Below are 56,393 nucleotides of genomic sequence, written 5' to 3' on the forward strand. Positions count from 1 at the left end.
TGCGGGTCGGTGGTCAGGCCGAAGAAGACGAAGAACACCGCGGCGAACAGGTCCCGCAGGGGCGAGAGCAACTCGGTGGCGTGGTGCGCCACCGGACCGGAGAGGGCGATGCCGACCAGGAACGCGCCGACCGCCGCCGACACCTGGAGCGACGCGGCGATGCCCGCGATCAGCAACGTCAGACCGAGTACGCCGAGAAGCAGCGCCTCCGGGTCCTTCGCCGACAGGGCGGACGAGATCAGGTGGCCGTACCGGATGGCGACCACCAGCACGATCAGCACCGTGCCCACCGCGACGGTGAGCGCGATCCCGCCGCCGAGCAGGCCGGTGCCGGCCAGTACGGCGGTGACGAGCGGCAGGTAGAGGGCCATCGCCAGGTCCTCGATGACCAGCACCGAGAGGATCACCGGCGTTTCCCGGTTACCGAGTCGACCCAGGTCGGCGAGGACCTTGGCGATCACCCCGGAGGAGGAGACCCAGGTGATGCCGCCGAGTACCAGGGCGGCGACCCAGTCCCAGCCGAGCAGCAGGGCGAACCCCGCGCCGGGTAGCGCGTTGAGCACGCCGTCGATCAGCCCTGCCGGTGCCGCCGACCGGAGGTTGCCGACGAGTTCGTTGGCCGAGTACTCCAGGCCGAGCATCACCAGCAGAAGGATGACGCCGATCTCGGCGCCGACTGCGAAGAACTCCTCGCTGGCGTCCAGCGGCAGCAACCCGCCGTGCCCGAACGCGAGCCCGGCGAGCAGGTAGAGAGGAATGGGAGAGAGGCCGAAACGCCGGCTGAGCCGGCTGAGGAGCCCGAGCAGCAGCAGCAGCGCACCGACTTCGATGAGCAGCGTGGTGAAATCGTGCATCCGCCTCAGCCGTCCGGGTCACTGTCGGCGAGGATGGCGGACACGCCGTCGAGACCTCTACGGGTCCCGACAACGACCACCACGTCGCCGGCCGCGAAGCGGAAGGAGGGGAGTGGCGAAACGATCACTTCGCCTTCGCGCAGCACTGCCACGATGGAGGCGCTGGTGCGGGTACGCGCCTTGGTATCGCCGAGCTTCCGATTGACGTACCGCGACCCGGCCGGAATGGCGATCTGCTCGGTGAGCAGACCGGCGGCCTGCTCGCGGAGCCCGGAGAGCTGGCCGAGCATCAGCGACGCGCCGAGGATGTCGGCCAGAGCCTCGGCCTCGTCGTCGGTCAGCGGAATGTCCGCCTGGCAGGCGTCGGGGTCGTCGGGATCGTAAAGAACGAGATCACGGCGGCCGTTGCGGTGGGAAACGACGCCCAGGCGGCGTCCGGACTCCGTCACCAGATCGTGACGTACCCCGATCCCAGGTAAGGCGGTCTGCTCGACACGTACTCGCACTCTCCAAGGCTACCGCTTCGTGAACAAAGCGCAGATCTTGGACGGACAGCACCCTTCGGGCCGGCCCCAGCGCAGCTCGTCGGCCATGATCCGCTCGGGTTCATTGAAGTCGGGGTATCCGGCGTGCCGGGACACCCCGACTTCCTGAAAGCCGAGTGGATCTTTACGACTTCTCTGCTACGAAAACGCCGACACCTTCCAGCGTCTCGGTCAGCCCGGTCGCGCGGAGAATCATCATGGCCTTACCGACCACGGTGTCCGACACGCCGTACTCGTTGCAGAGCTGCGACCGGCTCGGCAGTTTCGTGCCGGGCGGCCACTCGCCTGATTCAATCTTTCCCCGCAGCTCGTCTGCGAGCACCTGGTACTGCTGCTTGGGCATACACACTCCCCGGATGGCACGCCCATTCGATCACGCGACCGCCTCCAACCTCAAGCAATCGGAGGTCGGTCGTTGACCTACAACCGCTACCGATTGTAGGTTCGAGACGAACGCTTCCGGATGGCACTGGGGCGCTCAGCGGGCCGGGACGAGCTTCCCCGTGGTTCGTCCCGGCCCCGTTTTTCGCGCGCAACCAATTGCACCGCCGAGGAGGGGTACAGCTGATGGTGGACCGAGGGCGGCGGCGATGACCGGGCGGTTCGTCATCCACCTGCCGATATCCGCGCCCGATCTGGCCCGCGCCAAGATGCTGGGGCGGACCGCCGGTCGGTCACTGGCCTTCCTGGCCCGGATCGACCTCGGCGGCATTACCGTCTCGACCGAGGACAACCAGGGGGTACGGCACTGGGTCTTCTGCGACCGGCGGCTGGACGGTGGTCGTCGCTGCGTGCTCCGCGCCGACCACGAAACCCCGTGCACCGCCCGGCTGCCCCGGCGAATCGGCCCCTAGGGGCCTTACAAGATCGTGATCGACTCGGTTTTCATGATGTCGCGGTGTCCTGGCGGTCCGGATACCCCGACTGCCTGAAAGTCGAGTGGATCAGCGGCGCCGGGCGCCGGTGCTGGATGCGTCGGTGCCCGCGCCGGCGGAGCGGGCGCGGGCACCTGGGAACGCCGGGGTCAGCGGAGGCTGGCGAAGAACTCGCGGATGTCGGCGACCAGCACCTCGGTGGCCTGGTGGGCGGCGTAGTGGCCGCCGACGTCACCCCGGCCCGCGACGTCGGTCTCGTACGCCGTCCACCGGACGATGTTCGCGTGGTCCCGCTCGGCGAAGCGGCGGATGGACTGGAAGTCGCCGGGGAACATGGCCAGCGCGGTCGGAGCGGTGGTCGGCTCGGTCGGCGGCTCGCCGGCGTGCGCGTCCTCCCAGTAGAGCCGGATCGCCGAGGCGGCCGTGCCGGTGAACCAGTAGAGCGCCACGTTGGCCAGGATGAAGTCGGCATCCAGGCTCTCGTCGAAGAGTTGGCTGTTCCAGGCGAGCAGCCCCACCGGCGAGTCGGCCAGCGCGAACGCCAGGGTCTGCGGCTGCTGACTGTGCACCTGGTTGAAGGAGAACTTGTTCTCGTAGAACCACTGGAGGTGCCCGAGCGCGGCCTGGTCCGCCTCGGAGAGCCCGGCGAACTCGGCCGGGTCGCCCGAGGGGAACGAGAAGAGCTGGGTGACGTGGACGCCGAGCACCCGCTCCGGTGCGATCCTGCCCAGCTCCGGAGCGATCATCGAGCCGGCGTCGTTGCCGACCGCGCCGTAGCTGTCGTACCCCAGTCGGTTCATCAGCTCGGCCCAGGCGCGGGCGATGCGGAACCGGTTCCAGCCGGCGCTGCGGGTCGGGCCGGAGAAGCCGAAGCCGGGCAGCGACGGGATGACCACGTGGAAGGCCGGCGCGTCCGGGTCGGTCGGCTCGGTGAGCGGGGCGATCACGTCGAGGTACTCCAGCACCGAGCCGGGCCAGCCATGGGTGAGCAGCAGCGCGGTGGCGTCCGGCCGGGACGAGCGGACGTGCAGGAAGTGGACCCGCTCGCCGTCGATCTCGGTGACGAACTGCGGGTAAGCGTTCAGGCGGGCCTCGACGGCACGCCAGTCGAACTCGCCCCGCCACCGGTCGACCAGGGCGCGCATCCGGTCGGTGCCCATCCCGTACGAGTCACCCGCGCCGGGCAGGTCGGCGGGCCAGTTGGTGCGGCCCAGCCGGGCGGCCAGGTCGTCCAGGGCGGTCTGCGGGATCTCGACGCGGAACGGGCGGATCGCGGTGTCGCTCATGCCGGAACTCCTTCGGAACGGAATGTTTCGTTCTGCTATCACCATAGCAGAGCGGAATGATCCGTTCCACTGTTATGCTGGGGGCATGTCCACGACTTCCGGCAAGACGCTTGGCGGTCGCCGCGCCCAGGCCGCCCGCAACGACGAGGTCATCCTCGAAGCCGCCCGCGCCGTCTTCCTCGACGACCCGAAGGCCCCGATCGCCGCCGTCGCCGAACGCGCGGGCGTCGGCATCAGCGCGCTCTATCGGCGGTACGCGGGCAAGGAGGACCTGCTGCGCCAGCTCTGCCACGACGGGCTACGCCGGTACGTGGCAGAGGCCGAGACCGCCCTGGCCGAGCCGGACGACTGGGCCGCGTTCACCGGCTTCCTGACCCGGGTGGTCGACGCCGACGTGCACTCGCTCACCGTCCACCTGGCCGGCACCTTCACCCCGACCGAGGAGATGGGTCGGGACGCGATGCGCGCCGGCGAGTTGGCCACCGCCCTGGTCGACCGGGCCCACGCGAGCGGGCGGCTGCGCCGTGACGCGGTCGTACACGATCTGGGTTTGTTGTTGGAGGCGTGCGCCGCGGTCCGCGTACCCGATCCGGAGCGGACCCGCCAACTGCGCCGCCGGCAGCTCGCGGTCCTGCTGGCCGGCCTGTCGTCGGTGCCGGACGCGGACCCGCTACCCGGCCCGCCCCCGGCGGCCGGCGAGTTCGACTGGCGGTGGCGGCGCCGGGAGTGATGGGCGTCACGCGCTAAGGTTGAGCGGAATACGCTCAACTCTGGTTGTGTCCAACCCAGTGGACAACGCCGATCCGGGGGAGCCCATGAACACCGAAAGACTCACCACCAAGAGCCGCGAAGCCATCACGGGCGCCGTCGCGCTGGCCAACCAGCGTGGTCACGCCACCGTGGAGCCCTGGCACCTGCTGCTGTCACTCCTGGACACCGACGGCTCGACCGCCACCGGTCTGCTGCGCGCCGTCGGGGCCGACCCGACCGAGCTGCGCCAGGCCGCCCAGCGTGCGGTCGACGCCCTGCCGGCCGCCCGCGGCTCCAGCATCGCCGAGCCGACGCTGGCTCGGGAGTTCGTCAACGCCATCGGCGCCGCCGAGCAGATCGCCAGGCCGCTGGGCGACGAGTACACCTCCACCGAGCACCTGCTCGCCGGCCTGGCCCGGGTGGGCGGGGCGGTGTCCGGCGCGCTGAAGACCGCCGGTGCCACCGAGGAGGCCCTGGTCGCCGCCTTCCCGACCGTTCGCGGTGGGGACCGTCGGGTCACCACCGCCGACCCGGAGCAGACCTACCAGGCCCTCACCAAGTACGGCGTCGACCTCACCGCCAGCGCCCGGGACGGCAAGATCGATCCGGTCATCGGCCGGGACTCCGAGATCCGTCGGGTCATCCAGGTGCTCTCCCGGCGTACCAAGAACAACCCGGTGCTGATCGGCGAGCCCGGCGTCGGCAAGACCGCGATCGTCGAGGGCCTGGCCCAGCGGATCGTCACCGGCGACGTGCCCGAGTCACTGCGCGACAAGAAGCTGATCTCGCTGGATCTCGGCGCGATGGTCGCCGGAGCGCAGTACCGCGGCCAGTTCGAGGAGCGGCTGAAGTCCGTCCTGGAGGAGATCAAGAACTCCAACGGGCAGGTCATCACGTTCCTCGACGAGCTGCACACAGTCGTCGGCGCCGGCAAGGGCGAGGGCTCGATGGACGCCGGCAACATGCTCAAGCCGATGCTGGCCCGTGGTGAGCTGCGGATGGTGGGCGCCACCACGCTGGACGAGTACCGCGAGCACATCGAGAAGGACCCGGCGCTGGAGCGTCGTTTCCAGCCGGTGCTGGTCGGTGAGCCGACCATCGAGGACACCATCGGCATCCTGCGTGGGCTCAAGGAGCGCTACGAGGTGCACCACGGCGTACGGATCACCGACGCCGCGCTGGTCGCCGCCGCGACCCTGTCCGACCGTTACATCACCGAGCGGTTCCTGCCGGACAAGGCGATCGACCTGGTCGACGAGTCCGCGTCCCGGCTCCGGATGGAGATCGACTCCCGTCCGGTCGAGGTGGACGAGATCGAGCGGGCGGTCCGCCGGTTGGAGATCGAGGAGATGGCGCTGGCCAAGGAGCCGGACGCCGCCTCGGCCGAGCGGTTGGAGCGGCTCCGCAAGGAGTTGGCCGACAAGCGCGAGCAGCTCACCGTGCTCTCCGAGCGCTGGCAGACGGAGAAGAGCCACATCACCAAGCTCTCCACCGCCAAGGAGGAGCTGGAGCGCCTCGGCGGCGAGGCCGAGCGGGCCGAGCGGGACGGCGAGTTGGAACGCGCCGCCGAACTGCGCTACGGCCGGATCCCCGCCCTGAAGGTCGAGCTGAAGCAGGCCGAGGAGGAGCTGGCCCAGCTCCAGGCCGACGGCGCGATGCTCAAGGAGGAGGTCGGCTCCGACGACATCGCGGCGGTGGTCGCCTCCTGGACCGGCATCCCCGCCGGTCGTCTGCTGGAGGGTGAGACGGCCAAGCTGCTGCGGATGGAGGAGTCACTGGGCGGCCGGGTGGTCGGCCAGGCCGAGGCGGTCGGCGCGGTCTCCGACGCGGTTCGCCGTGCCCGGGCCGGTATCGCCGACCCGGATCGCCCGACCGGGAGCTTCCTCTTCCTCGGCCCCACCGGCGTCGGCAAGACGGAGCTGGCCAAGGCCCTCGCCGAGTTCCTCTTCGACGACGAGCGGGCCATGGTCCGCATCGACATGAGCGAGTACGGCGAGAAGCACTCGGTCGCCCGCCTGGTGGGTGCGCCGCCCGGCTACGTCGGCTACAACGAGGGTGGTCAGCTCACCGAGGCGGTGCGCCGACGGCCGTACTCGGTGGTGCTGCTGGACGAGGTGGAGAAGGCCCACCCGGATGTCTTCGACGTGCTGCTCCAGGTGCTCGACGACGGTCGGCTCACCGACGGTCAGGGCCGCACGGTGGACTTCCGCAACGCGATCCTGATCCTCACGTCCAACCTCGGGTCGTCGGTGATCAGCGACCTGACGCTCGCCGACGAGCAGCGTCGGGAGGGTGTGCTGGCCGTGGTCCGGTCGCACTTCAAGCCGGAGTTCCTCAACCGGCTGGACGACATCGTGGTCTTCGCCTCGCTGCGCGGGGACGACCTGCGCTCCATCGTCGACATCCAGTTGGACCGGATGCGAAACCGTCTTGCGGGCCGCCGATTGGCACTGGACATCACCGAGTCCGCCCGGGAGTGGCTCGCCGAGCACGGTTACGACCCGATCTACGGCGCCCGCCCGCTCCGCCGCCTGGTCCAGACGGCGATCGGAGACCAACTGGCCAAGGCCCTGCTGAGCGGATCAATCCGCGACGGCCAAACGGTAAAGGTAGACCGCGCCGTTGAAGCCAACACCCTCTCGGTAACCCCCGCCTAACCCCGCCCGAACACGTTGATCAAGAGGTTTGCGTCAGCCCGATGTCTTCCCATGACGCAAACCTCTTGATCAACAGGGTGGAGCGGGGGTGGGCGGGGAAAGAGGTGGGGCATGTTTGGGATTGGAAAGAAATGGGAGCGGGAACTTGGTGCGGCCGTCGACACGTTGGTGACGGCTGACACGCTCGCCTTCGGGGGAGTTGGCATCGCCGGGAACCTGTTGCCGGTGACGGAGGCGTACGAGCGGGTATCGGCCGCTGTCGACGACCACCCCGAGGAGGTCCGTCGCCAGCTCGACCGGGTGCTGGCCGACGGCACACCCGCCGGCCGGGCGTACGCGGCCACGCTGCTGGAGCGCCTCGACCCGGCGGCGGCCCGAGCGGCCTGGACGTCGCTGCGGGACGACCCGAGCGAGTTCACCACCTTCGTCGGCTGCGTGATGGACCGCGAAACCCTGGGCACGTACGCCAGCCGGCGGCTCGCCGCAGCATGATCCATTCGCCGGTCGGTGCTGCCCGATTGGTCCTGCCGGTCGCCGACGACGCGCCGTACGTTGCGAGCCATGAGCCCGCCCGCCGCCGCGCCGCGTCCGCCCCGGCCGACCACCGTGACAATCGCCTTCTGGCTGCAACTGGCCGTGGTGCTGGTGCTGCTCGGCCTGGCCGCGCTGACGGTGGCCGAGGCGGTGCACTTCGATGGCCAGATCGACCGCGCGGTACGACTGGTGCCGGACGCCGACCCGGACGAGGTGGCTGGCGAACGGCAGGGCAACATCGCGACGACGTTGATCCTCGGCGTACCTGCGGTGTTGCTGGCGATCTGGCTGGCGGCCACCGCCGTCCCGGTCCGGCGGGGCGCCAACGTCGCGCGGATCCTGGTCTTCGTCGCCAGTGGCGTGCAACTGCTGGTCTGCTTCGCGCAGTGCTGCTCCGGAGGGTTCCTCGTACCCCTGCTGGTCGCCCCGGAGCTCGCGGCGGAGCCGTCACCGGAGTGGGACGAGGAGTGGGAGACCTCGACGTTCTTCGACACGCTCTACGCCGGCACCGATCCCTGGGACGACGTGTTCTTCCCCGCGGCGGGGCTGGGCGTGCTCACCGTCCTGGCACTCTCCGCGGCCGTGGTCCTGCTGCTGGCGCTGCCGCCGGCGAACCGCTGGTTCGTGCCGCGTACCGCGGGCGAGGCGCTTCCCGACCCGGCGTGGACGATGCCCGTTCCCTACTACGCCCCGCCCGGCTACGGATATCCGACCGTTCCGCTCGTGCCGGGCTTCCTGCCGCCGAGCCAGCCGCTCCCACCCGGCTACCTGATCTGCCCCGACCCGGCCGCGCACCTGACGCCGGGCGCGCCGAGCAGCTCACCAGGGCCGACCGGACCATCGGCGGCGGCACCGGACGACGGCCCCGACGGCCTCCGCTAGCTGAGCTGTCGGCCACAGCGCGGGCCTTCCTGGTGCCGAAGGTTGTTACCGTCTGCGCCGACGTACCTGGGGAGGTGGTCGGGTGGACGCGGTGGTGACGTGCCTGGTGGCGGCAGTTGCCGTACTCGCGGTGGTCGTGGTCGTCGTGCGGGCTCGCCGGCGGGCGACGAGCCGGCCCGGCGGCCAGCCGACGGAGCCGCCGCGCGGCCCGCTCCGCCTGACCCCGGGCGACCGCGTGCGGATCCGCGACCGGGAGTACGCGGTGAGCGCCACGATCCGCCTGGTCGAGGGCGACTGGAGTTGGGTGCAGCACCTCCTCGACGACGACTCCGGCACCCGCCACCGGCTCTCCGTCGAGGACGGCCCCGAACTCGAACTGGTGCTCTGGACCGCCGAACCGGGCGCCACCGTCACCCCGGGCGCCCCGACCATCGAACTCGGCGGGCGGCGCTACACCTGGGCCGAGACCGGGCAGGCGCGTTACACCGCCACCGGAGAGACCGAGCTGCCGTCGACCGGGACCATGCGCTACCACGACTACCAGTCCGGTGGCGCCGCGCGGCTCTCCTTCGAGGCGTACGGCGAGGAGGGCTGGAGGGTGGCCCGCGGTGGCCTGCTCGACCCCGCCGACCTGACGATCCGCCCCACGCCCGAGGCTCGCTGAGCCGGACCGGGCGGACGCGCCGGGCTCGTCACGGCATGCCGAACTGGCCGGTTGTCGATACGGTGTGGGCGCGATCTTAGGGAAGGAGAATCGTGGTCGATTCCCAGAGCACGCCGGCCCGCCAGCGGCCATCCATTGTGTCGATTTCCAGCTACCTGCTCTTCCTGTTCCTGGCGCTCCAGGTGATCAGCCTGATCATCACGCTCAGCACCTTCGGCAAGACGCGGGACGCGCTCCGTGAGGCGTACGCGGGCAGCAGCACCGACGGCGACCAGGTGGCCGACGTCTTCGTCGTCATCGGCATCGGCAGCAGCATTCTTCTGCTGCTGCTCGCGGTCGTGCTGGGCGTGCTGGCCCTCTTCAACAACCAGGGCCGCAACGGTGCCCGGATCACCACCTGGATCGTCGGCGGCATCATGGTCTGCTGCGTCGGCGGTGGCCTGCTCAGCAACGCGGCCGGCGGTTTCAACACCGGTGGCGGGACTGGCGGCGACGGGCCGAGCCCCGAGGAGATCCAGCGCCGCCTGGAGGAGGCTCTGCCCTCCTGGGTCACCCCGGTCAGCCTCCTGCTCGGTGTGCTCAGCCTGATCGCGCTGATCACGGCGCTGGTCCTGCTGGCGCTGCCGAAGGCGAACCCGTTCTTCCGCAAGCCCGCCGCGGGCTGGGAGCCGCCGACCCCGGGCGCCAGCTACCCGGGCCACCCGCAGGCGCCGGGTCAGCCCGGCTACCCGCAGGCATCCGGTGAGCCGGGCTATCCGTCGAGTGGGGAGCCGAGCTACCCGCCGCCTCCGGCCACGAACCGGCCCGACGACACGCCGCCCACGGACCGGCCCGGGTCTACCCCGCCGTCGACGAGCTGACGGCTGGATAAGCACGACGCCGACGATCCCTCCGAGTAGGTTGCAACCCGACGCCTACCGGAGGGATTCGTCGTGTCGTACCCGGAATCGGCACCGGCCCGCCGGCCCGCCGCCGTCCTGTCGGCCGTGACCGTGCTGTTGGTGATGGCGGTCGCCGCGCTCGCGTACGCCGTGGTCGACCTGGTGGTGCTGGGCGGGACGGTCGACGCGTTCCGCTCCGCCGCCCGCGACACCTCGGCCAGTCCGGAGCAGATCAACGACGTGGTGACTCTGCTCCGCGCGTCCGCGGTGCTGTCCGCGGTGGTGGCGGTGCTCTCCGCGCCACTGCTCGCCGGCCTGGCCCTCGGGCTGCTGGCCGGTCGCAACGGCGTCCGGGTGGCGACCTGGGTGGTCAGCGGGCTCGGCCTCCTCGGCGGCTGTTGCAGCGTGGCGGTGGTCGTCGGCGAACGGGCCGCGCCACTGCAACTGGGCTCCGGTGAGCAGGCTCTCGCCGAGTTGCTGGGCCTGATCGGCGACGCGTACCCGTCCTGGTGGATCCCGCTCAACGCCGGGCTTTCCGTCGCACAGGGGCTCGGTTACCTTGTAGTAGCTACGCTGCTGGCGCTGCCGCCGGCGAACCGCTGGTTCGGCCGCCACCGCTCGACGACGCCGACCGCACCGCCTAGATTCACGCCCGCCCCGCACCAGCCCCCGTCGGCGCCGCCCGCGCCCCCGTACCCGCCCAGGTGAGGATCGCCCCGTGACGCTCGACCCCACGACCGCCGAGCGCCGGGCCCTGATCACCGGGGCCACCGCCGGCATCGGCGCGGCGTTCACCCGACGGCTGGCCGCCGACGGTTGGCATCTGGTGCTCGTTGCCCGCGACGCGGCGCGGTTGACCGAGCTCGCCACCGAGCTGCGTTCCACGTACGGGCGCGAGGTGGAGACGATCCCGGCGGATCTGTCCACCGACGACGGCTGCGCCACCGTGGAGCAGCGGATCGCCGACGGCACTCCGGTGCACCTGCTGGTCAACAATGCGGGGATCAGCCTGAACAAACCGTTCCTACGCTCCACCGCGGAGGACGAGGCACGACTGTTGCGGCTCAACGTGCACGCGGTCATGCGGTTGACCCTGGCGGCGCTACGACCGATGACTGAACGGCGAAATGGGGCAGTGATAAATGTCTCTTCGGTCGCCGGTTTCGGTACGGCGATGCCCGGATCGACGTACTCCGCCAGCAAGGCGTGGGTCACCAACTTCAGTGAGTCCGTCGGGCAGTCGGCACGGCCGTTCGGCGTTCAGGTGATGGCCCTCTGCCCCGGCTACACCCGCACCGAATTCCACCAGCGGGCCGGCATCAACATGTCCAAGACGCCGGAGTGGCTGTGGCTGCGGGCCGAGGATGTGGTCGACGAAGCCCTGCGTGACCTGCGCAAAGGCAAGATGGTCAGCATTCCGGCGTGGAAGTACAAGGTGGTCGTCGCCGGCATGCGACACGCGCCGCGGCGGCTGCTCCAGGCGGTCGCGCGGGACACCCGCGGCCGGATCGGTCGCGACGAGCACTGAGCCTCGACCGGCCCGCCGACCCCGATCGAGTGGTGGGACGGAGTTGGCGCGCCGCTGTCGGGCCAGTTGCTGAGCGTAGTCGTACATCGCCAGTCATCGGTTCCCCCCGGGGCTGATCAGGGTGGACCCCGCACACGGCGTTCAGAGTTGCGCAGTAACCTCTATCGCCATGGGGGACCACGACGACCTGCGTAAATTCATTACCGACCTGGCTGTGGTCCACGGACGGGTCGTGCTCTCGTCGGGGCGCGAGGCAGACTGGTACGTGGATCTGCGGCGCGTCACGCTCCATCACCGGGCCGCTCCTCTGGTCGGCCGGGTGTTGCTCGACCTCACCGCCGACTGGGAGTTCGACGCCGTCGGGGGCCTCACCCTGGGTGCGGACCCTGTCGCGCTCTCGATGCTGCACGCCGCCGCTCCGACCGGCCGGGCCCTGGACGCCTTCGTGGTGCGCAAGGCGGGCAAGGCCCACGGTCTTCAGCGGCGGATCGAGGGACCGGACGTGGCCGGCCGCCGGGTGTTGGCGGTGGAGGACACATCCACGACGGGCGGAAGTGTTTTGACCGCTGTCGAGGCGCTTCGCGAGGCCGGGGCGGAAGTCGTGGGCGTGGTGGTTATTGTTGATCGAGGCGCCGGCGACGCGGTGCGAGCCGCCGGATTGCCGTACCGGGCGGCCTATACGTTGGCTGACCTCGGCCTTGTGGCGTAAAAGTCTGCCGATTCGGATCTGCTGATATGCAGGCGGATCGATGCTGCTGGTGGAAGGATGGAATACGTGGGAACTGCGTTGGCCGAAATGACTATGCCTCAGATCTCGCCGCTAAACGGCGAGCCGATCGAACGTGCCGATGCCGAGCGTCTCGCCGGGGTCCTCAAGGCCCTTGCTGATCCTGCTCGGTTGCGGCTGCTCAGCCTGATCCAGTCGGCCCCCGAGGGCGAGGCGTGCGTCTGTGACCTGACGGCGCCGCTCGGCCTCTCTCAGCCGACGGTCAGTCATCACCTGCGTATCCTCACCGAGGCCGGCTTGTTGCAGCGGGAGAAGCGCGGTGTCTGGGCGTACTACAGCCTGGTCCCGAGTGCGATCGCGACGATCGCCGACCTGCTGACCCCGCCGCGTAAGCGAGCCACCAAGAAGGCCCGCTGACGTAGGCACTACACGTCGTCCCGAAGCTGGGACGGCGTCCGGTGGCGAGCCAGGGGTGGCGCCACCGGTGGTTGACACCTGCTCGTCCCCGGTCGCACCACCGGAGGCCGGGTTCGACATGCCGACGGCCGACCCCCTCACCAGGGGGCCGGCCGTCGTCGTACCTCAACGGTCCTGACCGTGCTCCGGGCGCTGATGGCCGTGCTGGTGCCGGTCGTGGTCGAACGCCTCACGGGCCGCCTCCACCGTGCCGGCGGCACTGGCCGCCGCGACCACCGCGACCGCCTCGCCGCGCTTACGAGCCCGCCGGTCGCGGAGGAACTCGAAGAAGATCGGCAGCACCGAGATCAGAATGATCAGGGCCACCACCGGCAGGATGTAGTGGTCGATCTTGTCGCCGATGGCCTGGTAGATCTGCTCGGCCAGCAGGTAGCCGATCAGCAGGATGCCGTCCACCCAGAGCACCGCGCCGACGATGTTCCAGAGCAGGAACTGCTTGGCCGGCATGCCGAGCGCGCCCGCGACCGGGTTGAGGAACGTCCGGACGATCGGAATGAAGCGCGCCAGCACGACGGCCTTCGCCGGGCCGAACTTCTGGAAGTAGTACTCGGCCTTCTCCACGTACTCCTTCTTGAAGAGCCGGGAGTTCGGCCGCTCGAACATCGGCCGGCCGTACCGCTTGCCGAGCCAGTGCCCCAGCTGGGCGCCGGCGATCGCGCAGATCGGCCCACCGATCAGCAGGCCGGCCAGGGAGAGGCGGGTGCCGTCGCCGAAGATCGCGTCCGCCACCGGTGACGAGGCGACCCCGGCGAGGAACAGCAGCGAGTCACCGGGGAAGAAGAAGCCCACCAGCAGGCCGGTCTCGGCGAAGAGGATCACCCACACGCCGATCAGCCCGAAGGTCTGCAACAGATCCTTGGGATCGAGCGGGTTCAGGGCGACGCTCTCCACGAGAGCGCGGGTCTTCTCAGCTGTGTCCACGGCCACAAAGGGTACCGAAGCCCAGGGTCCCGGCCGCGCCGGACCGGCCCGTCACCACCCGCCCGCGCCGTGGGGCTCAACGCCAGCGTCCCGGCGTCGTGGGGTCCAACGACGGTGCCCCGCCGACCGTGGTGGTCGACGGGGCACCGGTGGTGCGGGGTGGGTCAGGCGACGAAGCGGGTCCGGCGGCGCTTGGCCACCAGGTAGCCGCCGACGCCCGCGGCGAGCAGCAGCGCGCCGAGGCCGGCGATCAGGCCGGTGGACTGACCGGTGATCGGCAGCGAGCCGCCGTCACCGCCGCCACCGCCGCTGCCGCCGGTCGCGTTCACCAAGATCTTGGTAACGTCGTTCGCTGGGTTCAGGTCGTCGGTGAAGCCCTCGCACTCGCACTTGGCGTTGATGGTGACGGTGCCCGTCGCGTTCGCGATCACCTTGTCGATCCGGAGGCCGACGTCGACCGTCTGCTCCTCACCGACGCCGATGAAGATGTCCGGGTAGCAGCGGTAGAGCGGTGCGCCCGGCTTGCCGGCGTTCTCCCAGTCCTGCTGGTCGCCCTTGAGCGGCGCGCAGACCTCGGGGACCTTGACCGCGGTGGTGCCCGCCGGAACGGCGATATCGATCTTCGTGACCGGCGAGCCACCCCGACCGAAGTCCAGCGCGGCCGGGCCGTCGTTGCGGACTCCGAGGGTGGCGGTGACCACGTCGCCCGCCTTGCCGGTCACCTGGTCACCGACCGCCACCAGGTCCGCGCCGTTCTTGCCGGTGACCTTGACGGTCATGCTGGACCAGTTGTTCATCGGGTCGGTGTCAGCCTGGAAGCCGCGGGCCGCCACCTTGGACGGGACCTCTGGAAGGCTCAGGACCGGACCCTTGCCGGGCTGCCCCACCGAATAGCCCCCGGCCTGGAGGTACGCGTTGAAGTCCTCGAACTCGGCGATGGTCATCCAGTTGTAGTTGCCGTACTCGCTGCCCGGCGCGTAGGTGTCCTTGCCGAGGGTGTAGGACAGCGATGCCGACCGGGCCTCTCCGGCGGCGGTCACCTCGGAGAAGGAGCAGGTCCGCAGCCAACCCTCCTCGTAGGTGCAGTTGCTGTACTGCTCGTCGGGGCGGATCGCGTAGTTCAGGTCGAAGATCGCGACCGCTCCCTTGGCGTCGGTCTTGCCAGCGTTGCTGAGCGTCAGCGGTGCGCTGAACGTGCCGCCGGGAGCGGCCGACACCTTGTGCTCCTCGCCCGGGGCTGCCAGGTCGACGCCCTCGCCGATCCGCAGCTTGGCGGTGTGGCTGGCCGGAGCGAGACCCTCGGCGCTGACCGTGACCTTGAGGTTGCCGGTGTCGCCGTCGGTCGCCTTCGCGGTCGGCGTCATCACCACGTTGAAGAGGCCGCCGTAGGCCCACTCGTAGAGGTCGATCTCGAAGGGGTCGGTGCAGACCAGAACGCCGGCCTCCGGCGACTCGCACCCCCAGGTCGACGTGTCGGGCTTGATGTCGACGACCCCGTCGAGGTCACGGTAGTCGTACGTGACGGTGAGGCCTTCGACGATCACCGGCTCCGAGGCGAACAGGAGGGGTGAGTCGATCTTGCCTTCGGACCCTGCGGCGAGAGTGGTGTCGTTGAAGTAGGCGCCCAGTTCGATGGGCGCTTTCTCGGCGGCGGCGGCCGGGGTGGCGGAGGCGGCGACGAGCGCGCCTGCGACGCCCAGCCCGGCGAGCCAGCGCCGGGTGGAGTGCTTGAGCATGGGGTTCCCTCGTGTCGGGGGACGAAAGGTGGAGCCTGCGGATCTTAAGGAATCTCTAAGGTTGGCCGCCGCCCCCGGTGCCGCTCATTGATCAAGACCAGCCGAAAGGTTGATCAGGCTCGCCGCAACGTTCCGTCTGTTCACTCCCGTCATCTGAGGCAGGAGCCCCCGGGAGGTGCAGTGACGTACGAGGAGTTCGCGGACACGCGGCTGGCCCCGCTACTGCGGTACGCGGTGATGCTGACCGGCGAACCGCACCAGGCCCAGGATCTGGTCCAGGAGACCATGGTCCGGGTCCAGCTCAACTGGCGTCGGGTCGCCCGCGCGGACTCGCCCGAGCGTTACGTACGCCGGATGCTCACCAACCAGTACGTCGACTGGCGGCGCGGCTCGTGGGTCCGTCGGGTGCTGTTGCGCGGGGAGCCGGACGCGTCGGTGCCGGTGCCCACCGATCATGCCCAGACCGCCGTGGACCGGGATCAGATCTGGTCCTGGCTGTCCCGGCTGCCGCGTCGGCAGCGGGCCGCTCTGGTGCTGCGTTACTACGAGGATCTGCCCGACGTCGAGATCGCCGACATCCTCGGCTGTGCCGTCGGGACCGTCCGTTCGTCCATCTCCCGGGCCCTGGCCACGCTCCGGGCCGAGTACGTGGAGGCGTGAACATGATCGAGAATGACCTGCGTGCCGCGTTCGCCCGGCACGAGCCGTTGACCCCGTCGACCGGTCCGCTGCGGGTCGCGATCGACCGGCTCGCCGCCGTCCGCCGTCGCCGCCGGCAGCGGTTCCAGGCCGCTGGCGTCACGCTCGCCGTGCTCGGCGCGCTCGGAGTCGGGGTGCCGCAACTGCGCCCCGATCGGCCGGCGGAGGGCCCGTCGTTGTCCGGTCAACCGGCTGGCGCGCAGTCCGGGGCGCTGAACGTCCTGCTGCTCGGCGTGGACGGCTTCGGCGAGGAACCGTCGTACCGGTTGGCGGACTCCGTCCTGCTGGTGCACATCCCGGCCGACCGGAGCCGGCCGTACCTCATCTCGCTGCCGCGCGACCTGGAGGTGTCGATCCCCGGCCGGGGGACCGAGAAGCTCAACAGCGCGTTCTACAGCGGGGAGCCCCGGCCCGACCTGGACGCCGGCTACGACCTGACCCGCCGGGTGGTCGCCGACCTGACCGGGGTACGCGTCGACGCCGGCGCGGTGCTGACTTTTACGGGCCTGCGCCGGATCACCGACGCCGTCGACGGGGTGGAGGTGTGCCTACCGACGGAGGTCCGGTCCTGGCACACCCGCCGGACCTTCCCGGCCGGCTGCCAGCGGCTCGACGGAGCTGCCTCCGTCGACCTGCTGCGGCAACGGCGGTACCTGCCCGACGGCGCGTTCGACCGGGACCGTAACGCCCAGCGCTACGTCGCCGCGCTGATCCGGCGGGCGGTCGCGCAGGACGTGCTGACCAATCCGGTCCGGCTCACCGCGCTGCTGTCGGCCGCCGGCAAGGGTCTGACGGTCGACGACGACGGCCTGCCGCTGACCAGGCTGGTGGCGGTGCTGCCCGAGTTGAAGAGCGTCGACCCGGTGGGGCTCAGCCTCCCGGTCGGCCCCCCGGTGGACAACGCTTCGCGGTTGCCGCTGGACCCGAAGCAGGGCCCGGCGTTCCTCGCGGCGTTGAGTGAGGATCGGTTGGCGCAGTGGGTGGCGCAGCACCCGGAGCAGGTCAATCCCGTCCGCTGACGGACGAGGGCATCACGACGACGCCCCGCCAGCCCGGTACGGGATGGCGGGGCGTCGGTCGGGTCGGGGTGGGTCAGGCGAAGAAGCGGCTTCTGCGTCGGGCGAGCAGGCAGCAGCCCAGACCGGTGACGAGCAGCAGGGCCCCGATACCGGCGATCAGGGTGGTGGGGGCGCCGGTGATGGGCAGCGAACCACCACCGCCACCGCCACCGTCGCCATCACCGTCGCCTTGGCCACCGCCGCTCTGGGCCGCGTTGACCACGATGGTGGCCCTGTCGTTGGCCGGTTTGATGTCGTCCTGGAAGCTGCCGCCGCCGGGGCACTCGCACGGCGCGTTGACCCGCACCGCGCCCCGGGCGTTGGGGATGACCTTGTCGATGCGCAGCCGGAACTTCATGGTGTACGTCTGACCGGCCACCAGGAGCATCTCGGAGGCGCACTGGTACGTGCGGGTGCCCGGTCGCAACTGGCAGTTGTCGGGGACCTCGACGGCGGTGCTGCCCGGTGGCAACTCGACTGTGGTGTGGGTGGCCGCCTCGTAGTCTTGGTTGACCTTGTCGAGCGTCGCCGGGCCGTTGTTCCGGAAGCCCACGGTGGCTGTGACGACCGCGCCGGCCCTGCCCTTGAGCGTGGCGCCGATCGCCGCGAGGTCGGTGCCGTTCGTGCCGGTGGCCTTGATGATCCAGCCGGTGTAGTCGTTGCCCGGCCCGACGTCGGTCTGGGCGGCCTGCCGCATCATGCCGGGTGCCGCGCTCAGAGTCAGTTTCGGGCCGCTGCCGGGGGTGGCCGCCCGGGCGCCGACGGCTTCCCGTACCCGGGTCAGGTCCTCGAAGTCGGCCGTGGTCATGAACTGGGCATGGCCGGACTGGTTGGTTGGCGCGTACGTGTCCTTGCCGAGTTCGAGGTTCAGCGTGGCGACGAGCCCGGTACCCACCGGGATCTCCTCGTCGAACTGGCAGGAGACCAGGTGGTCGTCGGAGTAGCGGCAGTTGCTGAACCGGTCCTTGGTACGGATCGAGTAGGCGAGGTCGAAGACCGCGACGAACCCGCTGACGGTCGTGTCGCCGGTGTTGGCCACGGCCAGCGGCGCCGAGAACTTTCCGCCCGGCTTCGAGGAGACGGTGGTGTACGGGCCGCCGGCAAGATCGACCCCCTCGCCGACCCGGACCTGCGAGGTGTAACTGCCGCGCTGCCCGCCGGCGGCCAGGAAGCTGACGGCGATGTCGCCGGAGTCGCCGAGCTGCGCGTCCTCGGTGAGGCCGAGGCGTACCTGCTTGGTCGCGTTGCGGTAGGTCCCGCTGCCAATCGGCGGCAGCTCGTGGAGGGCGACGTCCTCGGGCTCCTCGCAGACGAGGATCCCCGGCTCCGGCGCGGTGCACTCCTGGCCGTCGGCAGGGGCCACGGTGACCTTGGTGGCCAGGGAGCGGTAGTCGTAGCGCACGGAGACGTCGGTGAGGACCATCGGCTCGTCGGCGTACAGGAACAGGGTGCGGGTGGTCGCCGTCGAGCCGACGGCCAGGGTGGTGTCCTGGAAGTAGGGCTCGATCGTGGCCGCGGCGACGGCGGGGGTGGCGGAGGCGGCGACCAACGCGCCTGCGGCGCCGAGCCCGGTCAGCCAGCGGAGCGAGTGCTTGAGCATGGGGTCCTCCCGTGGGGGTACAGGTGGCGCTCGTCCAACCTAGGGAGACCCCGGCTTGTCCGGTAACCCATTGCGATCGATATCCGTCTAACGACCCGAACGGTTGGACACCTCTGTCGCAACGGGCAGTCGACCCTGCGGCGGGTCAGCGGTAGTCGTCCTCGTCCCCGGTGACCACCCGGGCCTGCTCCATCGCGTCCCAGTCGTCGACCTCCAGGCCCCGGTGCGGCTCGCTGTCGACGTCGGTGGGGCCGGCGACCGTGGCCTGCTCGACCGCGTCCGCCGGGTCCGCCTCGGGGTCGCGTTCGTGCGGCGCGAGGTGGTCGCCGGGGGTGAAGTCCTCGTCGGGCTGACCCATGGTTCCTCCCGGGGGTGTCAGGGCACGGTTCCCACCACCGTACGGGCTGGGCGGGCGCCCCGCCCGGAAGGCGGAGTAGGCGGAATCAGCCCTCGACGACGCGACCCGGTGCCAGGATGGGTGCCGTGGGCTTCCTCATCAGACTGGCGATCACCGCGGTCGCGTTGTGGATAACCACGCTGATCGTGCCCGGGGTGGACGTGCACGGCCGCTCGGGTGGCAACACCGTTCTCACCCTGATCGTGGTGGCGCTGATCTTCGGCCTGATCAACGCGGTGCTCAAGCCGGTGATCCGGGTCGTCGGCTGCGTCTTCTACCTGCTGACCCTGGGCCTGTTCGCGCTGGTGGTCAACGCGTTGCTGTTCCTGCTCACCGACCGGATCGCCCGCGGGCTCGACCTGCCGTTCCAGGTGGACGGATTCTGGCCGGCGTTCTGGGGAGCCATCGTGATGACCGTGGTGACCTGGTTGATCAGCGTCATCGTGCCGGACAACCTGGACCGCCGGTGAACGGCTAGCACCCGGGTCGGTTGTTCCGGTGCACCTCACCTACGGGATACTTCCGGACGGAGGACAGCGCGGTCCGGCGCACAAATGAAGAACAGCGGCCAGCACGGCCGAGAGTGGTAAGTAAGGAGCGCATCACATGCCCATCGCTTCCCCCGAGGCTTACGCGGAGATGCTGGACCGCGCCAAGGCTGGCCGGTACGCGTACCCCGCGATCAACGTGACCTCCTCCCAGACGCTGAACGCGGCGCTCAAGGGCTTCGCCGACGCGGAGAGCGACGGCATCATCCAGGTCTCCACCGGTGGCGCCGAATACCTCTCCGGCCCGTCGATCAAGGACATGGTCACCGGCGCGGTGGCGTTCGCCGCGTACGCGCACGAGGTGGCCAAGAAGTACTCGGTCAACATCGCCCTGCACACCGACCACTGCCCGAAGGACAAGCTGGACGGGTTCGTGCGTCCGCTGATGGGCATCTCGCAGGAGCGGGTGAAGCGCGGCGAGGAGCCGCTCTACCAGTCGCACATGTGGGACGGCTCGGCCGTGCCGGTCGCGGAGAACCTGCAGATCGCCGCGCAGCTGCTCGACGAGGCCGCCAAGGCCAAGATCGTCCTTGAGATCGAGGTCGGCGTCGTCGGTGGCGAGGAGGACGGCGTCGAGAACGCCATCAACGACAAGCTCTACACCACCACCGATGACGGGCTGGCCATGGTCGAGGCGCTCGGCCTCGGCGAGAAGGGCCGCTACATGGCGGCGCTGACCTTCGGCAACGTGCACGGCGTCTACAAGCCGGGCAACGTCAAGCTGCGTCCAGAGATCCTCAAGCAGATCCAGGACGCCGTCGGCGCCAAGTACGGCAAGGACAAGCCGCTCAGCCTGGTCTTCCACGGCGGCTCGGGCTCCCTGCTGAGCGAGATCCGCGAGGCTCTGGACTACGGCGTGGTGAAGATGAACATCGACACCGACACCCAGTACGCCTTCACCCGCCCCGTCGTGGACCACATGCTCCGCAACTACGACGGCGTGCTGAAGATCGACGGCGAGGTCGGCAACAAGAAGCAGTACGACCCGCGCGCCTGGGGCAAGGCCGCCGAGGCCGGCCTGGCCGCCCGGGTCGTCGAGGCCTGCGAGCACCTGCGCTCCACCGGCACCACGATGACCAAGTAACGACGTCCCACCGACGGCCGGCTCCCCACCTGGGGCGCCGGCCGTCGTCGTCAGGTCGTCAGGTCGTCAGCAGGCGTACGGCCTCGCGAACGTCGTCGGTGAGGTGGATCGTCGACGACAGGTCACCGAACGGGGACGCGGCCAGCAGCGGGCGCAACAGCGCCTCCACCGGCAGCTCCGCGGTCCAGTAGGCGCGGTCCAGGAAGATGTACGCCCCGCTCGCGCCGTCGGTGCCGTAGTAGGTCTTGGTGGCCGCCTGGAACACCTCCTGCACCGTGCCCGCCCGCCCCGGCGCGAAGACGATGCCGCCCCGGGCGAGGCGCAGGATGGTGTCCTCCCGGATCGCGTTCGAGAAGTACTTCGCGATCCGCCCGGCGAACAGGTTCGCCGGCTCGTGCCCGTACAACCAGGTCGGAATGGCCAGACCACCCGCACGTGACCAGCCCAGATCGTCACCACGCTGCCTGGGCACCCCGGCGTACCGCTGCCGGACCGTCAGCGCCGTGGCCGTGTACCGGTGGTGGTCGGTGAAGTCGGGTGCGGTGGCCAGCAGGTCGATCGCCGCCGTCACCTCGGTCGCCGGCCGGTCCGCCAGGAAGGCGCCGAGGTTCGCGGCCTCCATCACCCCGGGGCCGCCGCCGGTCACCACCAGCCGGTCGGCCCGCGCCAGCTCCCAACCCAGCACGGCCGCCATCCGGTACGCGGGACTACCGCGCCGCACCGCGTGACCGCCCATGATGCCCACCACCGACTGCGGCCCGTGCGCGGCCAGCCAGACCCGGGTGGCGTCGGCCAGCGCGTTGTCCACGCCGTGGTCGTGCAGCCGTTGACCCAGCGCCTCCTTGACGTCCGGCAGCGCGCCGCCGTGCGCTCGGTAGTGGTCGTACACCCGGGTGTCGTACATCCCGGTGAACCCGCCCTCGGCGAACCCGGCGGCCAGGTCGTCCGGGGTGTAGAGGTGCGTCGGCTGGGTCGGGTACGGCAACCCCGAGAACGGCGGCACCACGTTCGCGCCGCGCCGGACCAGGTCGGCGCCCACGTCCCGGGACGCGAAGCGGCAACCGACGAAGAGGGTGCCGGCGACGTCGATGCCGGTCAGGTCGGGCACCGGCGCGAGGTCGAGCCGCAGGCCCTGCACGGTCAGTCCGGTCAGCCGACCGGTGGCCAGCTGTTGGTCGAACTCGGCCCGGGTCTGGATCTCGCCGGCGTGCAGCTGCGGCTCGATGACGTCCGCGGGAGGTGGGGTCGGCACCCGGCCATCCTGCCCCTCCGCCGGGGCTGGCCAAACCTCGGGCCGGGGTGCAACAGACGGGAACCCGGTGGTCGTGGCCACCGGGCTCCCGCATTACCGGTTCCTGGGGAGGCTCCGGACCATTAGTTGTAGTGGAAAACACCAGGCAGCGGCATAGGCCGCAGGCGTGACCAACTCCTCAGCCGTTCAGCGGAACACGTCGGCCGACCCGCTCGCGTGTCGCCCTGTCCAGCGGGTTGAATGGGGCGATGCAGAACCTTTTGCCAGAGCCACCGGCCACCCGCCTGCCCGTGAACGACGAGGCCGACGCCGCCCTGGCCGCCGCCGACGAGGCCGGCACCGACGAGGCGTACGCCAGCGTGGCGGCCGGCTTCCCGACCTACAGCGCCGCCTGGGGGGAGCTCGCGGCCCGGGCGTTCGCGCAGGACCAGGTGGTGACGGCGTACGCGTACGCCCGCACCGGCTACCACCGGGGCCTCGACCAGCTGCGCCGCAGTGGGTGGAAGGGACACGGCCCGGTGCCGTGGTCACACGAGCCCAACCGGGGCTTCCTCCGCTGCCTGTACGTGCTGTCCCGCGCCGCCGACGAGATCGGCGAGGCTGACGAGGCGGCCCGCTGTGCCCAGTTCCTGCGCGACTGCGACCCGGAAGCGGCGGACGCGCTGGCGAGCAACTGACCCGCCCCGGCGGCCGGCCCGACACCGGGCCGGCCGTCGGCGGTCTACAGCCCTTCGGCGACCGCGGCGGCGATCTTCAGCCAGGCGTCCCGGGTGGCCGAGGAGAGCCCGCCGTACCGGATCGGCTCGCCACTGTCGATGAGCCGCTCGTACGGGGCCAGTAACACCGCCCGGGTGCGGGCCGCGAAGTGCTCCTGGATGGCCGGCAGGTCGATCTCCTTGCGGGACGGCGGCATCGACACCACAGTCACAGCCTGACGGACCAGCCGTTGCCGGCCGCTCTGCTCCAGGTGGTCGAGCATCCGCGCGGCGGTCTCGGCGGAGTCGTTACGGGCCGACATGGTGACCACCAACTGGTCGGTGGCGTCCATCGACGCCTGCCAGTTCTGCGCCCGGACGTTGTTCCCGGTGTCCACAAAGATCAACTTGTAGAACCGGCTGACCACCTCACGGATCTCGGCGAACGCGGCGGCGGTCAACATCTCGCCACCGGTGGCCGACTCGTCCGAGGCCAGGACGTCGAACATCCCCTCGCCCTGCGAGCGGACGTACTGCGACAGGTCACCGACCCGCCCGTGCGCCCCCTGGAACTGCCCGAGGTCACGCAGCATGTCCCGCACCGTGCGGGAGTGGAAGTCCTGTTGGGCGCGCATCCCCAGGGTGCCCTGGGTCTCGTTGTTGTCCCAGGCCAGCACGTAACCGCCGCGCTTCTGACCGAACGTCATCGCGAGCAGCAGGATGGCCACCGTCTTACCGGCGCCGCCCTTCGGATTCACCACGGTCACCTGCCGCAGACCGCCGAAGTTGCGGCGCACCATCTCGATGTCCCGCTTGAGTTCCTGCTCGTGCCGCCCCGGAGAGAGCCGGAGCAGGCCCATCTTGTTGACCACCGCGCGTACACCCATGGTCGCCACCGGGTCGGCGGGTCGCACCTGGCGGCGTCGGGCGAAGTCCTCGGCGGTCGGCGCGGCGGTGTCCTCCGGTGTCCAGGTCGCGTCCGGGTAGGCGGTCGCGTCCGGGTACGCGGGGGCCGGCACCCGGGTCACTCCGTCGGCCTCCTGGTACGGCTGCCCAGGCGTGCCGCCGGGAGAGCCCTGCTGCCAGGGCGGTGGGTACCAACCCGGCGAGGGCGGAAACGGCCCGGGCGGTGGGGTCGCCGGCCCGGCCTGCCCAGGAGCGTGCTGCGGTGCCGGATTGCCGTGCGGTGGGTTGCTGAACTGCGTCAGGTCGGGCGGCGGCGGGATCTGCGCCGGGCCGGCCTGGCCGGGGATGGCCGGGGTGAACGGCTGCCCGGGACGCGCCTGCGCGGGACCGGCGTGCGGGACGACGGGAGGCGGCGGGATCGGAGGCGTCGCGCTGACCTCGTCCTGAGCGGGTGTGGCCGCTCCAGCCGGACGTTGCGGCGGGTACGCCCACGGCGACTCGGCGATCGGCCGCGCCGGCCCGTCGGCGGTCCCGTCCTCACCTGGCCCACCAGCCTGCGGCGCGGGCCCGGTGGCTTGCGGTGCGGGCCCGCCTACCTGCGGTGCCGGTCCGGTCGCTGCGGAGCCGGCGGCCGAGGAGCCTGCCGGAGCGGGGGCAGCGGCCGTCGGGCTGCCGGTGGCGCTCGGGCTGGCGGCGGACGCGGTGGCGGCTGGGATGGGCCGGTCGGCGGCTGCGGCCGTGGTGGGGTGGCCAGCGGCTGCCGCTGCGGTGGGTCGGTCGGCGGGAGTGGTCGGCTGGTCCAGGGTGAACGGCAGGTTCAGGTCGACGCCGCCGGGGGTGATCGGCGCGGTGGTCGGGCCCCGGTCGCCGGGCTGTCCCTGCGTCGCTTCGCCGGCCTGGCCTGCCGCGCCGGTTGCGGCACTGGCGCTCGCGGCGGCTCGGCCGTCCCTCGGCGCGGAGGTGACGTCGGGTGTCGTGGCAGCGGGGCTGCCGGGGCCAATTGGCCCGCCGTTGCTCCCGGGGCCGGTTGCCGGCGGCGTCGGCTGGGCACCGGTTGCCGGCGGCGTCGGCTGGGCACCGGTCGCTGGCGGAGCGGGCGGCGGAGGCGTAGCGGCCGGGTCGGTCGGTGGTGGCCAACTCGGCTGCGCGGGCGCCCAACCCGACCCGGCGCCGGACGGACCACCGGCCCCCCACCCCCCGGGCGCCGGGACGGCGCCGGTGAGCGACGGGTAGTCCGACGGTGAGGGCGGCGGCTGGGCCGGAGCGCCAGGCTGGCCGGGAACCGGCGGTCGTCCGATCGGCGGCGCTGCCACCGGTGGCGTGACCGGCGGCGCGACCGACGACGGCCCACCCCGCTGCTCGGCCACCGCGGCCCAGGGCGGCACCGCGCCCCGGTCGCCGGGATCTGGCGGCCAGAGTGGTTCGACGTCCCGCTCCGGCACCGGCTGCTGGCCGGGCACCTGCGCCCGGTCGGCGTTCTCGTCCATTACGGCCCTCCCCAGTCCTCCTGCGAGGATAGGCCCATTCGCCCAGCAGGGCCGATCGGTGCAGGTAGGTCGCCGGTCGATGCGATCGAGGTCAGATCGACCAGACCGCCCAGGCGCCCGGCTCGATCCACCAGGAACGCTTGCGGGTCAGTTCGCCCTCGACACCATCGTCGAGGTACGGCACCTTGCCCTCCCTGGGCAGCACCGACACCGCCCGTCCACGGGCCCGCCGAACTTCGAGGCGTACCCGCTTGCGCCCCCACGCCGAGCGGACGACCACCGGCACGGCCACCGCGACCTCGACCTGGCCGTCGGCCGGGTCCGGCGCGGTCAGCAGCGTCACGTCGTCAAGCGTCGCGTACCCGCCGGCGTTGCCGACCGCGCAGGCCAGCAGCGGTTCCGCACCGTCGGTGAGGATGGTGTCGTCGACCTCCACCCGGGCCCGCCAGTGCAGCGGCCGGCCGGCGTCGTCGGCAGCGCCGAGGAGCGCGCCGTCGAGGGTCACCGAGCCGCCGTCGTTGCGGAGCAGGTCCAGCCGGCGCGGCGTGCCGTCCAGCACCGCGGCGGCCACCGCCGCCGGGTCACGGGGCAGCCCGAGCTGTGCGGCAAGGTCCCGGTGGGTGCCGCCACGGGCCGGATCAAGCGGGAGTACGGCCACCGGCGGCAGATCGGGCAGGGTCCGGTTGCCGGGCAGGTCCGCCGGGCGCTTGCTCGGCGCCGGGGCGTACCGCTTGACCAGCCGGCGCAGCACGGCACGCAACTGCCCGTCGCTGGCCGTGGCGACGACCAGCCGGGTCTTGCTGTCCGGGTCCGGCCAGGTGAGGCCGTCCGGGCGGGCCGGGCCGTCGAGCCGCGCCAACACCGCGTCGATCTCCGCGTCGGAGCGGGCGGTGACCGTCTCCACCCGGGCGCCCCGGGCGTTCAGCGCGTCGGCGCACGCCAGCACCGGCACCCGTGGCCGCTCGGTGGCGCACTGCTCGGCGTCGGCCTGGCCGGTGTTGCCCTGGCCGGCGTTGGTCCGGTCGGTCTTCGCCTGGCCGGTGCTGGCCTGACCGGTGTCGGTCTGGCCGGCGTTGGTCTGGCCGGTGCTGGTCTGGCCGGTGTCGGTTTGGCTCGTCGGGGCGGTGTCGGCTGCGGTCGCACCGCCGCAGCAGGCCCCGCCGCTGCCGCAGCCCCCGGGAGCGTCCCGCTCCGAACCGAGGGTGAGCAGCACCACGTCGTACACGGAAGGAGCCTCCTGCCTCTCGACGCGACCCCTGCCGGCCACGCCGTCACTACTTGTTAACCTGACACCCCGGGCTCGCCGAGCGGTCGCCACCTGGCACCCGAGCCTTCTGGAGGCGGAAAAGATGCCAGCGATCGTGCTCATCGGCGCTCAGTGGGGCGACGAGGGCAAGGGCAAGGTTACCGACCTGCTGGGTGAGCGGGTCGACTACGTCGTGCGCTACTCCGGCGGCAACAACGCCGGACACACGGTGATCACCCCGGACGGCCAGAAGTACGCGCTGCACCTGATGCCGTCCGGCGCGCTCTCACCGAACGCGATGATCGTCATCGGCAACGGTGTGGTGGTCGACCCGAAGGTGCTGCTCGCCGAGATCGACGGCCTGGCCGAGCGCGGCGTCGACGTGTCCCGGCTGCGGATCTCCGGTGACGCGCACCTGATCATGCCGCACCACCGGGCGCTGGACCGGGTCATCGAGCGGTACCTCGGCTCGTCCCGGATCGGCACCACCGGCCGCGGCATCGGCCCGGCGTACGGGGACAAGGTCGCCCGGATCGGTATCCGCCTCCAGGACCTGCTCGACCCGGGCATCCTGCGCAAGAAGCTGGAACTCGCGCTGCGCGAGAAGAACCAGATCCTGTTCAAGGTCTACAACCGCAAGGCGATCGACCTCGAGGCGACCGTCGAGGAGTACCTGGCGTACGCGGAGCGGCTCAAGCCGTACATCGCGGAGACCCGGGCGATGCTCTGGGACGCCCTGGACCGGGGCGACACGGTGCTGCTGGAAGGCGCCCAGGCCACCATGCTCGACATGGACCACGGCACCTACCCCTTCGTGACCTCGTCCAACCCGACCGCCGGTGGCGCCTGCGTGGGCGCGGGCATCCCGCCGACCGCGATCAACAAGGTCATCGCGGTGAGCAAGGCGTACACCACCCGGGTCGGCGCCGGGCCGTTCCCGACCGAGCTGTTCGACGCCAACGGTGACCACCTGCGCAAGATCGGCGCGGAGTACGGCACCACCACCGGGCGGGAGCGCCGGTGCGGGTGGTTCGACGCGGTCGTCGCCCGGTACGCGTGCCGCCTCAACGGCGTCACCGACCTGGTCATCACCAAGCTGGACGTGCTCACCGGCCTGCCCAAGGTGCCGATCTGCGTCGGCTACGAGATCAACGGCGTCCGGGTCGACGACATGCCGATGAGCCAGACGGACTTCCACCACGCCAAGCCCGTCTTCGAGGAACTCGACGGCTGGTGGGAGGACATCACCAAGGCCCGCACCATCGACGACCTCCCGGAGAACGCCCGCCGCTACATCGCCCGGGTAGAGGAACTCTGCAACACGAGGGTGAGCGTCGTAGGCGTAGGCCCAGGCCGAGAAGAAAACGTCCACCTACACCCCCTCCTCCCCTAACCCCACCCACCCACCCACCCACCCCACCCACCCCCTCCTTCGCGTTGATCATGAAGTTATTGCCAGTCACGTCGGCGTGTCATGGCAATAACTTCATGATCGACGCGTGTTGATCCCCTGGTTATCCACAGGGGCGGAGGGGTTGTCCACAGGGGGGTGTTTCGGGTTTCGGGTTGGGCCAGGGTGGCCGGGTGGACGCGTTGGATGTGGTGCGGCGGGTTGCGGCCGCGCGGGACGGAATTGTGACGCTCGGGCAGGCGCGTGCGGCCGGCCTGACCACGCATGAGGTGCAGCGGCTCTGCCGCGTTGGACGCTGGCGGGTCGTGGCGCGTGGGACCTATCTGGTGGACGCCGACCTGTACGACGGCATTCCTCGGGCGGCGCGGATCAGGGCTGCGGTGGCCTCCTTCGGGCCATCGGCAGCCGCTGTGCTCGCAACGGCTGCCGAACTGCACGGGTTGGCTGGCCTGCGCGCCACTGACGTGATCGACCTGTCGGTGCCAGGCCCGATCGCCAGGCCAGCTCGGCTCGCCCATCCGGAGGTGGTGGTCCATCAGTTGGTCATCCAGCCCGAGCAGCTTGTCCGGGTTAACGGAGTCACCGCCACCGAACCGCTGCGGACCCTTGCTGACGTGAGCCTCAGGGTTGATCGTTTTTCGGCGGTGAGCGTGCTGGATTCGGCGCTGAATCGTCGGCTCGTGACCACCGATGACCTGCTGTCCGTTCCGCGCCTCATTCGCGGACGACGCGGTGCGGTTGTGGCACGCGGCTATCTCAGCGAAGCCGATGGGCGTGCGCAGTCCCCGCTTGAGACGCGGACCCGGCTGCGCTGCGTGGACGGGAAGGTGCCACCCGACGCACTGCAACTTGAGGTCCGCGACGAGGACGGCTACCTGTTGGGGATCGGCGATCTCGGCTGGCGTGGTCCCCGGATCATCGCCGAGGCCGACGGCCGTGGCCCACACGGCGTCCCAGAAGCCGCCTACGCCGACCGCCGCCGCCAGAATCGCCTGGTCAACGCCGGCTGGACCGTCCTCCGATTCACCTGGCAGGACACCCTCCGCCCCGACTACATCCCCTGGACGGTTCGCCAAGCGATCACGGCCGCCCGGCGCCGTTGACCGGTGCAGTTGATCATGAAGTTATTGCCGCGACACGCCGTGGTGGAGGGCAACAACTTCATGATCAACGGGAGGGTGCGGGGGGACAGTAGGATCTCGGGTTGTGCGGGTTCTTTTGGTGGGTGGTGGTGGGCGGGAGCATGCGCTTGCGCTTGGGTTGGCGGGCGATCCGGGGGTTTCCGCGCTTGTTGCCGCGCCGGGTAATCCGGGGATCGCGAGCGTGGCCGAGCTGCGGACGGTGACTGCCACAGATCCGGCCGCGGTGGCGGCGTTGGCCGTGGAGTTGGCGGCTGATCTGGTGGTGGTCGGGCCCGAGGCGCCGTTGGTCGCCGGGGTCGCCGACGCGGTACGCGCCAAGGGCATCGCCGTGTTCGGCCCGTCCGGTGCGGCCGCTCAGCTGGAGGGTTCCAAGGCGTTCGCCAAGGACGTGATGACCGCCGCCGGCGTGCCGACCGCCCGGGCGTACGTCTGCACGGACCAGGAGAGCACCGCTCGGGCGTTGGACGAGTTCGGCGCGCCGTACGTGGTGAAGGACGACGGGCTCGCCGCCGGCAAGGGCGTGGTGGTGACCGACGACCGGTCCGCCGCGTTGGCGCACGCCAGCGAGTGTGGTCGGGTCGTGGTCGAGGAGTTCCTCGACGGCCCGGAGGTCAGCCTCTTCGTGGTCACCGACGGCGAGGCGGCGCTGCCGTTGGTGCCGGCACAGGACTTCAAGCGGCTCGGCGACGGCGACACCGGGCCGAACACGGGCGGCATGGGGGCGTACGCGCCGCTGCCCTGGGCTCCGCCCGGCCTGGTCGACGACGTGATGCGTGATGTGGTCCACCCGACGCTCGCGGAGATGCGTCGTCGGGGCACCCCGTTCGCCGGCCTGCTCTACGTCGGGCTCGCGATCACGGCCGCCGGCCCTCGGGTGATCGAGTTCAATGCGCGCTTCGGTGACCCGGAGACCCAGGTGGTGCTCGCGCTGCTGGAGACCCCGCTGGGCGGGCTGCTGCACGCGGCCGCCACCGGCACGTTGGCCGAGCACCCGCCGCTGCGGTGGCGGGACGGCAGCGCCGTCACCGTGGTGCTCGCCTCGCCGGGTTACCCGGCCGCGCCGCGTACCGGTGACGTGATCACCGGCGCGGACCGCGCCGGCATCATCCACGCGGGCACCGCCCGCCGGGCCAGCGACGGCGCGTTGCTCTCCGCCGGCGGCCGGGTCCTCTGCGGTACGGCCACCGGCCCCGACCTGGCCGCCGCGCGGGACGCCGCGTACGCGCTGGTGGACGGGGTGGAGCTGGCCGGTTCGCAGCACCGCACCGACATCGCCGCCGCCGCGATCGAGGATCGGATCACGATCCCGGGCTGAGCGCCAGCGGTCAGCCGTAGTAGCGGCGTAGTTCGCGGGAGAGCACCTTGCCGGTGGCGTTGCGGGGCAGGTACTTCACGAAGATCACGTCTCGGGGGACGCTGAACCGGGCCAGGAAGTGCCGGACGTACTCGCGTACCGCCTCGGGGTCGAGCGTCTCGCCGGGGTGCAGGGCGAGGAACGCGGACAGGCGCTGGCCGTACTCGGGGTCGGGCACGCCGATCACGGCCGCCTCGCGGACCTGCGGCAGTTGCGCGAGCAGGTCCTCCACCTCGGACGGGAAGACGTTCTCGCCGCCGGAGACGATCATGTCGTCGGCCCGGCCGTCGACGAAGAGCAGCCCGTCGGCGTTGAGCCGGCCGAGGTCGCCGGTGTCGAGCAGGCCGTCGTGGGTTTCCCGGCTGGCACCGGAGGTGTAGCCCTCGAAGAGCATCTCGTTGCCGACGAAGATCCGCCCGACCCGTCCGTCCGGCACGGGTTGGCCGTCCTCGTCGAGCATCTCCAGCCGGGTGCCGTGCGGCGGACGACCGGCGGTGGTGGGCGCCTGACGCAGGTCCTGCGGGTCGGCGATGGAGGCCCAGGAGACCTCGGTGGACCCGTAGAGGTTGTAGAGGACGTCTCCGTAGACGTCCATGAACTTGGGGGCCAGCCCGCCGGGCAGGGCGGAGCCGCTGACCGCGACGACCTTGAGCGGGGGGCGTGGGTCCGGCGGGGGCACCTCCAGCAGTCGCTGCACCATCACCGGTACGGCGAAGAGCGCGTCGCACCGGTGCGCGGTCAGGGCGGCGAGCGTGGCGGTCGGGTCGAAGCGGCGGTGCAGCACGATGGTGGCCCGCAGTGCCAGGCAGACCTGGAGGGCGGCGAATCCCCAGGTGTGGAAGATCGGCGCGGCGATCATCACCCGGTCCCGGGCGTGCAGGGGGATGCGGTCGATGATGGACACCAGCGGGCCGAAGCCGCCGGGCGTCGGCCGGCGAGCGCCCTTGGGCGTACCGGTGGTGCCGGAGGTGAGCACGATGATCCGGCCGTCGCGCTCGGGCGGGTGCAGGTCACCCGGCAGCGCCCCGGCCACCAACTCCTCGCGGGCGCGTTCGTCGAGCCGGGGCAGTTCGGCGGGGAGGCCGAGGACCCGCTCGGCGAACTCGTCGTCGTGCACCAGGAGCCGCAGCCGCTGCTCCTCGGCGACGGTGCCCAGTTGGGCGGCGCTGAGCCCGGTGTTGACCAGCACCGCGTCGACGCCGAGCAGGGTGGCGGCGACGATGGTTTCGATCAGCCCGTGGTGGTTGCGGCAGAGCACGCCGATCCGGTCGCCGGCCTGCACGCCGAGCCCGGCCCGCATCGAGCGGGCCATCCGCTCGGCCCGGTCGAGCAGGTCGTGGTAGGTCAGCTCGACGCCGTCCTCGTCGATGACGGCCGGGCGGCCCGGGTCCCGGGCGGCCGCTTGGCGCAGCTCGCCCGCCAGGCTCCACCCCCACGTCCGCAACGCGTTGAGCTGCGAGGCGACCCGGATCGGGCTGCCGGGGGTGAGCAGCCCGCGACGGGTCAGCGTGCCAACGATGAACGGCAGGTCCATGCCGCAGACCTCCTCGGGGTGGTGCGCGGACGGGGCGACCGACTCCCCGCCCATCAGGGCTTCTTTCCTTGATCATGCACTGGGCGCGGCTGGAGGCCCAGTTGGCGTCGGCGTGGGGTGACGAAGACGGCACAGATCGTGGAATCCGGGCCGCCGTCGGCCCGACCCGTGGCGAAGGGTCGGGCCGACGGTCGGTCAGCGGATCTGCATCCCGGAGATCGCCCGGGAGATGACCAGTCGTTGGATTTCGGAGGTGCCCTCGAAGATCGTGTAGATCTTGGCGTCCCGGTACCAGCGCTCGACCGGGTGGTCCCGCAGGAAGCCGGCCCCGCCGAGCAGTTGCACTGCCTTCTCGGTGACCGACACCGCAACCTCGCCGGCCTTGAGCTTGGACATCGACCCCTCGCCCGCGGTGAACGGACGGTTGTTGCGGCCCATCCACGAGGCCCGCCAGACCAGCAGCCGCGCCGCGTCGATCTCCATCCGCATGTCGGCCAGCGCGAACGCGACCGCCTGGTTCTCGATGATCGGGCGTCCGAACTGGACCCGGTCCTTCGCGTAGTCCAGCGCGTACTCGTAGGCGGCCCGGGCCACGCCGAGCGCCTGGGCGCCGACCGTGGGTCGGGACAGCTCGAAGGTGCGCATCGCGGCCTGTCCGGTGGCGCGCTGACCGGAGCGGGCCCGGTCGAGACGTTCCTGCAGGGCGTCCCGCCCGCCGAGCAGGCAGCGGCCGGGTACGCGTACCTCGTCGAGGAAGACGTCGGCGGTGTGGGACGCGCGGAGGCCGAGTTTGCGCAGCTTGCGGGTGGCCGCCAGGCCGGGGGTGCCCGGCGGTACGACGAACGCCGCCTGACCCCGGGAGCCGAGCGCGGGGTCCACCGAGGCGGTGACCACGTGCACTCCGGCGATTCCGCCGTTGGTGGCGTACGCCTTCTGGCCGTTGAGCACCCACTCGTCGGTGGCCTCGTCGTAGACGGCCCGGGTGCGCATCGCGCCGACGTCGGAGCCGGCCTCGGGTTCGCTGGTGCAGAACGCGGCGACGGCCGGCGAGTCGACGTCGCCGAAGCACTGCGGCACCCACTCGACCATCTGGTCGGGGGTGCCGGCGCCGTAGATGGCGGCGACGGCGAGCGAGGTGCCGAAGATGCTCAGGCCGATGCCGGCGTCACCCCAGAAGAGTTCTTCGCTGGCGATCGGCAGGGAGAGCCCGGTCGGGTCGGCCCAGCAGGTGGCGAGGAACTCGAAGCCGTAGAGGCCGACCTTCGCGGCTTCCTGGATCACCGGCCACGGGGTGTCCTCGCGCTCGTCCCACTCGGCGGCGGCTGGGCGCACGACCTCGGCGGCGAAGCCGTGCACCCAGTCGCGTAGATCCCGCTGTTCCTCGTTCAGGTCGAGCGAGAACTCAGACATGTCAGGCCTTGGGGATGTCGAAAAGGTTGGCGATGTTGGCGGCGAGGCCGAGGTCGCCCTTCGCCTTCAACTTGCCGGTCATGAACATCATCACCGGGTTGGCGCCACCGGAGACGATCTTCAGGAACTCGACCGGGCCCATGGTGAGGCTCAGCTTCGGGTCGTGCTGCGGGGTCTCGTTCACGACGCAGGTGCCGTCGGCGATGACCACCTCGTAGGTGTCGCTGCCGCCGTCGGGGCGACCGGTGATGATCCAGTGGATGACCGCGTTGGTGGAACCGGCCCGGTCCGCGCGGAACAGCGACGGCATCCGGCCGAACACCTCGCCCAGGACCTTGTCGCGCAGGTCGCCGGACATCACCTGGGCGATCTTGTCGTCCGGGGTGGACTTGACCAGCTGGGCAAACTCCTTGGGGCCCACGTTGGCGAAGGTGGCCGGGTCGAAGTCAGTCATCAGGTGCGCCTTCCGGAAGAATTGGCTACTCGCGCGTAACCCTACGCACGAGTAGGTATGCTCGCAAGGTGTCCAGCGTCCCCGCCTTCAAGCGCCTGCCTCGCGCCGTCCGCGAGCAGCAGATGCTCGACGCAGCCGTCAAGGTCTTCTCCCGCCGCGGCTTCCACGCCGCCAGCATGGACGAGATTGCGGAGGACGCCGGCATCTCCAAACCCATGGTGTACGCGTACCTCGGCACCAAGGAGGAGCTGTTCGTCGCCTGCCTGCACCGGGAGGGCACCCGGATGATGCAGGCCATCGCCGGGGCGGCGGCCCCCGACCTGCCGGCCGACGAGCGGCTCTGGCGCGGGCTCAAGGCGTTCTTCGGCTTCGTGGGCGCCCACCGGGACGGCTGGGCGGTGCTCTACCGGCAGGCCCGGGGCGAGCAGCCGTTCGCCGGCGAGCTGGCCACCATGCGGGCCCGGCTGGTCGAGGTGGTCGCCGGAATGCTCGACCACGCGCTGCGCGCCGAGGGCCGCGAGATCGCCGCCATCGACCTGGAGGTCGTCGCGTACGCCCTGGTCGGCGCGACCGAGTCGCTGGCCGACTGGCTCGCGGACCACCCGGAGACCGACCCGGAGAAGACGGCCACCCGGATGATGAACGTGGCCTGGCTCGGTGCCGCCCAACTGCTGCACGGCGTCACCTGGCGTCCGCCGGCCGACTGACGACCCCGGCGGAGACAGCGTCGCCGCGAGGCCGGTCAGTGGCGGGAGGAGGCGTGGCGGCGGACCCTGCGGCGTAGCCACCGGATCCCCTCCAGCCCGAACGTGACGACCACCGAGATGCCCACCCCGACCAGCAAGCCCTTCACCGGGTCGCGTTCGAATGCCAGCCCGCCGAAGTAGCCGAGCAGCCCGCAGTACAGCGCCCAGGTGACCGCGCCGATGCTGTCGTAGAGCAGGAATGACCGGCGGGGATAGCGCACCGCGCCCATGGTGAGGGTGACGGCGGTCCGCCCGCCCGGCACGTACCGGCTGGTGGTCAGGATGATTCCGCCGCGCCGGTCCACGGCCCGACGGGCCCACTCGGAGCTGGCCCGCCGCCGGCTGCCGTCGGGGAGGCGGGCCAGTCGGCGGGCGCCCCCGCCCCGCCCGATGGCGTACGAGACGTGGTCGCCGATCAGCGCCCCGGTGGCGGCGGTCACGATCACCAGGGTCAGGCTGGGGTGCCCCCCGCTCGCCGAGAGCACCCCCGCGGTGATCACCGCCGCCTCGCCCGGCACCGCGGGGAAGAACGCGTCGACCGCGGTGAGCCCGAAGATCACCAGGTAGACCCACGGCGACGTGACCGTCCCACGGAGGAGGTCGAGCAGGGCGTCCATGCCCCCATGCTTGCCGGGCGCGACCTACCCGGTGGGCGAGTCGCCGGATCGCGGCCCCGAGTTGTCAGTCGGCGTGCACCAGGGCCGGTGGGGCGAGCAGTGGACCGGACGGGGTCTTGTCGTCGGCGGTGGGGCCGTGCGAGGTCAGCACCACGGGTGCGCCCAGCTCCGCGCGTACCGCCTCGACCCAGTCCGTCGGCGGTTCGTCGTACACCGGGCGGGAGCGCAGCAGACGGGCGGTGAGCGCGGCCTGGCGGTCCAGGTCGCCGGGCGGGCCCGGGGTGAGTCGGTCGGTGGTGTCGTAGCGGCGGCAGATCCGCAGGTCGGGACCGGCCAGGTCGAGGTGGGTCAGGGCCAGGCCGTCGACCCCGCCGGTCGCGGCGAGGGCGTACCGGTGGGCGACCGCGTCGAAGTGGCCGAACCGGAACCGGCCCTGCCACGGGTTCGTCGGGTTGTGCGGGTCGGCGAAGGGCAGCGCCGGGTCCTCGGTCACCAGCGGGCCGGGCCCGTGCCGGGTGGTGACCAGCCGGAGTACCCCGATCCGGGTCACGTCACCGGCCCGGCCGGCCTCGGCGAGCAGGCTGTCCACGTTCGCGAAGGTGGTGGTGCTCCAGGTGGTGTACGGGTGGAAGCCGTGCCACTCGTCGAGCAGCACCCCCTGCGCGCCCTCGAAGACGCAGGTCCCGGTGCGCAGCGCCTCGGCGAGCCACCTGCCGTCGACGATGGCGATCCGCCCGGCGAACCCGGTGAACGCGGGCAGGCAGTCCTCGATCGGTGGCGCATCGAGCGGGCCCAGCTCGGCGGTCAGCCGGTCCCGCAGGGTGGTCAGCCGCCGGCGCAGCAGCTCCGGGTGGTGGCAGTCGGCGACCCGGGGCGCGTCGTCGGGGTGGGCGAGACCGTACGCGACGGCCTCGCCCACCCCCAGCCCGCAGGAGCCGTGCCGGTCGGCTCCCCGGGCGGTCTCGCGGGCCCGGTTGGCGGCCCGGTGGTACGGGGTGGCGAGCAGCGCGTCCCCGTCGACGGTCAGCCGGTCCAGCGCGTCGGGCACCCCGAGGGTGGCGAGGTGGTCGGCCTCGGCGGCCAGCGCCAACGGGTCCACCACCACGTGCCGGGACAGGTGCGTACCGACACCGGGATGGAACGTGCCGGCGCCGAACTGCGCGAACGTGTGGTGCCGCCCGTCGCGCAGCACGACGTTGTGTGCCGCCTGCGCGCCCCCGTTGAAGCGGACCACCGTGTGCACCCGACGGGTGGCGCAGAGCCAGTCCACCACCGTGCCCTTGCCGGCGTCGCCGTAGCCGAGGTCGACCACCGCCACGTGGTTCACAGCCGGGTCACCCCGCTGGCGGTGTCGCGGAACGCCGGCAGCGTCGACACCTCGGCCCGCCGGTCCCGGCCGAGGCGGGCCAGCGCCTTCGACACGGTGCCGGTGGCGCCGGAGCCGGCGCGGTCCAGGTCGCGAAGGCCTTCGTCCAGGTCGATTGCCTGTTCGCCGAGGCCGATGGTGAGCGCGATGGTCTCGCAGACCGCGTCGAGGTCGTCGAGCACGACGGTGTTCTGCCCGAGCAGCTCCCGCCAGAAGTCGAGCACCTTCGCGTTGCCGGCGTAGTGGCTGCCGGCGGGGAGCAGGTAGTAGGTGTCCCAGCGGCGGGTCACCTCGTCGACGACCTGCCGCAGCGGCACGTCCTCGGAGAGGTCGTCCCCGATCAGGCCGGCCACCTCCCGGGCCTTCACCCGCTGGTACGCCAACTCGTCGCCGATGATGAACAGGTAGCCGCGCCGGCCGCGCTTCTCCCAGTTGTCGGTGACGGTGTGCCGGGCCATGAAGTACATGGCCAGCTCGTACGACTCGCTCATCTGCCCGCCGCCACCGCCCTCCAGCACGATCCGGCCGAGGTCGTCGTCCATCCGGTTGTCCGACTCGAACTGGCCCACCTGCAACGGCACCCGGTCACAGGTGGCGTCGCCGATGGCGCCGAACATGATCTGCGGGTCGCTGGCGTAGCCCTGTCGTTGCAGCAGCCCAAGAAGCTGCGGCAACTTGGTCTGCAGGACCCGCGGGACCGTGCGCATCGAGCCGGTCACGTCGAAGAGCACCGCGACGGGCGTCGACCGGGGGTGCTCGTCGGAGTCCCGGCTCTCCCGGGTCGCGTCCCGGGGGTCGAGCGCGGGGTGCACGGTGCGCGCCCCGCTGTCGCTGTAGGAGAAGGCGCTCTTGCCGGTGGACCGGCGGTAGCGGTCGGCGGCGTCGTACACGTCGGTGGACCAGATTCCACTGCCCATGACAGCTCCTTAGGGGGTGAGGGTGAAGGGTCGGAAGGTGCGCGGCCCGTAGAGGCGCTCCAGCACCTGGTCGAGTTCGCGCAGCAGGCGCCAGGCGTCGTCGGGCCGGGCCTCCAGGGACCGTTGCCGGCAGCCCTGCGCGAAGGTGTGCAGCTCGCCGGGCGAGCGCGGCCCCATCAGCCAGCTCATGCAGTGGCTGGCCATCGCGATGTCGGTCCCCGGCCCGGTCGGCCGCTTCCGGGTGACCTCCTCCGGGTACCAGTCCTCCTGGCCGGGCACCAGCGCCGGGATCGTGCTGCCCACGGCCGCGGAGAAGCACCAGTCGACGAGCACCACGCCGTGGGCGTCCGGCTCGATCAGCACGTGTCGCGGCAGGACCGCGCCGTGCACCACGCCCGCCCGGTGGGCCAGGCCGAGCACCACCAGCAGACGCCGCCACATCCAGGCGACATCCCGGGCGTCCAGCCCGTCGGGGTACGCGCGCCGCACCTCGTCGAGGTCGTGCAGGCCGGGTGCGGTGGCGAGCACGTTGATCCGCCGTTCCGCGCCGGTGGCGGTGTCGCGGTGCCGGAACTCGTCGACGAGCCGGGGCACGTACGGCAGGTAGCGCGGGTCGCCCCGCTCCGCGATGGTGCGCAGGGCGTGCGCCTCGCGGGCCATCAGGTCGTTGTCGGTGGGCCGTCGGGGGAGCTTGAGCAGCCGGTCGTCGCCGACGTCGTAGAGGTCGGCCAGGTCACCCGAGTGGGCCGGCGCGCCGAGCCGGTAGTCGCCGAGGACTGTGGTCCGCCGTGCCTGCCACCGGGTGGTGACGTGGATGAACGCGTCGAGGGCTTCGGCGCGTACCGCCGGGTCGGTCGGCAGGCGGTCGGGGTGCAGGGCCGCGACCAGCTCGCGGTAGCGGCGGGCCGGCTGGTCCGCGCCGAACAGGTCGGCGTCGGTGCGGGCGGCCGCGACCAGGCCGATGGCCTCCGTGGCCCTCACCGCACCGTCTCCTCCCGGGCGGGGCGCAGCAGCGCCGGGTGCAGCAGCCGGGCGTCGCCGGCCCGGTAGAGCCGGGCGCGCGGGCCGCCCCGGGCCCCGCCGCGCTCGGTGCTGGCGCCGGTGCTCTCCACGAAGCCCGGCACGGAGAGCACCTTGCGGTGGAAGTTGCCGGCGTGCAGCGGGTGCCCCCAGACCGTCTCGTAGACGGCGCGCAGCTCGCTGATCGTGAACTCGGCGGCGAGGAAGCGGGTGGCGAGTGGGGTGTACTCCAGCTTGGACCGGGCCCGTTCCAACGCGTCGTCGATGATCCGGCCGTGGTCGAAGGCGAGCTGCCGGCTGGTCAACGCGGTCACCGGCAGCCAGATCGCCTCGTCGGCGTCGCTGCCGGCGGCCGGATCCGGCAGGTCGGGGGCGAACGCGAGGTGGGCGATCGAGACGACCCGCATGCGCGGGTCACGGTCGGGGGCGCCATAGCTGCCCAACTGCTCCAGGTGTACGCGGCGCAGCGCCTCGCCGCCGAGCCCGGTCTCCTCGGCCAGCTCCCGTCGAGCGCCGGCGGTCAGGTCCTCGTCGGGGCGGACGAAGCCCCCGGGCAGCGCCCAGTGCCCGGCGAAGGGTGCCTCGCCGCGCCGGATCAGCAGCAGGTGCAGCGCGCCGTCGCGGATGGTCAGCGCCACCACGTCGACGGTCACGGCGACCGACGGGTAGGCCCGGGGGTCGTACGCGGCCAGGAACTCCTGCTCGTTCATCATGTCTCTCTCATCCTGAGAACATCTCGCTGTGAGAACAACTTAGCGCAGAAGCGTGCGCCTGCCAAGGGGCAAGCCGCCGAGTGCGCTCAGCGCCCGAACCCGCCGAGTGCGCTCAGCGCACGAGACCCGCCAGATGGGGTCGGCCACGCGAGTCGTGCAGGGCGAACCCGCCGTCCGGCAGGCGCGCGAAACTCACCGTGCTCGGCAGCGGTACGGGCAGCTTGAAGGCGACCTCGACGGTGTACGCGTCCGGCAGCCGGGACTCCAGGGCGGCCAGGCAGCGCGCCTTGCTCCACATGCCGTGCGCGATCGGGCGGCGGAAGCCGAACAGCCGCGCCCCGAGTCGGGAGGTGTGGATCGGGTTGTGGTCACCGGAGACCCGCGCGTACTCCGTACCGACGCGCGGTTCCACCCGCCAGCGGGCGGTGGCCGTCGGCGCCGCCGGACGTTCGCCTCGGTCGCGCCCGCCCGGCTCGCCCTCCCGACCGAGGTACGTCGAGACGCCGCGCCACACCTCCTCCCCGTCGACCGAGCCGACCAGCACCACGTCCACCTGCCGCCCCCGGTCGTGTGGACGCAGGTTCTCCGCGTACGTCGTGAAGTCGAGGGTCTCGTCGGCGGTGATCGGGCGGTGGGTGGTGATGTGGTTGCCGACGTGCACCAGGCCGATCAGCGGGAGGGGAAAATCCGGCGCGGTCATCAGGCGCAGGGCCAGTGGGAAGCCCATGACGTGCGGAAACGTCGCGGGCAGCCGGTCGCTGAGCCGGAACCCGCAGACCCGGTCGTAGTCGGCCAGGTGCGCCCGGTCCACGGTCACCCCGCGCACGGTCAACTCGACCGCCGGCAGGTCGGGCCCGCGCCGCCCACCGCCGAGGCCCGGCAGCGCGCCGAGCATCGCCCGTCGGTGCAGCGCCCCGGCCGCCGGCATCCGGGGCAGTTCGACAGGGGTCCGGCTGCCCGACTCCGGCCGCGCGCCCATCACGCCCCCAGCAGGCTCTGGCCGCAGACCCGGACCACGTTTCCGCTGATCCCTCCGCTGGCCGGCCAGGCCAGCCAGCCGATCGTCTCGGCCACGTCCACCGGCAACCCGCCCTGGGCCAGGCTGTTCATCCGCCGGCCCGCCTCGCGGACCACAAGCGGGATGCGCGCGGTCAGCCGGGTCTCGATGAAGCCCGGGGCCACCGCGTTGACGCTGATCCCGCGTTCCCGCAGAGCCGGCGCCAGCGAGTCGACCAGCCCGATCACGCCGGCCTTGCTGGTGGCGTAGTTGGTCTGCCCCCGGTTGCCGGCGATCCCAGCGATCGAGGAGACCGAGATGATCCGCCCGCCGGCCGGGATCAGCTCCCGCTCCAGCAGCACGTCGTTGATCCGCTCCTGGCTGGACAGGTTGACGTCGAGGACCTGGTCCCACCGGTCGGCGTCCATCCGGCCGAGCGTCTTGTCCCGGGTGATGCCGGCGTTGTGCACCACCACGTCGACCCGGCCGTGCCGGCTGGCCAGGTGCTCGGCGAGTCGGGCCGGCGCGTCCGGCGCGGTCAGGTCGAGTTGGACGGCGGTGCCGCCGATGTCGTTCGCCACCGCGGCGAGCGCGTCGCCAGCGGCCGGGATGTCCAGGGCCACCACCTGCGCGCCGTCACGGGCCAGCACCTTCGCGAGCGCCGCGCCGATCCCCCGTGCCGCGCCGGTGACCAGCACGACCTGCCCGTCCAGCGGGCGGTCCCAGTCGGCCGGGACGCTCGCCGCGCCGCCGGCGACCCGGATGACCTGCCCCGACACGTACGCGGAGCGGCCGGACAGCAGGAACCGGAGAGTCGATTCGAGGCCGACGCTGGGGTCGCCCTGGGCGCGGGACACCTGGACGAGTTGCGCGGTGATGCCCCGGCCGAACTCCTTGCCGATGCTGCGGACCAGCCCTTCGAGGGCGCGCTGGGCGGTCGCCTCGCGGGGCGTCGCGCACTCCTGCGGCGGGGTGCCCAGCACGATCACCCGGCCGCTGGGCAGCACGGCCCGGGCCTGCGGGTGGAAGAAGTCGTAGAGCTGGCGCAGCTCGGTCGAGTCGGTGATCCCGGTGGCGTCGAAGAGCAGTGCCCCGTACCGCTGCGGGGCGGCGGCGGCCGGGTCGGCCAGCTCGACCCCGGCGGCGGTCAGTCTCATGGCCACCGGTTTGGCGTACCGGGCGCCGGTGGCCGCGCCGAGCAGGGCCGGCCCGGTCAGCAGGGGGTCGCCGGGGTGGTGCCGGCGCAGTCGGGGCGGGTCGGGCAGCCCGAGGCGCTTGACCAGCGCGCGGCCGGCGGCCGATTGGACGAAGCTCGCGTACCTGTCGGTCATGGGCGTAGCCTACTGGCCAGTAGGGTTCGAGCAACACATGTAGAGGAGGCGGATCGTGCAGAGCATTCGGCGGGTCGCGGTCATCGGGGGCAACCGCATCCCCTTCGCCCGTTCCAACTCCCGCTACGCGGACGCGTCCAACGCGGACCTGCTCGGCGCGGCGCTCGACGGCCTGATCGCCCGATACGGGCTGGCCGGGCAGCGCATCGGCGAGGTGGTGACCGGTGCCGTGCTCAAGCACTCCCGCGACTTCAACCTCACCCGAGAGGTGGTCCTCGGCTCCCGGCTCGACCCACACACCCCGGCGTACGACATCCAGCAGGCCTGCGGCACCGGCCTGGAGGCGACGATCCTGGTCGCCAACAAGATCGCCCTCGGTCAGTTCGACGTGGGCATCGCCGGCGGTGTCGACACCACCTCCGACGCCCCGCTCGCCGTCAACGAGGAGATGCGCCGCACGCTGCTCAAGCTCAACTCGGCCCGCACGCTGGGCGAACGGCTCAAGATCGCGGCGAAGCTGCGCCCGCTCCAGCCGTTCAAGCCGGAGATCCCGCGCAACGCCGAGCCGCGTACCGGCCTGTCCATGGGCGACCACGCGGCCCGCACCGCCGTGCGCTGGCAGATCGACCGGCGCTCCCAGGACGAGCTGGCGCTGCGCTCACACCAGCGCCTCGCCGCCGCGTACGACCGGGGCTTCTTCGACGATCTGGTGACGCCGTACCTGGGGCTGACCCGCGACCAGAACCTCCGCGCCGACACCAGTCTGGAGAAGCTCGGCAAGCTCAAGCCGGTCTTCGGAGCCAAGGGTCCGGACGCCGAGCAGGCCACCATGACCGCCGGCAACTCGTCGCCCCTCACCGACGGCGCGTCCACCGTGCTGCTCGCGTCGGAGGAGTGGGCGCGGGAGCACCACCTGCCCGTGCTGGCCTGGTTCAGCTGGTCGGAGACGGCGGCGGTGGACTTCGTGCACGGCGACGAAGGGCTGCTGATGGCGCCCGCGTACGCGGTGCCCCGGATGCTGGCCCGTGCCGGGCTGACGTTGCAGGACTTCGACTACTACGAGATCCACGAGGCGTTCGCGTCGCAGGTGCTGGCCACCCTCGCCGCCTGGGAGTCGCCGGAGTTCTGCAAGGACCGGCTCGGACTGGACGCGCCGCTGGGCGCGATCGACACCGACCGGCTCAACGTCAACGGCTCCTCGCTGGCCGCCGGGCACCCGTTCGCCGCCACCGGCGGGCGGATCGTGGCGACCCTGGCCAAGCTGCTGGCCGAGCGGGGCAGCGGGCGCGGGCTGATCTCCATCTGCGCCGCCGGTGGTCAGGGCGTGACCGCCATCCTGGAGCGCTGACCGCGCCTTCGCACGGCGACGCCCGCCGGACCTGAGGGTCTGGCGGGCGTCGATCGTGTGGTGTGGCTCAGCCGAGGGTGAATTTCTCCCAGGTGCTGATGGTGGGGCCGTTGGCGATCAGTGGCTTGGACCCTGCGCCGTCGGCGCTGGCGTACTTGTTGTTGATGGCGGCCTTGAAGCTCACGGTGCCGCTGGCGTTGTCGAGATAGAACATCTCCCAGCTGCCGATCGCTGGGGCGGACGCGATCAGCGGCTTGGTGCCGACGCCATCTGCGGAAACGAAGCGGTTGTTGACGTGCGCGAGCAGGGCGACCGTCCCGTAGCCGAGGTCCACGAGGTCGAACCGCTCCCAGGTGCTGGCGGTCGGGGCGGACGCGATCAGCGGCTTCGTGCCGGCACCGTCGGCGCTGACGTAGCGCCCGTTGACCCGGGCCTTCAGCGTCCTGTTCGCGTCACCGGTCGACACCTGGCGGAATTTCTCCCAGGTGTCGACCGTGGGCCGGCTCGCGGTCAGCGGGACGGTGCCGCTCGGATCGGCGGTGACGTACTGACCTGTGCTCGCCTTGAGACTGATGCTGCCATCGGTGTTGCTCGCGACGGTGAACGTCGCCCGGGCGTCCACCGACTGACTTGTCGCGGTCATGGCGGTGGGGTCGGCGGTTCCGATGGCGAGGTATCGAGCGGTGCTGCGAGAGAAGAGCGCGACCTGGTGGTTGCCAACCTCCAGGACATCGAACTGCGCGGTTGCGCCCAGCCGGAGCTGGTTCGCCCGAAGGCCGGTGATGGCGTTGCCCGAGTCGATGTAGCGGCGGTTGGACACGGTGAGCAGACCCACGGTCGAGGTTGGGCGTAGCACGCTGACCGGTTCAGAGCTGGTCGCCGACTGGCCGTCGGTCGCGGTGACTTTGATCCACAGGTTGTAGGTGCCCGGGTTGGCGTAGGTGTGCGCGACCACCGGGCCCGACTGGGTGACGACGCTGCCATCGCCGAACGTGAACTCGTAGGACTTGATCGGATTCAGGCCCGGGGTGGAGGCCGTTGCGTCCACCGTCACCCTCTGCGCCGCAAGGTTGAGCGCGACGTCGAAGGAGGCCACCGGAGGTCGGATCGTCTCCACCGCGCCCCGGTCGGCGTAGGTGACCGGGCCGGCGCCGGTGTTCGGCACCGTGGGGTCGTCCACGCGCGGGGTACCGGTCCGGTCCAGTTTCTGGAACCCGGGTGCGGCGGAGTTCGCCGAATCGTAGGTGTCCTGCGGTCGTTCCGTCTCCCGATCGTTCGCGGCCTGGCCGGATGCTGCCCGAAACCCGGCGAGGCTCATCGGGGTGTTCCAGGCATAGGAGTCGGTGCGATGGTGGTGCACGTTGTTGTAGTCGATCACCGTCCGGCCGACAGCGTCACCGTAGATCCCGATCTCGACACCGTCGAGAGCCTTCGGATCGCACCCGACCTGTCCGACGAAGCCGTTGGAAACGAGCACGTTGTTCTGTATGGAGACACCGGACGAGGCCCCGTCGACCCGGATGCCGTCGAGGCAGCGCTGCTTGATGCTGTTGCTGGTGATCGCGGTGCCGGTGGCCCCGTTGTTGTGGATGCCGAGACCGGCTCCGCCGGTGATCACGTTGTTGGCCACCACCTTGCCGGTCGCACCGGTCCCCAGGACGACAGCGGTTTCGGTGAAACCGCCGATGCTGCCTCCGATGACCGTGTTGCCGGGCCCGTCGATCCGGATCCCCACGCTGGGTACGTCAAGGGAACGGTTGACGTTGCCGGACACGCTCGTGCCTGAGATGTCCACGCCGCTGCTCGCGGCGTCCATGGTCACTCCAGAGCTGGCGGCCTTCGCCGTGACGATGCTCGTCTGCGACAGGCTCGACCTGGTCACCGTCGCGAATCGGACCACGGGTGTTGCTGAGGAGTTGTTCAACGAGTAGCGGCCCCCACGGATCGTGATGCCCGAGGCGTCGTGGGCGTCGACGGCGGGCAGGTCGCCCGACCCAATGACCTGGATATTCTGGAGCACGATGTCGTGCTGGCCGTCGATGACGAAGCCAGCATTCTCCCCGACCAGACTCGCCGAGGTGCCGACGAATACGACCGGCTGCTCCGGGGTGCCGGCGGCTTTTACGGTGACGCGTTCGCGGTAGCTGCCGGCACCGATGTCTACGGTCTGCCCGCCGGTGACGATCGCTGCTGCGGCCCCGATCGAACAGAAGGGTTGGGCGAGCGTGCCGGCGTTCTGGTCGGAGCAGTCCGTCGCCGCCTGCCGGACGTACAGGATCTTCAGGTCGTCGGCCTGGGCCGGGACGGTAGTGCCAAAGGTTCCGGCCGTCAGGACGACGGTGGCGAGACCAGCGAGGAGCGGTGCGCGCATGAGTGTCCTCAGGGAGGGGATCCGGAGTACGCAGGGATCAGATGAAGATGATCATGCAGCATCGGGAGGCGGGGCCCTGACCGTGATCGTCGTGGGCGTACGGATCTGAGCGACGTGCAACAGGAAGTTCGTGATCTCTTCATCGGTTGGCCCGTCGCTGGCAAGGTCGTCCGGTCGCCTCCGTCACCGTCTGACAAGCTGCACCGACCCCTACGTGACGACGCCCGCCGGACCTGAGGGTCTGGCGGGCGTCGATCGTGTGGTATGGCTCAGCCGAGGGTGAATTTCTCCCACGTGCTGATGGTGGGGCCGTTGGCGATCAGTGGCTTGCTGCCCGCGCCGTCGGCGCTGGCGTACTTGTTGTTGATGGCGGCCTTGAAGCTGACGGTGCCGTCGCTGTTGCGGGTCATGGTGAACCGTTCCCAGGTGCTGGCCGTGGGGGCGTTCGCGATCAACGGCTTGGTGCCTGCGCCGTCGGCGGACACGAAGCGGTTGTTGGCACGGGCGAAGAGGGCGATCTGCCCGTTGCCGAGGTCGGCGATGTCGAACCGCTCCCAGGTGCTGGCGGCCGCCTGGCTCGCGATCAGCGGTTTCACACCGGCGCCGTCAGCCATCACGAAACGGCCGTTCACGTTGGCCTTCAGCGACCTGTTGGCGTCGGCTACCGGAACCTGGAGGAACTTCTCCCAGATGCTGACCGTCGGCCGACTCGCCGACAGCGTCAGGGCACCGCTGGGATCGGCGGTGGCGTACAGGTTGTTGCTCGCCTTGAGGCTGACGGTGCCGTCACCGTTGCGGACGACGGTGAACTTCTCCGAGGCGCTGACGACCTGGCTTTCGGCGTTCAGTGTCCCGTCGGCCAACTGGGCGACGTAGCGGCCGTTGGCCCGGGCGACGAGGGCGACCTGTCCGTTACCGGCGTCCGCCAGGTCGTACTGCGCGGACGCGGTCAGACCGACCTGGTTCGGTCGCATGGGCACGGCACCGACGTAGCGGAGGTTGGACAACGCGAGCAGGCCCACGGATGCCGTCCGCCGCAGCACGCTCACCTGCTCGGTGCTGCTGCCGGACAGACCGTCGGTCCCCCTGGGGCTGACGGTGACGTCATAGGTGCCCGGTTTGGCGTATTTGTGGGTGGCGATCGGCGTCGACTGGGTGACTGAGGTGCCGTCGCCCCAACTGAACTCGTAGAAGTCGATCGGGGTGAAGCCCGGCGTGGAGGCGGAGGCGTCCACCCTGACCGTGCTCGTGCCGAGGTCCACGGTGGCGTCGAAGGACGCCACCGGGTGCCTGACGGCCTCCGCGGTGCCACGGTCGGCGTACGTGATCGGGCCGGCGCCAGTGTTCGGCACGGCCGGATCGTCACGGCGTGGCTTCCCGTCGGCGTCGAGCTCCTGGTAGCCGGGTGCCGCCGAGTTCGCCGAGTCGACGTTGTCTCGTGCATCCCACGTGTACCGGTCGTGCGCAGCCTGCCCGGAGACGGCACGGAACTGGGTGAGACCCATCCTGGTTCCGTTCCACGAGTAGCTGGTCGCGGACGTGGACTGGTGCCAGGTGTTGTTGTGATCGATCACCGTGCCGCTCAGCGCCTCGTCGTAGACCCCGATCTCGATCCCCTCGGAAGCCTGCGGATCGCAGTAGCCGGAGAAGGCGCCGTTGTTGCGGAGCACGTTGTTCTGCACCGAGACCCGGGACGACGTCCCGTCGATCCGGACGCCGCCCAGGCAACGGTCCTGGATGTCGTTGTTGGCGATGCTCGTGCCCACGGCTCCGCGGTTGTGGATGCCGTATCCGATCCCGCCCCTGAGCCGGTTGTTGGCGATCACCGTCCCGGAGGCGGCAGGGCCAACCGAGATGGCAGCGCCCGAGAAGCCGGCAACGTCGCCGTCGAGGATCGTGTTGCGCGGCCCGTCGACTCGAATGCCCACGCCGTCACCGGCGGCGACGTGTTTCGGGTCGGTCGACACCATCGTGTCGTCGATGATCACCTCGCTGGTGGAGGCATCCATCGTCAGTCCGCCAGCGAGTGCCGTCCCGCTGGCGATGACCTGTTCCAGCCCCGCCATCGTCACACTGGCGAGCCGGATGGCGGGCGCGGTCGCGACGTTCGCCATGGTGAAGCTGCCGCCCGAGATCAAGATGTTCGAGGCGTTACGCAGATCGAGGGCGGGCACATCGGCTGACCCGCTGGAGTTGATTTCCTGAATGTAGATGTCGTGTTGGCCGTCGATGACCAGACCCGCGGTCGGACCGCTGAGTGTCACAGGTGTGCGAGGGGTGTTGGCGACGAAGGCGATTGCCGCCTCCGGCGTGCCGGAGCGGGTGATGGTGACGCGCTCGGGGTAGGTGCCGCCGTCGACGAGGACCGTCTGGCCGGCGGTCACCACGGCCGCTGCCGCACCGATCGTGCAGAACGGCGTGGTCGCCGAGCCTGGCCCCTGATCGGAGCAGCTCGCGTCGGCCTGCTTGACGTACAGGGCCAGTGGTTCGGCCGCCTGGGCGGATCCGCCGGTGGCCAACAGGGTGCCGCCGGTCACCGCGATCGCGGCGAGGCTGGCTAGGGGGGCTTTGAGCATTCGTGCCCTCTGTCGAGGTGGAGGAACCGGCTTCGCCGGAAGTCGGACGCCCACGATGATCGGCTACCGCCCGGTAGCACGACGTCCCGGCCGACAAAACGGCCAATCAGCCCCACCGCCACCCGTCCCGGCCTCCCGGCCGAGCGAGCCACCGGGTAGGAGAGAATGAGGCACGTGACGACGATCCCCAACGTGCTGGCCAACCGGTACGCCTCGCCCGAACTGGTCGCCCTCTGGTCTCCGGAGGAGAAGGTCCGGATGGAGCGGCGGCTCTGGCTCGCCGTGCTCCGCGCTCAGCGCGACCTGGGCGTGCCGGTGCCGGACGGCGTGGTCGAGGCGTACGAGCGGGTGCTCGACCAGGTCGACCTCGCCTCGATCGCCGAGCGGGAGCGGGTCACCCGGCACGACGTGAAGGCCCGGATCGAGGAGTTCAGCGCGCTCGCCGGGCACGAGCACGTGCACAAGGGCATGACCTCCCGGGACCTCACCGAGAACGTCGAGCAGCTCCAGGTGCGTGCCTCGCTGGAGCTGATCCGCGACCGGGTGGTGGCCACCCTCGCCCGGTTGGCGTGGCTGGCCCACGAGCACTCCGAGCTGGTCATGACCGGCCGCTCGCACAACGTGGCGGCGCAGGCCACCACGCTGGGCAAGCGCTTCGCGTCGGCGGCGGAGGAGCTGCTGATCGCGTACGAGCGGCTGGAGGAGCTGATCGCCCGCTACCCGCTGCGGGGGATCAAGGGACCGGTCGGCACGGCCGCCGACCAGCTCGACCTCTTCGACGGCGATGCCGACAAGGTGGCCGAGTTGGAGCGGCGGGTCGCCGAGCACCTGGGCTTCTCCCGGGTGCTGGACAGTGTCGGGCAGGTCTACCCGCGCTCGCTCGACTTCGACGTGCTGGCCGCGCTGGCCCAGACCGCCGCCGCGCCGTCGTCGCTGGCCACCACCATCCGGTTGATGGTCGGCCAGGAGTTGGCGACCGAGGGCTTCAAGCCGGGCCAGGTCGGTTCCAGCGCGATGCCGCACAAGATGAACACCCGTTCCTCGGAGCGGGTGAACGGCTTCGCCGTGATCATCAGGGGTTACCTGTCGATGGTCGGCGAGTTGGCCGGCGACCAGTGGAACGAGGGGGACGTGTCCTGCTCGGTGGTCCGACGGGTGGCACTGCCGGACGCGTTCTTCGCCGCCGACGGGCTGTTCCAGACATTCCTCACCGTGCTCGACGAGTTCGGCGCGTACCCGGCGGTGATCAACCGGGAGCTGGAGCGCTTCCTGCCGTTCCTGGCGACCACGAAGATCCTGGTCGCGGCGGTCCGCCGGGGCGTCGGTCGGGAGGTCGCCCACGAGGTGATCAAGGAGCACGCGGTCGCGGTTGCCCTGGGGATGCGCGAGAAGGGCGCACCGGAGAACGACCTCTTCGACCGTCTGGCGGCGGACGGCCGACTCGGCCTGTCCCGCGCCGACATCGACACCCTGGTCGCCGACCGCAACGCCTTCGTAGGCGCCGCCCAAGCCCAGGTAGCAGCGGTAACAAGCCGAATCACCAAGGTAGTAACAGCCCACCCAGAGGCTGCAACCTACTCTCCACCCCCCATCCTCTAACCCGACCTCTCCCCCCACCTCCCCCTGCCTACCCCCTCGCCGCGTTGATCATGAAGTTATTACTGCGACACGCCGGTGCGCAGGGCAATAACTTCATGATCAACGGGGACGACGGTTGGGCGGGCTGGGCGGGGTGGGTGGGTGGTGGGTTATTCGCCGGTTGGGGTTTCGGCGGCGGTTCTCAGGTTGGGGGCGCTGGCCGGTTCGGCGATGCCGCCGGGAGACTCCGTGATGCCCGCGACCTCCGCGGTTTCCGCCGCCACCGCCGGCTGGTCGGCCGGCATGACCTCGGGCATCTTGGGTACGGCGACCACGGCCGTCCCGTACGCGCAGATCTCCATCCACATCTCGCCGCAGTCCCGGCTGTCGAACCGCATGCCGATCACCGCGTTCGCGCCGAGCCGTAGGGCCTCCTCGCCGAGGCGGGCCACCGAGTCGGTGCGCCAGCGGGTGAGGTTGTCCGGGGCCATCGGGTCGTACGCGCCACCGCGCAGGTTCTTGACACCCTCGCGGTACGGGTTGCGCGTCCTGGCCATCGATGACACCACCTCACCGAGAATCTGGCGGATCTCGTAGCCGGGCAGTTGCTCTGTCGTCACGACCAGCACGGTTCCGATGCTGTCAGGAGTGGCGCGACCCGATCGTGTGCATTGTTCACCTGATCGGATGCTGCAAAACGACGCGGCGCGGACGGCCGGCACGTGGCCGACCATCCGCGTCGAGCGGGGCGCTAACCGTCAGACACCGGCCACCGAGGTGATCCAGGCCCGGTTGTACGCAACGCTGCCGTAGTTCTGGATGCTCGATCCGTCGGCGGTGGAGGCGACGCCGACCTGCTGACCGTTGTAGAACTGCGGGCCACCGGAGTCACCGCGCCAGGCGTTGCCGTTGATCCGGGTGGTGCGGATCGCCTGGCCGCCGTACGCGTCGGTGGCGCTGTTGCTGGTCACCCGGACGGTGGCGGTCTTCAGCACGGTGGACGCCGAGCAGCCGCTGTAGCAGGTCATGCCCCAGCCGTAGATCGAGTTCGTCGAGTTGATCGGCGGGTTGCTGCTGGCCAGGCTCACTGCGGAGGTGCTGACGGTGCTGGAGAGTCGCATGAGCGCGAGGTCGTTGCGGGTGTAGGTGGCGCTGACCGTGCGGGTGACCCCGCCGGAGGTGCGGTTCACGCTTCCGACGCGCACCGACATGGTGCCGCTGATGCAGTGCCGGGCGGTGAGCACCCACTGCGCGGCGATGACGCTGCCAGAGCAGGTGAACGAGCCGTTGCTGAGCACCGCGGCGGCCCAGGGCGCGGACGAGACGGTGCCGCCACCGATGATGAGCGGGCTGGGCGGGGTGGCGGACGCGGCGGACGTGACGCCGAGGGCGCCGACCAGCGCGGTGCTGAGTACGGCGAGCAGGGGGCGGATGCGCATCGGGGGAACTCCTTGGAGGGGGCGGGCCCGGGATCGCCGGGTGCGGGTGGGGCGGCAGCGGGGGGTTCCCGCGAGCGCCTGAATCGACTTACGTCGATGTACAGTAGGGCCCGACGCGATCGTTATCAAGGATTTGATCGAGATTGGCCAATGTAACGATTCGGCCACCCGCTGCGCCGTGTATGTCCTGCTGAGGCCACCTGTAGCGCCTGGCGGGCCACCCTGAGCGTCGGTAATGTCGATCACTGCCTGAACCGCACCCGGCCGGTGCGTCCGCGGCGATATCTGCCAGGTACGCTGGCTGCGCTCGCCCGTTGTGGGTCGGCACCCAACTGCGTACACAGTCAGGAGTGCCCAGTGCCTCGCGTCGTCGTCGACGTCATGCTCAAGCCCGAGATCCTCGATCCGCAGGGCCAGGCCGTCGCAAACGCGCTGCCCCGGCTCGGCGTCGGTGACGTCGCCTCGGTCCGGATCGGCAGGCGGATCGAGATCGAGTTCACCGGTGAACCGGACCTGGACCGCGCTCGGGAGATTGCCGACAAACTGCTCGCCAACCCGGTCATCGAGGACTTCACCGTCCGCCTGGTCGAGGCCGACGAGACCGCGGACGCCCGCTCGTGACCGCCCGGGTCGGTGTGGTCACCTTCCCCGGCTCGCTCGACGACGGGGACGCGGCCCGGGCCGTCCGGATCGCCGGCGCTGAGCCGGTCCGGCTCTGGCACGGCGACCCGGCGCTGCACGGCGTCGACGCGGTCGTCCTGCCCGGCGGGTTCTCCTACGGTGACTACCTGCGGTGCGGTGCCATCGCCCGGTTCGCCCCGGTGATGGAGACGATCGTGGACGCCGCCCAGGGTGGTCTGCCGGTGCTCGGCATCTGCAACGGCTTCCAGATCCTGTGCGAGGCGCACCTGCTGCCCGGCGCGCTCACCCGCAACCAGCACCTGCACTTCCGCAACCGGGACCAGGTCCTGCGCATCGAGTCGGCCGGGACCGCGTGGACCAACGCGTTCCAGCCCGGCCAGGAGGTGCTCATCCCGGTCAAGAACGGCGAGGGCTGCTACGTCGCGGACACCGCGACGCTGGACCAGCTCGAAGCCGAGGGTCGGGTCGTCGCCCGCTACGTCGGCGGCAACCCCAACGGCTCCCAGCGCGACATCGCCGCGATCACCAACGCCGCCGGCAACGTGGTCGGCATCATGCCGCACCCCGAGCACGCGGTGGAGGCGCTCACCGGCCCTTCGCTGGACGGCCTCGGCTTCTTCACGTCGGTCCTCAAGCACCTGGTGGGGGCGCCGGCATGACCGGCGGCACGATCATCGGTCAGCTCAACCGTCGGTCTGGCGGGCACGAGCGCAGCGAGGAGAGGTCATGACCACCCATCCGGACCCGGTACGGGACACACCGGAGGCGTACTCCGCCCCGGCGCAGCCGGCCGAGCCGAGCCCGGCGCAGCCGGTCGCACCGGCGACCGCTCCCGCCGAGCCGACCGCCGCCGTCTGGACCGAGGGCGTGGACACCGTGCCGCGCGCCGGTGGCACCCCGGGCGAGCTTCAGCCGTACACCGAGCTGGGCCTGCGCGACGACGAGTACGACCGGATCCGGCAGATCCTCGGCCGCCGGCCCACGCAGTCCGAGCTGGCGATGTACTCGATCATGTGGAGCGAGCACTGCTCCTACAAGTCGAGCAAGGTGCACCTGCGCCAGTTCGGCGAGAAGGCCCCGCACAGCGACCGGCTGCTCGCCGGCATCGGTGAGAACGCCGGTGTCGTGCAGATCTCCGACGAGCTGGCGGTCACCTTCAAGGTCGAGTCGCACAACCACCCGAGCTTCGTCGAGCCGTACCAGGGCGCGGCGACCGGCGTCGGTGGCATCGTCCGGGACATCCTCGCCATGGGCGCCCGCCCGGTCGCGGTGATGGACCCGCTGCGTTTCGGTGCCGCGGACCACCCGGACACCGCCCGGGTGCTCACCGGTGTGGTCGCCGGCGTGGGCGGCTACGGCAACTGCCTGGGCCTGCCCAACATCGGTGGTGAGCTGGTCTTCGACCCCTCCTACCAGGGCAACCCGCTGCTCAACGCGCTCTGCCTGGGCGTGCTGCCGGTCAACCGGCTGCAGAACAAGGCCGCCGCCGGCCCGGGCAACGTTGTCGTGCTGATGGGCGCCAAGACCGGCCGCGACGGCATCGGCGGCGTGTCCGTGCTGGCCAGCGCGACCTTCGACGAGGGCAGCGAGGCCCGCCGGCCCGCCGTGCAGGTCGGCGACCCGTTCACCGAGAAGCTGCTGATCGAGGCGTGTCTCGAGCTGTACGACGGCCAACTCGTCGTCGGCATCCAGGACCTCGGCGGCGCCGGCCTGACCTGCGCGCTCACCGAGACCGCCGCCGCTGCCGGCACCGGCATGCGGGTTTGGCTGGAGCGGGTTCCGCTGCGCGAGCCCTCGATGGACCCGCACGAGATCCTGGCCAGCGAGTCGCAGGAGCGGATGCTGCTGGTCGTCGAGCCGGACAAGCTCGACGCGGTGCTCAAGACCTGCGAGAAGTGGGGCGTCCTCGCCACCGCGATCGGTGAGGTCACCGCACCGGAGCCGGACGGCCGCCCGGGTCGACTGCTGATCACCTGGCAGGACCACCTGGTCGTCGACGTGCCGCCGGGTTCGCTCGTCGACGACGGCCCGGTCTACGCCCGGCCGATGCGTGAGCCGGCCGACCTGATCCTGCTCCAGGCCGACCGGGCCGAGACGCTGCCCCGCCCGGCCGACCCGGAGGCGCTGCGGGAGACCGTGCTGCGCATGATCGCGTCGCCGAACCTGGCCGACAAGACCTGGGTCACCGAGCAGTACGACCGCTACGTGCTGGGCAACACCGTGCTCGCCCAGCCGGAGGACGGCGGCGTGATCCGGATCGACGAGCGGACCGGCCTCGGCGTGGCGCTGTCGGTGGACGGCAACGGCCGGTACACCCGACTGGACCCGTACAACGGCACCAAGCTGGCCCTGGCCGAGGCGTACCGGAACGTTGCGGTGACCGGCGCGAAGCCGATCGCCGTGACCAACTGCCTCAACTTCGGCTCCCCGGAGGATCCGGGCGTGATGTGGCAGTTCGCCGAGGCCGTGCGTGGCCTGGCGGACGGCTGCCTGGAGCTGGGCATCCCGGTGACCGGCGGCAACGTCAGCTTCTACAACCAGACCGGCGCGGCGGCCATCCACCCGACCCCGGTGGTCGGCGTGCTGGGCGTGCTGGACAACGTCGCCGACCGGGTGCCGATGGGCTTCGTGCCGCGCGCCGGTGGCGACCACGACCAGCTCTACCTGCTCGGTGAGACGAACGTGGAGCTGTCCGGTTCGGAGTGGGCCTGGGTGACGCACGAGCACCTCGGCGGTATTCCGCCGCAGGTCGACCTCCTGCGGGAGAAGGCGCTCGCCGAGTTGCTGGCCGAGGCGGCTCGCGTCGGCCACCTCAGCTCGGCGCACGACCTCTCCGACGGGGGCCTCGCCCAGAGCCTGGTCGAGTCCTGCCTGCGTCGCGGCGTCGGTGCCCGGGTCGCGGTGCCGGAGCAGTTCACCGAGGGCTCGATGCCGTTCGTCTACCTGTTCAGCGAGTCCGCCACGCGGGCGCTGGTCTCGGTGCCGCGTGGCCACGACAAGGCGTTCGCGGCGCTCTGCGCCGAGCGGGGCGTGCCGTTCGAGCTGATCGGCGTCACCGACCCGTCCGGTGGGGCACTCGAGGTGCACGGTCAGTTCCGGATCGGCCTGGACGAGCTGCGCAAGGCGCACACCGAGACGTTGCCGCGCCTCTTCGGGGGCTCGGCGGCGGTCGAGGTGCCCGCGCCGGCCGCCGGTGTGGCGGGTGCGGTCGAGGCCGTCCCGCTGCCGGTCGCACCGGCCGAGCCGCTGGACCCGGCCGAGGTGGTCTCCGAGCCGATCGCTTCCTCGGGCCCTTCCCCGGAGACCGGCGCGGTCGAGCCCGGCGGGTCTGAGCGGCCCGGCGGGGCGTCCGAGTCTGACCCCGGTGTCACCGAGCCGTCGCCTGACGAGCGCTGAGGCGTTGACGGCCGCTGTCTACGGCCAACCCGGATCCGGTGCCCGGTTCGACTGGGGGCTGACCGGGGCGGCCGAGCTCGGTCGGGTCTGCGCGGCGCTGGTGGTGGTGGACGTCCTCTCGTTCACCACCGCCGTTGAGGTGGCGGTCGCCCGGGGGATGCGGGTGCACCCGTTCCCCTGGGGTGAGCAGGCCGCCGAGTACGCCGTCCGGGTCGGCGCGACCGCTGCTGTGGGGCGGCGGCAGACGACCGCCGACCATCCGTGGTCGCTTTCGCCCGCCGCGCTGAGCAGCGCGCCAGTGGTGGCGGACCTCGTACTGCCCTCCCCGAACGGCTCCGCCATCAGCGCCGCCGCCAGCGCCACCGGCGTGCCGGTGGTCGCGGCGTGTCTGCGCAACGCGCGCGCCGTCGGGCGCTGGCTGCACCGCCAGGGGTACGGCACGGTCAACGCCCCGATCGGCGTGATCGCCTCGGGGGAGCGGTGGCCCGACGGGTCGCTGCGCCCGTCGGTGGAGGACCAACTCGGCGCCGCCTCGGTGCTGGACGCCCTCTCCGGCGTACCGGGTGGGCTCTCGGTGGAGGCGGCCATGGCGCTCGCCGCGCTGGCGAGCACCCCGGATGTGCCCGCCGCCGTTCGTGGCAGCGTCTCCGGGCGGGAGTTGACCGAGAACGGCTTCGCCGCGGACGTGGACGTCGCCGTCCGGATCGGCGTGTCGGACGTCGTGCCGGTGCTCCACCAGGGCGTCTTCTCCGCCGCCTGACCGCGCGGGCCCCGACTCTGTGATCAACTCGGCTTTCCGGAAGTCGGGCTGTCCGGGACTGCGGGAGGGCCCGACTTCACGAAACGCGAGTGGGTCTTGCAGCGAAACGGCCACCCGGAGAGATCCGGGTGGCCGTTTCCACGTGCTGTGGTGGGGTCAGTCGTCCAGCCAGTCGAGGCGGCGACCGCCGCGCTCGGTCGGGGGCGGGGTCTCCGGTCGGTTCCGCCCGGCGGGCTGGCCGTAGTCGCCCTGTTCGTAGCCCCGGTCGTCGTAGCCGCCGCCGCGCTGTGGCGGGGGCTCCTGGCCGTAGTTGCCGCCCTGGTCGTACCCGCCGGCCGGCTGGCCGTAGCCGCCCTGGTCGTAACTCCGGTCGTCGTAGCCGCCACCGCGCTGCGGCGGAGGCTCCTGGCCGTAGTTGCCGCCCTGGCCGTACCCGCCGGCCGGTTGACCGTAGCCGCCCTGGTCGTACCCGCCGGCCTCCGCACCGCCGTACCCCGCGGTCGGCTCGGCAGCGCGACCGCCGTACGGGGCGGTTTCGGGCTGGCCGTACCCCTGCCCCTGCTCCGGCTGGTAGACGCCGGTGGCGTACGGGTCGGCCGGGGCCGGGTACTGGGTGCTGTCGCCGGTGTACCGGCCGGTCGGCTCGTCGAACCGCTCGCCGTAGGCCGCTCCGCCAGCGGGAGCCGGCGGGTAGGCGGCGGTGCCGGCCGGGGCGTCGTAGTCACGACTGCCGTAGCCGCCGCCGGAAGCCGGCGCGTTGCCGTAGCCGGCACCGGGCGCGGCGCCGTAACCGTCACCGGCCGCGCCGGCGCCGTAGCCGCCCTCGGGGCCGGCGGGAGCGCCGTAGCCGCCGCCAGAGGCGGGGGCGTTGCCGTAACCGCCCGCGCCGTAGCCACCGGGTGCCGGCTCGTCGCCGTAACCGGCGCCGCCCCAGCCCTGCTGACCCGCGCCGCCGTACGCCTGCGCAGGCGCGCCGTACGGG

At 71.3% G+C, this 56,393-nt stretch carries 52 protein-coding genes (2 of these 52 cut by a window edge); 26 read left to right on the forward strand and 26 right to left on the reverse strand.

Annotation, left to right across the window (positions count from 1 at the left end; translation table 11 throughout):
* From ACFYL6_RS12070 to ACFYL6_RS12080, 3 genes are all read right to left on the reverse strand, one after another.
* Positions 1-854: the 5' portion of a cation:proton antiporter gene (locus ACFYL6_RS12070; protein ID WP_387170495.1), read on the reverse strand. 361 nt of this gene lie to the left of the window's left edge; the window shows 854 of its 1,215 coding nt (coding positions 1-854); its start codon is at positions 852-854; its stop codon lies beyond the left edge, outside the window.
* A 5-nt stretch (positions 855-859) separates the two neighbouring features.
* Complete coding sequence (locus tag ACFYL6_RS12075) at positions 860-1,360, reverse strand: TrkA C-terminal domain-containing protein (protein ID WP_363608703.1); 501 nt, start codon at positions 1,358-1,360, stop codon at positions 860-862.
* 163 nt (positions 1,361-1,523) lie between these two features.
* The gene (locus ACFYL6_RS12080) at positions 1,524-1,742 is read right to left on the reverse strand and encodes a winged helix-turn-helix domain-containing protein (RefSeq protein WP_145792085.1); all 219 of its coding nucleotides are present in this window, start codon (positions 1,740-1,742) and stop codon (positions 1,524-1,526) included.
* A gap of 247 nt (positions 1,743-1,989) precedes the next feature.
* Here ACFYL6_RS12080 and ACFYL6_RS12085 point away from each other — a divergent pair, with 247 nt between their 5' ends.
* Entirely contained in the window at positions 1,990-2,253 is a 264-nt protein-coding gene (locus ACFYL6_RS12085) for a hypothetical protein (protein ID WP_238677600.1), read from the forward strand.
* A 170-nt stretch (positions 2,254-2,423) separates the two neighbouring features.
* Here ACFYL6_RS12085 and ACFYL6_RS12090 read toward each other — a convergent pair whose 3' ends face one another.
* A complete protein-coding gene (locus ACFYL6_RS12090; RefSeq protein ID WP_387170497.1) occupies positions 2,424-3,560 on the reverse strand; it encodes an epoxide hydrolase family protein in 1,137 nt (378 codons plus the stop codon).
* Positions 3,561-3,645: 85 nt separating this feature from the next.
* Here ACFYL6_RS12090 and ACFYL6_RS12095 point away from each other — a divergent pair, with 85 nt between their 5' ends.
* The 10 genes from ACFYL6_RS12095 (at position 3,646) to ACFYL6_RS12140 (ending at position 12,600) form a co-directional block, all read left to right on the forward strand.
* Positions 3,646-4,290: a TetR/AcrR family transcriptional regulator gene (locus tag ACFYL6_RS12095; RefSeq protein WP_387170499.1), complete on the forward strand. Its 645-nt coding sequence runs from the start codon at positions 3,646-3,648 to the stop codon at positions 4,288-4,290.
* 85 nt (positions 4,291-4,375) lie between these two features.
* Entirely contained in the window at positions 4,376-6,967 is a 2,592-nt protein-coding gene (clpB, locus tag ACFYL6_RS12100; RefSeq protein ID WP_387170501.1) for an ATP-dependent chaperone ClpB, read from the forward strand.
* A gap of 111 nt (positions 6,968-7,078) precedes the next feature.
* Positions 7,079-7,459 carry a hypothetical protein gene (locus ACFYL6_RS12105; protein ID WP_387170502.1) on the forward strand — a complete coding sequence of 127 codons (381 nt, stop codon included), beginning with the start codon at positions 7,079-7,081 and terminating at the stop codon, positions 7,457-7,459.
* Positions 7,460-7,528: 69 nt separating this feature from the next.
* Entirely contained in the window at positions 7,529-8,383 is an 855-nt protein-coding gene (locus ACFYL6_RS12110) for a hypothetical protein (RefSeq protein WP_387170504.1), read from the forward strand.
* Between the two features lie 82 nt (positions 8,384-8,465).
* Entirely contained in the window at positions 8,466-9,047 is a 582-nt protein-coding gene (locus tag ACFYL6_RS12115; RefSeq protein ID WP_387170506.1) for a DUF4178 domain-containing protein, read from the forward strand.
* A 92-nt stretch (positions 9,048-9,139) separates the two neighbouring features.
* Entirely contained in the window at positions 9,140-9,907 is a 768-nt protein-coding gene (locus ACFYL6_RS12120) for a hypothetical protein (RefSeq protein ID WP_387170508.1), read from the forward strand.
* Between the two features lie 72 nt (positions 9,908-9,979).
* The gene (locus ACFYL6_RS12125) at positions 9,980-10,636 is read left to right on the forward strand and encodes a hypothetical protein (RefSeq protein ID WP_387170510.1); all 657 of its coding nucleotides are present in this window, start codon (positions 9,980-9,982) and stop codon (positions 10,634-10,636) included.
* A 10-nt stretch (positions 10,637-10,646) separates the two neighbouring features.
* Positions 10,647-11,456, forward strand: coding sequence for an SDR family NAD(P)-dependent oxidoreductase (locus tag ACFYL6_RS12130; RefSeq protein WP_387170512.1), 810 nt, complete (start codon positions 10,647-10,649; stop codon positions 11,454-11,456).
* A 169-nt stretch (positions 11,457-11,625) separates the two neighbouring features.
* Positions 11,626-12,165 (forward strand): orotate phosphoribosyltransferase, encoded by a 540-nt coding sequence (gene pyrE, locus ACFYL6_RS12135; protein WP_279520297.1) that lies wholly within the window; start codon positions 11,626-11,628, stop codon positions 12,163-12,165.
* A gap of 57 nt (positions 12,166-12,222) precedes the next feature.
* Positions 12,223-12,600 (forward strand): helix-turn-helix transcriptional regulator, encoded by a 378-nt coding sequence (locus ACFYL6_RS12140; protein WP_030332125.1) that lies wholly within the window; start codon positions 12,223-12,225, stop codon positions 12,598-12,600.
* 165 nt (positions 12,601-12,765) lie between these two features.
* Here ACFYL6_RS12140 and ACFYL6_RS12145 read toward each other — a convergent pair whose 3' ends face one another.
* Together ACFYL6_RS12145 and ACFYL6_RS12150 are read right to left on the reverse strand one after the other, a co-directional pair.
* Positions 12,766-13,587, reverse strand: a complete 822-nt coding sequence (locus ACFYL6_RS12145; RefSeq protein ID WP_387170514.1) for a DedA family protein — start codon at positions 13,585-13,587, stop codon at positions 12,766-12,768.
* A gap of 158 nt (positions 13,588-13,745) precedes the next feature.
* Complete coding sequence (locus ACFYL6_RS12150; RefSeq protein WP_387170516.1) at positions 13,746-15,317, reverse strand: LPXTG cell wall anchor domain-containing protein; 1,572 nt, start codon at positions 15,315-15,317, stop codon at positions 13,746-13,748.
* Between the two features lie 180 nt (positions 15,318-15,497).
* Here ACFYL6_RS12150 and ACFYL6_RS12155 point away from each other — a divergent pair, with 180 nt between their 5' ends.
* Together ACFYL6_RS12155 and ACFYL6_RS12160 are read left to right on the forward strand one after the other, a co-directional pair.
* Complete coding sequence (locus ACFYL6_RS12155) at positions 15,498-15,977, forward strand: SigE family RNA polymerase sigma factor (RefSeq protein WP_387170517.1); 480 nt, start codon at positions 15,498-15,500, stop codon at positions 15,975-15,977.
* Between the two features lie 2 nt (positions 15,978-15,979).
* Complete coding sequence (locus ACFYL6_RS12160) at positions 15,980-17,035, forward strand: LCP family protein (protein ID WP_387170519.1); 1,056 nt, start codon at positions 15,980-15,982, stop codon at positions 17,033-17,035.
* Between the two features lie 73 nt (positions 17,036-17,108).
* On the opposite strand, the gene ACFYL6_RS12165 is transcribed toward ACFYL6_RS12160, so the two are convergent.
* Both ACFYL6_RS12165 and ACFYL6_RS12170 read right to left on the reverse strand, forming a co-directional pair.
* Entirely contained in the window at positions 17,109-18,674 is a 1,566-nt protein-coding gene (locus ACFYL6_RS12165; RefSeq protein ID WP_387170521.1) for an LPXTG cell wall anchor domain-containing protein, read from the reverse strand.
* 145 nt (positions 18,675-18,819) lie between these two features.
* On the reverse strand, positions 18,820-19,032 hold the full coding sequence (locus ACFYL6_RS12170) for a hypothetical protein (protein WP_387170523.1): 213 nt from the start codon (positions 19,030-19,032) through the stop codon (positions 18,820-18,822).
* Positions 19,033-19,148: 116 nt separating this feature from the next.
* Here ACFYL6_RS12170 and ACFYL6_RS12175 point away from each other — a divergent pair, with 116 nt between their 5' ends.
* Positions 19,149-19,541, forward strand: a complete 393-nt coding sequence (locus tag ACFYL6_RS12175) for a phage holin family protein (protein ID WP_387170525.1) — start codon at positions 19,149-19,151, stop codon at positions 19,539-19,541.
* Positions 19,542-19,677: 136 nt separating this feature from the next.
* Complete coding sequence (fbaA, locus tag ACFYL6_RS12180) at positions 19,678-20,703, forward strand: class II fructose-bisphosphate aldolase (protein WP_124853722.1); 1,026 nt, start codon at positions 19,678-19,680, stop codon at positions 20,701-20,703.
* A 58-nt stretch (positions 20,704-20,761) separates the two neighbouring features.
* On the opposite strand, the gene ACFYL6_RS12185 is transcribed toward fbaA, so the two are convergent.
* Positions 20,762-21,955: an LOG family protein gene (locus ACFYL6_RS12185; RefSeq protein WP_387170527.1), complete on the reverse strand. Its 1,194-nt coding sequence runs from the start codon at positions 21,953-21,955 to the stop codon at positions 20,762-20,764.
* Between the two features lie 248 nt (positions 21,956-22,203).
* On the opposite strand from ACFYL6_RS12185, the gene ACFYL6_RS12190 reads away from it, so the two are divergent.
* Positions 22,204-22,632, forward strand: coding sequence for a DUF3151 domain-containing protein (locus ACFYL6_RS12190; RefSeq protein ID WP_387170529.1), 429 nt, complete (start codon positions 22,204-22,206; stop codon positions 22,630-22,632).
* Positions 22,633-22,676: 44 nt separating this feature from the next.
* On the opposite strand, the gene ACFYL6_RS12195 is transcribed toward ACFYL6_RS12190, so the two are convergent.
* Together ACFYL6_RS12195 and ACFYL6_RS12200 are read right to left on the reverse strand one after the other, a co-directional pair.
* On the reverse strand, positions 22,677-24,869 hold the full coding sequence (locus ACFYL6_RS12195) for a chromosome partitioning protein (RefSeq protein WP_387171149.1): 2,193 nt from the start codon (positions 24,867-24,869) through the stop codon (positions 22,677-22,679).
* Positions 24,870-25,134: 265 nt separating this feature from the next.
* Entirely contained in the window at positions 25,135-26,268 is a 1,134-nt protein-coding gene (locus tag ACFYL6_RS12200; protein WP_387170531.1) for a diacylglycerol kinase family protein, read from the reverse strand.
* 124 nt (positions 26,269-26,392) lie between these two features.
* Here ACFYL6_RS12200 and ACFYL6_RS12205 point away from each other — a divergent pair, with 124 nt between their 5' ends.
* The 3 genes from ACFYL6_RS12205 to purD all read left to right on the forward strand — a co-directional run bounded on the left by ACFYL6_RS12205 (position 26,393) and on the right by purD (position 30,157).
* Positions 26,393-27,682, forward strand: a complete 1,290-nt coding sequence (locus ACFYL6_RS12205) for an adenylosuccinate synthase (protein ID WP_387170533.1) — start codon at positions 26,393-26,395, stop codon at positions 27,680-27,682.
* Between the two features lie 191 nt (positions 27,683-27,873).
* Complete coding sequence (locus tag ACFYL6_RS12210; RefSeq protein ID WP_387170535.1) at positions 27,874-28,803, forward strand: type IV toxin-antitoxin system AbiEi family antitoxin domain-containing protein; 930 nt, start codon at positions 27,874-27,876, stop codon at positions 28,801-28,803.
* 103 nt (positions 28,804-28,906) lie between these two features.
* Complete coding sequence (gene purD / locus ACFYL6_RS12215; protein ID WP_387170537.1) at positions 28,907-30,157, forward strand: phosphoribosylamine--glycine ligase; 1,251 nt, start codon at positions 28,907-28,909, stop codon at positions 30,155-30,157.
* 10 nt (positions 30,158-30,167) lie between these two features.
* Here purD and ACFYL6_RS12220 read toward each other — a convergent pair whose 3' ends face one another.
* The 3 genes from ACFYL6_RS12220 to ACFYL6_RS12230 all read right to left on the reverse strand — a co-directional run bounded on the left by ACFYL6_RS12220 (position 30,168) and on the right by ACFYL6_RS12230 (position 33,594).
* Positions 30,168-31,730: an AMP-binding protein gene (locus tag ACFYL6_RS12220; protein ID WP_387171151.1), complete on the reverse strand. Its 1,563-nt coding sequence runs from the start codon at positions 31,728-31,730 to the stop codon at positions 30,168-30,170.
* Between the two features lie 195 nt (positions 31,731-31,925).
* The gene (locus ACFYL6_RS12225; protein ID WP_387170539.1) at positions 31,926-33,140 is read right to left on the reverse strand and encodes an acyl-CoA dehydrogenase family protein; all 1,215 of its coding nucleotides are present in this window, start codon (positions 33,138-33,140) and stop codon (positions 31,926-31,928) included.
* 1 nt (position 33,141) lies between these two features.
* Positions 33,142-33,594, reverse strand: a complete 453-nt coding sequence (locus ACFYL6_RS12230; protein WP_196920508.1) for an SCP2 sterol-binding domain-containing protein — start codon at positions 33,592-33,594, stop codon at positions 33,142-33,144.
* A gap of 68 nt (positions 33,595-33,662) precedes the next feature.
* Here ACFYL6_RS12230 and ACFYL6_RS12235 point away from each other — a divergent pair, with 68 nt between their 5' ends.
* The gene (locus ACFYL6_RS12235; RefSeq protein WP_387170541.1) at positions 33,663-34,301 is read left to right on the forward strand and encodes a TetR/AcrR family transcriptional regulator; all 639 of its coding nucleotides are present in this window, start codon (positions 33,663-33,665) and stop codon (positions 34,299-34,301) included.
* Between the two features lie 35 nt (positions 34,302-34,336).
* Here the strand turns inward: ACFYL6_RS12235 and ACFYL6_RS12240 are convergent, their stop codons facing one another.
* The 7 genes from ACFYL6_RS12240 to ACFYL6_RS12270 form a co-directional block, all read right to left on the reverse strand.
* On the reverse strand, positions 34,337-34,957 hold the full coding sequence (locus ACFYL6_RS12240) for a DedA family protein (RefSeq protein WP_387170543.1): 621 nt from the start codon (positions 34,955-34,957) through the stop codon (positions 34,337-34,339).
* Positions 34,958-35,021: 64 nt separating this feature from the next.
* Positions 35,022-36,284: an adenylosuccinate synthetase gene (locus ACFYL6_RS12245; RefSeq protein ID WP_387170545.1), complete on the reverse strand. Its 1,263-nt coding sequence runs from the start codon at positions 36,282-36,284 to the stop codon at positions 35,022-35,024.
* Positions 36,281-37,240, reverse strand: coding sequence for a hypothetical protein (locus tag ACFYL6_RS12250; protein WP_387170547.1), 960 nt, complete (start codon positions 37,238-37,240; stop codon positions 36,281-36,283). Before ACFYL6_RS12250 ends, ACFYL6_RS12245 begins: the two co-directional genes overlap by 4 nt.
* Before the next feature lie 9 nt (positions 37,241-37,249).
* Positions 37,250-38,221: a serine/threonine protein kinase gene (locus tag ACFYL6_RS12255; RefSeq protein WP_387170549.1), complete on the reverse strand. Its 972-nt coding sequence runs from the start codon at positions 38,219-38,221 to the stop codon at positions 37,250-37,252.
* Positions 38,218-38,970, reverse strand: a complete 753-nt coding sequence (locus ACFYL6_RS12260; RefSeq protein WP_327033319.1) for an NUDIX domain-containing protein — start codon at positions 38,968-38,970, stop codon at positions 38,218-38,220. The genes ACFYL6_RS12255 and ACFYL6_RS12260 overlap by 4 nt, the downstream gene beginning before the upstream one ends.
* 115 nt (positions 38,971-39,085) lie before the next feature.
* Positions 39,086-39,952, reverse strand: a complete 867-nt coding sequence (locus ACFYL6_RS12265) for a MaoC family dehydratase (protein WP_387170551.1) — start codon at positions 39,950-39,952, stop codon at positions 39,086-39,088.
* On the reverse strand, positions 39,952-41,301 hold the full coding sequence (locus tag ACFYL6_RS12270) for a 3-oxoacyl-ACP reductase (RefSeq protein WP_387170553.1): 1,350 nt from the start codon (positions 41,299-41,301) through the stop codon (positions 39,952-39,954). The genes ACFYL6_RS12265 and ACFYL6_RS12270 overlap by 1 nt, the downstream gene beginning before the upstream one ends.
* Positions 41,302-41,356: 55 nt before the next feature.
* Here ACFYL6_RS12270 and ACFYL6_RS12275 point away from each other — a divergent pair, with 55 nt between their 5' ends.
* Positions 41,357-42,649: an acetyl-CoA C-acetyltransferase gene (locus ACFYL6_RS12275; protein ID WP_387170555.1), complete on the forward strand. Its 1,293-nt coding sequence runs from the start codon at positions 41,357-41,359 to the stop codon at positions 42,647-42,649.
* Between the two features lie 67 nt (positions 42,650-42,716).
* Here the strand turns inward: ACFYL6_RS12275 and ACFYL6_RS12280 are convergent, their stop codons facing one another.
* Together ACFYL6_RS12280 and ACFYL6_RS12285 are read right to left on the reverse strand one after the other, a co-directional pair.
* Complete coding sequence (locus ACFYL6_RS12280; RefSeq protein ID WP_387170557.1) at positions 42,717-45,020, reverse strand: PKD domain-containing protein; 2,304 nt, start codon at positions 45,018-45,020, stop codon at positions 42,717-42,719.
* Between the two features lie 269 nt (positions 45,021-45,289).
* Positions 45,290-47,596 carry a right-handed parallel beta-helix repeat-containing protein gene (locus ACFYL6_RS12285; protein ID WP_387170559.1) on the reverse strand — a complete coding sequence of 769 codons (2,307 nt, stop codon included), beginning with the start codon at positions 47,594-47,596 and terminating at the stop codon, positions 45,290-45,292.
* A 174-nt stretch (positions 47,597-47,770) separates the two neighbouring features.
* Between ACFYL6_RS12285 and purB the strand changes: the two genes are divergently transcribed.
* Complete coding sequence (gene purB, locus ACFYL6_RS12290; RefSeq protein ID WP_387170561.1) at positions 47,771-49,195, forward strand: adenylosuccinate lyase; 1,425 nt, start codon at positions 47,771-47,773, stop codon at positions 49,193-49,195.
* 149 nt (positions 49,196-49,344) lie between these two features.
* Here the strand turns inward: purB and ACFYL6_RS12295 are convergent, their stop codons facing one another.
* Both ACFYL6_RS12295 and ACFYL6_RS12300 read right to left on the reverse strand, forming a co-directional pair.
* Complete coding sequence (locus ACFYL6_RS12295) at positions 49,345-49,908, reverse strand: YbjQ family protein (protein ID WP_387170562.1); 564 nt, start codon at positions 49,906-49,908, stop codon at positions 49,345-49,347.
* A 24-nt stretch (positions 49,909-49,932) separates the two neighbouring features.
* Positions 49,933-50,613, reverse strand: a complete 681-nt coding sequence (locus ACFYL6_RS12300) for a S1 family peptidase (RefSeq protein ID WP_387170564.1) — start codon at positions 50,611-50,613, stop codon at positions 49,933-49,935.
* A gap of 357 nt (positions 50,614-50,970) precedes the next feature.
* Between ACFYL6_RS12300 and purS the strand changes: the two genes are divergently transcribed.
* From purS to ACFYL6_RS12320, 4 genes are all read left to right on the forward strand, one after another.
* Complete coding sequence (gene purS / locus ACFYL6_RS12305) at positions 50,971-51,234, forward strand: phosphoribosylformylglycinamidine synthase subunit PurS (RefSeq protein ID WP_030491392.1); 264 nt, start codon at positions 50,971-50,973, stop codon at positions 51,232-51,234.
* A complete protein-coding gene (purQ, locus tag ACFYL6_RS12310; protein ID WP_266304029.1) occupies positions 51,231-51,914 on the forward strand; it encodes a phosphoribosylformylglycinamidine synthase subunit PurQ in 684 nt (227 codons plus the stop codon). The genes purS and purQ overlap by 4 nt, the downstream gene beginning before the upstream one ends.
* Before the next feature lie 67 nt (positions 51,915-51,981).
* On the forward strand, positions 51,982-54,651 hold the full coding sequence (gene purL / locus ACFYL6_RS12315; protein WP_387170566.1) for a phosphoribosylformylglycinamidine synthase subunit PurL: 2,670 nt from the start codon (positions 51,982-51,984) through the stop codon (positions 54,649-54,651).
* 4 nt (positions 54,652-54,655) lie between these two features.
* Positions 54,656-55,411 carry a 2-phosphosulfolactate phosphatase gene (locus tag ACFYL6_RS12320; RefSeq protein WP_387171153.1) on the forward strand — a complete coding sequence of 252 codons (756 nt, stop codon included), beginning with the start codon at positions 54,656-54,658 and terminating at the stop codon, positions 55,409-55,411.
* Positions 55,412-55,567: 156 nt separating this feature from the next.
* Here ACFYL6_RS12320 and ACFYL6_RS12325 read toward each other — a convergent pair whose 3' ends face one another.
* Positions 55,568-56,393, reverse strand: partial view of a hypothetical protein gene (locus ACFYL6_RS12325; RefSeq protein ID WP_387170568.1) — the final stretch only. The gene runs 1,163 nt beyond the window's last position; 826 of the gene's 1,989 nt are visible here — the last part of the coding sequence; its start codon lies off the right edge, out of view; the stop codon is at positions 55,568-55,570.

This window comes from Micromonospora sp. NPDC007208 (assembly GCF_042869175.1).
In the GTDB taxonomy this organism is placed as follows: domain Bacteria; phylum Actinomycetota; class Actinomycetes; order Mycobacteriales; family Micromonosporaceae; genus Micromonospora; species Micromonospora foliorum.

What these genes read in the sequence shown, in the direction of transcription:
- clpB (WP_387170501.1), top strand. Translation starts at nt 4,376, where the DNA reads ATGAACACCGAAAGACTCACCACCAAGAGCCGCGAAGCCATCACGGGC.
- ACFYL6_RS12300 (WP_387170564.1), bottom strand. Translation starts at nt 50,613, where the DNA reads ATGCGCATCCGCCCCCTGCTCGCCGTACTCAGCACCGCGCTGGTCGGC.
- ACFYL6_RS12260 (WP_327033319.1), bottom strand. Translation starts at nt 38,970, where the DNA reads ATGAACGAGCAGGAGTTCCTGGCCGCGTACGACCCCCGGGCCTACCCG.
- ACFYL6_RS12230 (WP_196920508.1), bottom strand. Translation starts at nt 33,594, where the DNA reads ATGACTGACTTCGACCCGGCCACCTTCGCCAACGTGGGCCCCAAGGAG.
- ACFYL6_RS12225 (WP_387170539.1), bottom strand. Translation starts at nt 33,140, where the DNA reads ATGTCTGAGTTCTCGCTCGACCTGAACGAGGAACAGCGGGATCTACGC.
- ACFYL6_RS12175 (WP_387170525.1), top strand. Translation starts at nt 19,149, where the DNA reads ATGGGTGCCGTGGGCTTCCTCATCAGACTGGCGATCACCGCGGTCGCG.
- ACFYL6_RS12085 (WP_238677600.1), top strand. Translation starts at nt 1,990, where the DNA reads ATGACCGGGCGGTTCGTCATCCACCTGCCGATATCCGCGCCCGATCTG.
- ACFYL6_RS12190 (WP_387170529.1), top strand. Translation starts at nt 22,204, where the DNA reads ATGCAGAACCTTTTGCCAGAGCCACCGGCCACCCGCCTGCCCGTGAAC.
- ACFYL6_RS12080 (WP_145792085.1), bottom strand. Translation starts at nt 1,742, where the DNA reads ATGCCCAAGCAGCAGTACCAGGTGCTCGCAGACGAGCTGCGGGGAAAG.
- ACFYL6_RS12265 (WP_387170551.1), bottom strand. Translation starts at nt 39,952, where the DNA reads ATGGGCGCGCGGCCGGAGTCGGGCAGCCGGACCCCTGTCGAACTGCCC.
- ACFYL6_RS12285 (WP_387170559.1), bottom strand. Translation starts at nt 47,596, where the DNA reads ATGCTCAAAGCCCCCCTAGCCAGCCTCGCCGCGATCGCGGTGACCGGC.
- ACFYL6_RS12165 (WP_387170521.1), bottom strand. Translation starts at nt 18,674, where the DNA reads ATGCTCAAGCACTCGCTCCGCTGGCTGACCGGGCTCGGCGCCGCAGGC.
- ACFYL6_RS12250 (WP_387170547.1), bottom strand. Translation starts at nt 37,240, where the DNA reads ATGGGCAGTGGAATCTGGTCCACCGACGTGTACGACGCCGCCGACCGC.
- ACFYL6_RS12205 (WP_387170533.1), top strand. Translation starts at nt 26,393, where the DNA reads ATGCCAGCGATCGTGCTCATCGGCGCTCAGTGGGGCGACGAGGGCAAG.
- ACFYL6_RS12110 (WP_387170504.1), top strand. Translation starts at nt 7,529, where the DNA reads ATGAGCCCGCCCGCCGCCGCGCCGCGTCCGCCCCGGCCGACCACCGTG.
- purL (WP_387170566.1), top strand. Translation starts at nt 51,982, where the DNA reads ATGACCACCCATCCGGACCCGGTACGGGACACACCGGAGGCGTACTCC.
- ACFYL6_RS12090 (WP_387170497.1), bottom strand. Translation starts at nt 3,560, where the DNA reads ATGAGCGACACCGCGATCCGCCCGTTCCGCGTCGAGATCCCGCAGACC.
- ACFYL6_RS12220 (WP_387171151.1), bottom strand. Translation starts at nt 31,730, where the DNA reads ATGGACCTGCCGTTCATCGTTGGCACGCTGACCCGTCGCGGGCTGCTC.
- ACFYL6_RS12295 (WP_387170562.1), bottom strand. Translation starts at nt 49,908, where the DNA reads ATGGTCGGCCACGTGCCGGCCGTCCGCGCCGCGTCGTTTTGCAGCATC.
- ACFYL6_RS12270 (WP_387170553.1), bottom strand. Translation starts at nt 41,301, where the DNA reads ATGACCGACAGGTACGCGAGCTTCGTCCAATCGGCCGCCGGCCGCGCG.
- ACFYL6_RS12160 (WP_387170519.1), top strand. Translation starts at nt 15,980, where the DNA reads ATGATCGAGAATGACCTGCGTGCCGCGTTCGCCCGGCACGAGCCGTTG.
- pyrE (WP_279520297.1), top strand. Translation starts at nt 11,626, where the DNA reads ATGGGGGACCACGACGACCTGCGTAAATTCATTACCGACCTGGCTGTG.
- ACFYL6_RS12240 (WP_387170543.1), bottom strand. Translation starts at nt 34,957, where the DNA reads ATGGACGCCCTGCTCGACCTCCTCCGTGGGACGGTCACGTCGCCGTGG.
- fbaA (WP_124853722.1), top strand. Translation starts at nt 19,678, where the DNA reads ATGCCCATCGCTTCCCCCGAGGCTTACGCGGAGATGCTGGACCGCGCC.
- ACFYL6_RS12150 (WP_387170516.1), bottom strand. Translation starts at nt 15,317, where the DNA reads ATGCTCAAGCACTCCACCCGGCGCTGGCTCGCCGGGCTGGGCGTCGCA.
- ACFYL6_RS12095 (WP_387170499.1), top strand. Translation starts at nt 3,646, where the DNA reads ATGTCCACGACTTCCGGCAAGACGCTTGGCGGTCGCCGCGCCCAGGCC.
- ACFYL6_RS12140 (WP_030332125.1), top strand. Translation starts at nt 12,223, where the DNA reads ATGGAATACGTGGGAACTGCGTTGGCCGAAATGACTATGCCTCAGATC.
- ACFYL6_RS12280 (WP_387170557.1), bottom strand. Translation starts at nt 45,020, where the DNA reads ATGCGCGCACCGCTCCTCGCTGGTCTCGCCACCGTCGTCCTGACGGCC.
- ACFYL6_RS12105 (WP_387170502.1), top strand. Translation starts at nt 7,079, where the DNA reads ATGTTTGGGATTGGAAAGAAATGGGAGCGGGAACTTGGTGCGGCCGTC.
- ACFYL6_RS12170 (WP_387170523.1), bottom strand. Translation starts at nt 19,032, where the DNA reads ATGGGTCAGCCCGACGAGGACTTCACCCCCGGCGACCACCTCGCGCCG.